At 56.6% G+C, this 42,707-nt stretch carries 35 protein-coding genes and 1 tRNA gene; 23 read left to right on the forward strand and 13 right to left on the reverse strand.

The window, feature by feature from the left end; all coding sequences use genetic code 11:
- The 3 genes from BCS36_RS06790 to BCS36_RS06800 all read left to right on the forward strand — a co-directional run.
- Window positions 1-259 (forward strand): hypothetical protein (locus BCS36_RS06790; RefSeq protein WP_291302149.1); only part of this gene is annotated, 259 nt, incomplete at its 5' end.
- Between the two features lie 375 nt (window positions 260-634).
- Complete coding sequence (locus BCS36_RS06795; protein WP_291302150.1) at window positions 635-1,078, forward strand: metalloregulator ArsR/SmtB family transcription factor; 444 nt, start codon at window positions 635-637, stop codon at window positions 1,076-1,078.
- Window positions 1,079-1,108: 30 nt separating this feature from the next.
- Window positions 1,109-3,187, forward strand: a complete 2,079-nt coding sequence (locus BCS36_RS06800; protein WP_291302151.1) for a heavy metal translocating P-type ATPase — start codon at window positions 1,109-1,111, stop codon at window positions 3,185-3,187.
- A gap of 321 nt (window positions 3,188-3,508) precedes the next feature.
- On the opposite strand, the gene BCS36_RS06805 is transcribed toward BCS36_RS06800, so the two are convergent.
- The 4 genes from BCS36_RS06805 to moaA all read right to left on the reverse strand — a co-directional run bounded on the left by BCS36_RS06805 (window position 3,509) and on the right by moaA (window position 7,125).
- On the reverse strand, window positions 3,509-3,883 hold the full coding sequence (locus tag BCS36_RS06805; RefSeq protein ID WP_291302152.1) for an ACT domain-containing protein: 375 nt from the start codon (window positions 3,881-3,883) through the stop codon (window positions 3,509-3,511).
- A gap of 116 nt (window positions 3,884-3,999) precedes the next feature.
- A complete protein-coding gene (ruvB, locus tag BCS36_RS06810) occupies window positions 4,000-4,983 on the reverse strand; it encodes a Holliday junction branch migration DNA helicase RuvB (protein WP_291302153.1) in 984 nt (327 codons plus the stop codon).
- Window positions 4,983-5,597: a Holliday junction branch migration protein RuvA gene (ruvA, locus tag BCS36_RS06815; protein WP_291302154.1), complete on the reverse strand. Its 615-nt coding sequence runs from the start codon at window positions 5,595-5,597 to the stop codon at window positions 4,983-4,985. Before ruvA ends, ruvB begins: the two co-directional genes overlap by 1 nt.
- 424 nt (window positions 5,598-6,021) lie before the next feature.
- The gene (moaA, locus tag BCS36_RS06820; protein ID WP_291302155.1) at window positions 6,022-7,125 is read right to left on the reverse strand and encodes a GTP 3',8-cyclase MoaA; all 1,104 of its coding nucleotides are present in this window, start codon (window positions 7,123-7,125) and stop codon (window positions 6,022-6,024) included.
- Between moaA and BCS36_RS06825 the strand changes: the two genes are divergently transcribed.
- Complete coding sequence (locus tag BCS36_RS06825) at window positions 7,124-7,414, forward strand: DUF5334 domain-containing protein (protein WP_291302156.1); 291 nt, start codon at window positions 7,124-7,126, stop codon at window positions 7,412-7,414. The two genes, moaA and BCS36_RS06825, sit on opposite strands and share 2 nt — an antisense overlap.
- A 48-nt stretch (window positions 7,415-7,462) precedes the next feature.
- On the opposite strand, the gene BCS36_RS06830 is transcribed toward BCS36_RS06825, so the two are convergent.
- Window positions 7,463-8,047, reverse strand: a complete 585-nt coding sequence (locus tag BCS36_RS06830) for a hypothetical protein (RefSeq protein WP_291302157.1) — start codon at window positions 8,045-8,047, stop codon at window positions 7,463-7,465.
- A 475-nt stretch (window positions 8,048-8,522) separates the two neighbouring features.
- Here BCS36_RS06830 and BCS36_RS06835 point away from each other — a divergent pair, with 475 nt between their 5' ends.
- The 5 genes from BCS36_RS06835 (at window position 8,523) to BCS36_RS06855 (ending at window position 13,036) form a co-directional block, all read left to right on the forward strand.
- Complete coding sequence (locus BCS36_RS06835; RefSeq protein WP_291302158.1) at window positions 8,523-8,897, forward strand: hypothetical protein; 375 nt, start codon at window positions 8,523-8,525, stop codon at window positions 8,895-8,897.
- A gap of 5 nt (window positions 8,898-8,902) precedes the next feature.
- Window positions 8,903-10,267, forward strand: coding sequence for a tRNA (N6-isopentenyl adenosine(37)-C2)-methylthiotransferase MiaB (gene miaB, locus BCS36_RS06840; protein WP_291302159.1), 1,365 nt, complete (start codon window positions 8,903-8,905; stop codon window positions 10,265-10,267).
- Window positions 10,261-10,875, forward strand: a complete 615-nt coding sequence (locus BCS36_RS06845) for a bifunctional nuclease family protein (protein ID WP_291302160.1) — start codon at window positions 10,261-10,263, stop codon at window positions 10,873-10,875. The genes miaB and BCS36_RS06845 overlap by 7 nt, the downstream gene beginning before the upstream one ends.
- Window positions 10,876-11,030: 155 nt before the next feature.
- A complete protein-coding gene (locus BCS36_RS06850) occupies window positions 11,031-11,435 on the forward strand; it encodes a hypothetical protein (RefSeq protein ID WP_291302161.1) in 405 nt (134 codons plus the stop codon).
- A gap of 113 nt (window positions 11,436-11,548) precedes the next feature.
- Window positions 11,549-13,036 carry a histidine kinase gene (locus tag BCS36_RS06855; protein ID WP_291302162.1) on the forward strand — a complete coding sequence of 496 codons (1,488 nt, stop codon included), beginning with the start codon at window positions 11,549-11,551 and terminating at the stop codon, window positions 13,034-13,036.
- A 9-nt stretch (window positions 13,037-13,045) separates the two neighbouring features.
- On the opposite strand, the gene BCS36_RS06860 is transcribed toward BCS36_RS06855, so the two are convergent.
- Window positions 13,046-14,479: an MATE family efflux transporter gene (locus tag BCS36_RS06860; protein ID WP_291302163.1), complete on the reverse strand. Its 1,434-nt coding sequence runs from the start codon at window positions 14,477-14,479 to the stop codon at window positions 13,046-13,048.
- 161 nt (window positions 14,480-14,640) lie between these two features.
- The gene (locus BCS36_RS06865) at window positions 14,641-15,498 is read right to left on the reverse strand and encodes a 1,4-dihydroxy-6-naphthoate synthase (RefSeq protein ID WP_291302164.1); all 858 of its coding nucleotides are present in this window, start codon (window positions 15,496-15,498) and stop codon (window positions 14,641-14,643) included.
- An 83-nt stretch (window positions 15,499-15,581) separates the two neighbouring features.
- Here BCS36_RS06865 and mqnE point away from each other — a divergent pair, with 83 nt between their 5' ends.
- The 3 genes from mqnE to BCS36_RS06880 all read left to right on the forward strand — a co-directional run bounded on the left by mqnE (window position 15,582) and on the right by BCS36_RS06880 (window position 18,853).
- On the forward strand, window positions 15,582-16,724 hold the full coding sequence (gene mqnE, locus BCS36_RS06870; protein ID WP_291302165.1) for an aminofutalosine synthase MqnE: 1,143 nt from the start codon (window positions 15,582-15,584) through the stop codon (window positions 16,722-16,724).
- Window positions 16,721-17,851 carry a cyclic dehypoxanthinyl futalosine synthase gene (gene mqnC / locus BCS36_RS06875; protein ID WP_291302166.1) on the forward strand — a complete coding sequence of 377 codons (1,131 nt, stop codon included), beginning with the start codon at window positions 16,721-16,723 and terminating at the stop codon, window positions 17,849-17,851. The genes mqnE and mqnC overlap by 4 nt, the downstream gene beginning before the upstream one ends.
- Before the next feature lie 141 nt (window positions 17,852-17,992).
- Complete coding sequence (locus tag BCS36_RS06880) at window positions 17,993-18,853, forward strand: menaquinone biosynthetic enzyme MqnA/MqnD family protein (protein ID WP_291302167.1); 861 nt, start codon at window positions 17,993-17,995, stop codon at window positions 18,851-18,853.
- Window positions 18,854-19,085: 232 nt separating this feature from the next.
- On the opposite strand, the gene BCS36_RS06885 is transcribed toward BCS36_RS06880, so the two are convergent.
- Window positions 19,086-19,925 carry a hypothetical protein gene (locus BCS36_RS06885; protein ID WP_291302168.1) on the reverse strand — a complete coding sequence of 280 codons (840 nt, stop codon included), beginning with the start codon at window positions 19,923-19,925 and terminating at the stop codon, window positions 19,086-19,088.
- A 10-nt stretch (window positions 19,926-19,935) separates the two neighbouring features.
- Window positions 19,936-20,718 carry a sirohydrochlorin cobaltochelatase gene (locus tag BCS36_RS06890; protein WP_291302169.1) on the reverse strand — a complete coding sequence of 261 codons (783 nt, stop codon included), beginning with the start codon at window positions 20,716-20,718 and terminating at the stop codon, window positions 19,936-19,938.
- Between the two features lie 166 nt (window positions 20,719-20,884).
- On the opposite strand from BCS36_RS06890, the gene rfbD reads away from it, so the two are divergent.
- A complete protein-coding gene (gene rfbD / locus BCS36_RS06895; protein ID WP_291302170.1) occupies window positions 20,885-21,772 on the forward strand; it encodes a dTDP-4-dehydrorhamnose reductase in 888 nt (295 codons plus the stop codon).
- 107 nt (window positions 21,773-21,879) lie between these two features.
- Window positions 21,880-23,088 (forward strand): DUF3179 domain-containing protein, encoded by a 1,209-nt coding sequence (locus BCS36_RS06900; protein ID WP_291302171.1) that lies wholly within the window; start codon window positions 21,880-21,882, stop codon window positions 23,086-23,088.
- 181 nt (window positions 23,089-23,269) lie between these two features.
- Here the strand turns inward: BCS36_RS06900 and BCS36_RS06905 are convergent, their stop codons facing one another.
- A complete protein-coding gene (locus BCS36_RS06905; protein ID WP_291302172.1) occupies window positions 23,270-23,755 on the reverse strand; it encodes a hypothetical protein in 486 nt (161 codons plus the stop codon).
- 96 nt (window positions 23,756-23,851) lie between these two features.
- Window positions 23,852-24,532: an HD domain-containing protein gene (locus BCS36_RS06910; RefSeq protein ID WP_291302173.1), complete on the reverse strand. Its 681-nt coding sequence runs from the start codon at window positions 24,530-24,532 to the stop codon at window positions 23,852-23,854.
- 316 nt (window positions 24,533-24,848) lie between these two features.
- On the opposite strand from BCS36_RS06910, the gene dnaE reads away from it, so the two are divergent.
- Both dnaE and BCS36_RS06920 read left to right on the forward strand, forming a co-directional pair.
- Window positions 24,849-28,331: a DNA polymerase III subunit alpha gene (gene dnaE / locus BCS36_RS06915; RefSeq protein WP_291302174.1), complete on the forward strand. Its 3,483-nt coding sequence runs from the start codon at window positions 24,849-24,851 to the stop codon at window positions 28,329-28,331.
- 13 nt (window positions 28,332-28,344) lie between these two features.
- Window positions 28,345-29,496, forward strand: coding sequence for a metallophosphoesterase (locus BCS36_RS06920; RefSeq protein ID WP_291302175.1), 1,152 nt, complete (start codon window positions 28,345-28,347; stop codon window positions 29,494-29,496).
- 282 nt (window positions 29,497-29,778) lie between these two features.
- Here the strand turns inward: BCS36_RS06920 and BCS36_RS06925 are convergent, their stop codons facing one another.
- Window positions 29,779-30,861 carry a glycosyltransferase family protein gene (locus BCS36_RS06925; RefSeq protein WP_291302176.1) on the reverse strand — a complete coding sequence of 361 codons (1,083 nt, stop codon included), beginning with the start codon at window positions 30,859-30,861 and terminating at the stop codon, window positions 29,779-29,781.
- 612 nt (window positions 30,862-31,473) lie between these two features.
- On the opposite strand from BCS36_RS06925, the gene BCS36_RS06930 reads away from it, so the two are divergent.
- The 4 genes from BCS36_RS06930 to BCS36_RS06945 all read left to right on the forward strand — a co-directional run bounded on the left by BCS36_RS06930 (window position 31,474) and on the right by BCS36_RS06945 (window position 38,205).
- Window positions 31,474-32,064 carry a hypothetical protein gene (locus BCS36_RS06930; RefSeq protein ID WP_291302177.1) on the forward strand — a complete coding sequence of 197 codons (591 nt, stop codon included), beginning with the start codon at window positions 31,474-31,476 and terminating at the stop codon, window positions 32,062-32,064.
- 163 nt (window positions 32,065-32,227) lie between these two features.
- Window positions 32,228-33,535: a DNA repair exonuclease gene (locus tag BCS36_RS06935; RefSeq protein WP_291302178.1), complete on the forward strand. Its 1,308-nt coding sequence runs from the start codon at window positions 32,228-32,230 to the stop codon at window positions 33,533-33,535.
- Entirely contained in the window at window positions 33,535-37,548 is a 4,014-nt protein-coding gene (locus BCS36_RS06940) for an AAA family ATPase (protein ID WP_291302179.1), read from the forward strand. The genes BCS36_RS06935 and BCS36_RS06940 overlap by 1 nt, the downstream gene beginning before the upstream one ends.
- A gap of 357 nt (window positions 37,549-37,905) precedes the next feature.
- Complete coding sequence (locus BCS36_RS06945; RefSeq protein WP_291302180.1) at window positions 37,906-38,205, forward strand: hypothetical protein; 300 nt, start codon at window positions 37,906-37,908, stop codon at window positions 38,203-38,205.
- Window positions 38,206-38,506: 301 nt separating this feature from the next.
- On the opposite strand, the gene BCS36_RS06950 is transcribed toward BCS36_RS06945, so the two are convergent.
- Entirely contained in the window at window positions 38,507-38,905 is a 399-nt protein-coding gene (locus BCS36_RS06950; RefSeq protein WP_291302181.1) for a hypothetical protein, read from the reverse strand.
- Window positions 38,906-39,077: 172 nt separating this feature from the next.
- Here BCS36_RS06950 and BCS36_RS06955 point away from each other — a divergent pair, with 172 nt between their 5' ends.
- The 3 genes from BCS36_RS06955 to BCS36_RS06965 all read left to right on the forward strand — a co-directional run bounded on the left by BCS36_RS06955 (window position 39,078) and on the right by BCS36_RS06965 (window position 42,092).
- Window positions 39,078-40,703: an outer membrane homotrimeric porin gene (locus BCS36_RS06955; RefSeq protein WP_291302182.1), complete on the forward strand. Its 1,626-nt coding sequence runs from the start codon at window positions 39,078-39,080 to the stop codon at window positions 40,701-40,703.
- Between the two features lie 278 nt (window positions 40,704-40,981).
- Window positions 40,982-41,058 (forward strand) — tRNA-Arg (locus BCS36_RS06960).
- 218 nt (window positions 41,059-41,276) lie between these two features.
- Window positions 41,277-42,092, forward strand: a complete 816-nt coding sequence (locus BCS36_RS06965; RefSeq protein ID WP_291302183.1) for a DUF169 domain-containing protein — start codon at window positions 41,277-41,279, stop codon at window positions 42,090-42,092.
- Window positions 42,093-42,707: the final 615 nt, after the last annotated feature.

Consider the following 42,707-nt stretch of genomic DNA (forward strand, 5'->3'; position numbering starts at 1 on the left):
AATCTTTCCGGGCCAGCGAACTAAAGTCATTATGCAGTTTTGTATGAGCGAGGGAGACTTATGCTCCCCTTTGCCCAGACTGTCAATCACTTATTTTCGCTTTGCTGAAATGATTTCGGCATCGCAAGTAAAAGTCATTATTCAGTTTTGTATGAGCGGGAGGAGACTTATGCACCTCTTTTCGCACCCCGTCAATCACTTTATTTCGGCCCGGCGAAATTTCTTTCGCCTGCGTGCCGTTTCAAAGTCAGTAGCGTGACAGGAATTGCACAATAGGCAGATCATCGTTTTTTGTCAACATCCAATCCCTTTCACAAAGGGATAACGCCTCGTCTTTTTAACGGTTATTAAATAACTATGGCTAGTTATAGGCTAAAATTAGCAAGAGTCTCCCTGATTCACGCTCGATTTGGTTGCATTGGTCTTTCCATACACAGCTTATTTCGTCTTTTAACGAAATATCTTGACATCATTCCCGGTCATTTTTATATTTCGCCAGAAGACGAAATGTTGCAGCGTCATCCATGCTCTTCTTTCTTTTATAGATGTGAAGTCAGGCAAGCTTGCTGTTCACCACTGGCAATGCCAGCATTAACGTAGCAGCAAGCACTGCCGCAGTGAGACAGGAGAAATTATGTTCAACTTTATCACTACCGTACGAGCCCTTGGTGATGAAAATCGTGTCCGCATTCTCATGGCATTGCGCCTGCGGACCCTGTGCGTGTGTGAAATAACCACCCTGCTTGGGCTGGCGGCATCCACCACTTCAAAACACCTCTTCTTGCTTCGTCAGGCGCGGCTTATCGAAGGTATCAAAAAAGGCCGATGGGTGTACTACCGGCTGCCGCAAAATCCTTCACCTAGCATTCGTGCGGCCCTCGACTGGACCACAAGCGAACTCGCGGGCTCTCCCCAGGTTGCCCAGGATGAGGCGGCCCTGCTGGGAATTACCCACAACACGAATATCCACGATTTTCTCAAGCGCAAGCATATACGAATCCCTGATGATGAGGCTGACGACAGCGATGACGCCTGTACCAGCGATGAAACTGCCGCCGCAGACCATATATCCAACTGATTCACAATGAGATCCTCAGGAGACCCGACCATGAGCAACTGCTCTACCGATAAACATGAAAGCTGCGGCCAGGATTGCGGGTGCAACCCCGCTGGAGGCCTTGCACCACTGCATGCGCATGACCACACATGCGCATGCAACGGAAGTGTTCCCGCAACCGAAGTTCCTGCTGACGGCGAAGAATCCGGCTGCGGATGCAGCTCTTGCGGTTGTCACAGTCATGAGCATGATCACGGATCAGGCAGCGACAAGCGCGAACTTTTGCTTATGGGCTTTTCTGCCGTGCTTTTCGCCACTGGCATGCTTGCTGATGACAGCATGGCCCAGCATGTCCCCAACTGGTTGGTATTAACTGTCTTTTATGCCCTGCCTTACATTCTTTGTGGATATGATGTTCTTCGACTGGGCCTTAAAAGCATCCTCAAAAAAGACTTCTTTAATGAATTCACTTTAATGAGTGGCGCGACCATAGCAGCCATCGCCTTGGGCGAGCTGCCTGAGGCCGTGGGGGTCATGCTGTTTTACCGCATCGGCGAGTTTGTTCAGGAGCGGGCTGCCGGTCATTCCCGCCGATCCGTCAAGGCGCTCCTGGCTGCGCGTCCGAGTATTGCGCACCAAATTGTTGATGACGGCAGCGTCCGTGACGTCAAGCCTGAAGACTTGGGCCCCGGCAGCCACATTCTTGTGCGGCCCGGTGAAAAAATCCCCCTGGACGGTACTGTGCTCGAAGGCGACTCCCAGGTTGACACCTCACCCCTCACGGGCGAATCGATTCCCTTAAGGCTCTTGCCTGGCGGTCGCGTGCATGCGGGAACCATCAATCTGAACGGCTCGCTGCGGATAGAGGTCACATCCGCCTTTGCTGAATCGTCCATTGCGCGCATTCTGGAAATGGTGGAAAACGCCGTGGCCCGCAAAGCCCCCACTGAACGCTTCATAACCCGCGTGGCGCGCTGGTACACGCCTGCCGTCACGGGACTCGCCCTGCTGGTCGCCGTGATTCCGCCAGCGCTGGGCTTTGGCCCCTTTTCTGAATGGCTCTACCGGGCACTGGTTCTTCTGGTAATATCCTGCCCGTGCGCCCTGCTCATTTCCATTCCTCTCGGCTATTTTGGCGGCATAGGCGCTGCCTCGCGCAGGGGCATTCTTATCAAGGGCGGCGCGGTGCTGGACAGCCTGCGCGACATTCGCGTGGCCGCCCTGGACAAGACAGGCACCCTTACCGAGGGCGTTTTTGAGGTCAATGCTGTCTTGCCCGCGCAGGACGTGGAGCCAGATGAACTGCTGACAACGGCCGCCCTGGCTGAAAGCCGTTCCAACCACCCTATTGCGCGCTCCGTGATGCGGGCCGCGATCGAGGCCAACATTATTACCGATGACACGGCCATAAGCAGCATGCGGGAAATCCCCGGCAAGGGGGTCGAAGTGCATACTGCCGACGCCACCCTGCTTGCGGGCAATGCTGCGCTTATGGAGGCCTACGACATAGCGCCGCAGACCGTAACAGTGCCCGGAAGCGTTGTTCAGGTTGCCCGCAATGGCCGTCTGCTTGGAGCCCTTGTGGTTGCGGACCGACTCAAGCCGCAATCGCCGGAAGCCATTGAAGGCCTGCGCCGTATGGGCATAGGCACCATAGCCATGCTTACCGGAGACCGCACGGAACAGGCCCGTCCTGTGGCTGAACGCCTGAAGCTGGACATTCTCAAGGCAGACCTTCTGCCAGAAGACAAGGCAGATGCCCTTGAGGCCATTGGGCCCGTCAAGAACACGCTGTTTGTGGGGGACGGCATCAACGATGCGCCGGTGCTGGCCACGGCAGGCGTAGGGGTGGCCATGGGCGGTCTGGGCGCTGAAGCCGCCATTGAAACCGCCGACGTTGTCATTTTGGACGACAACCCGGCAAGGTTGCCGGAATTGCTCCGCATAGCCCGTCGCACCAGAACCATTGTGTGGCAAAACATTACTATGGCTCTTGGCATCAAAAGCGTTTTTATGGGGCTTGGCATCTTTGGGCTTTCGGGCCTGTGGGAGGCTGTGTTCGCTGACGTGGGCGTAGCGCTCATGGCGGTGCTGAACGCCGCCCGCGCCGGAAAAATCGATACCAAATAGAGCATGCAAGCTTTGAAAAAGTTACATGCGCTAATGCTGCACGGGAGTGCAGCGCGCCACAATGTGGCGTGAACTCTGCCGAGCTTTTGGCGTTGCGACGAAGGAAGCTACGGATAAAGCTCGGCAGAATGACAAAATAAAAGGTGGAACATTTCAAGGTTAATCTGATCGAGAAATATCAAACGCGCGAAGGGCGCTGCTTGTAAGGCAGTGCCCTTCTTTATTAATACAGATCAGCGTGGAGAATACACATTCCCGAAGCTTACAACACCCCGTTACTGGGCATTACGACGCGGATCAACAGGGCAGCCAAGCTCCCACTCAGCCCAACCATTCCACCTCGTGCCCGGCCAATCCAAGGGCCTCAAGGGCTTTTGACAGCGCGTCTTTTTTGACCAGTATATAATCGGTGTCATACGTGGAAAGCGCGAAAATACTGACTGACGCCTGAGCCAGCACCGTGGCCAGTCCCGCCAGCACGCCAGTCAGGCCGAAGTCCATTTGCCCCGCCACCCTAAAAGCGCGCCAGCCGTCTTCGCGTGCAAGACAGTGCAACGGGGCATGTGCAGACAGACAAACCAAAGAAATTTCGGCATCCGTTCTGCCTATAAAAAGCCAGGGGGCCGCAAGGTTCACCTCATGCATGCCAGACACCTTGCAGACAGCAAACTCCCCTTCAAGCACCTCAAGACGCATAATTTTTCACCCCACCTAGAGCAGGCTGGCCGCCAGATTTTTTTTGCCCACAAAAGCTCTGCCAACAAGTATGAGCTTGGCAAGAAGCCGCACCAAAACCGCCGTGACGGCGTGCCTCAGGAAAGCAGGAGCTTCAGGTGCGTGTAGGCGCGCGAAGTGGCCATACGGCCACGCGGCGTACGCTTAAGAAACCCGCATTGGATAAGATATGGCTCATAGATATCTTCAATTGTCCGCACTTCTTCCGAGCACGCCACTGCCAGGGTTTTTATGCCCACAGGGCCGCCGTCATAGTGCTTGATAAGCACTTCAAGAAGTTTACGGTCCATCTGGTCCAGGCCATGTTCGTCCACATCCATACGCTTAAGCGCCGCCGATGCCTCATGGCCCGTAACCTGCCCGTTGCCGTGCACCAGCGCAAAATCTCGCACCCGGCGTAGCAACCGGTTGGCGATGCGTGGCGTGCCGCGAGAGCGGCGGCCAATTTCCTCCGCTCCTTCCGGCGTAATGGACACGCCAAGAATACGGGCAGTGCGCTGCACGACACGGGCCAGATCTGTGGGGCTGTAGTATTCAAGCCGGGCCACAATGCCAAAACGGTCACGCAGCGGAGAAGATATCAGCCCCATACGGGTGGTGGCCCCGGCCAGTGTGAAAGGCTCAAGATCAATTTTAACCGTTCGGGCTGCCGGGCCCTGCCCAATGACAAGGTCGAGCTTGAAGTCTTCCATCGCAGGATAAAGAACTTCTTCCACCGCAATGGGCATGCGGTGGATTTCGTCCACAAAAAGTATGTCGTGTCGACTCAGATTGGTAAGAATGGCGGCCAGATCCCCGCTGCGTTCCAGCACTGGACCAGATGTGCATACCAGATTGACGCCAAGCTCTGCGGCCATGATCTGGGCCAGAGTTGTCTTGCCAAGGCCGGGGTTGCCATAAAAAAGCGTATGGTCAAGAGCCTTGCCCCGTTCGCGGGCGGCATCAAGAAACACGCGCAGATTGGCCCGCAGGTCGTCCTGACCGATGAAGTCATCCAGACTGTGCGGACGCACGCTTTCGTCAATATTGACAACGTCCTCGGACTGACAAAAATCCGCCATCAGGATCTCCCTCTGGCCAGCGTCTTCAGCGCGGCTCTGAGCGCGCCGGTCACATCCAGATCAGGTTCTTCAAGCAAGAGTTTTTTGACCATGGGGGCGCATTCGTCCTCGGCGTAGCCCAGATTGGCCAGGCCATCAAGCACATCCCTAAAAACTGACCCGGGCCGTTGGCCGGTCGCGGCCAGCACCGCAGCCTGCGGCGCCTCATCGACCTTGAGCTTATACTTGAGTTCCAGAAAAACATGTTGCGCGGTTTTTTTGCCGATCCCCGACACGCGGGTGAGCGCCATTACATCCTCTTCAAACACAATACGGCGCAGGTCATCGGGCCTGTAAATGGAAAGAATGGACAAGGCCGTGCGGGCGCCCACTTTTGAAATGGAAACCAAGACTTCAAATGTCTGGCGTTCTTCAAAGGTGGCAAAGCCAAAGAGTTCCAGCGCGTCTTCACGTACGGCAAGGCTTGTATACAGGGCAAGATGCTCTCCCCTGCCCGGCAGGGCCGACAAGGTGTGGGCGGGCAAAGCCACTTCGTAGCCCACGCCGCTTTCAGTGACGAGCAGGCAGGCATTGCCCCATATTTCGGCCAGGCGGCCTTCAAGGTAGGCGATCATGAATTCCCTTGCATCTCAGAAAGTGCTGTTGGCGGCGCGAAGTGCGAACTGCCGCCAGCATTAGCGCAGATTTACGAAAAAATATACTTTTTTGGCGTTTTCGGCACGCTTGTTTCGATGCGCAACAGCCGGGCAAACCGCGCCTACGCCTTTATGGCGAGGCCAGCCGACCTAACCATCAGAGCACTTTCAAAGTAAAAGCTCTCTGCCACTGACCTGACGCATACGCCATGTAAAGCCAGGCAGCCTGCCGCATCCGGCCTGGCTTCATGTATTTGAGCCGGGCAAAACCTCACGCACGCAACCACGCAACAGTCCATAGACAAAAAACAACCAGTATTGAAAAAAGGACGGCCCGTGATCTTTTCTAGACTAAGTGTATACGGAACAGCCCGAGTTTTCAAATACGACGGCAGCGTTTTTTTTAGCCGCCTATGCCCACCATCTGCTTGTTGGCCACGGCCCCCTTGGTTCTGCTGGCCAGCAAGTCCGCGCCTATGGGTTTTTCCGCACATGCCTCACGCACAAATTGCCCGATCTGCGCGTCGCTTACGTTTGTATCGCGCAACATATCGCGCAATCCGTATTCTCTGTCATCAAAAAGGCATGTGCGCAGGTTGCCGTCGCTGGTAATCCGCAGGCGGTTACACGAGCCACAGAAATGACAGCTCACAGCAGTGATAAAGCCCAGTCGCCCCAGGCCTCCCTCAATGGCAAACATGCGGGCTGGCCCGGCCTCGCCCAGATCGTCACGCGAGGGCATGAGCCGGGCGCGGGTTTCAGCTTCTGCACGAATCTGCGCAGCAGGCCAGAAGGTGTCTTCATTCCACAAGGTTCCATTACCCATAGGCATGAATTCGATAAAACGCAGATCAATGGGCATAGTCCGGGCTGCATGAATAAAATCGTCCATTTGGCGGTCATTAATGCCGCGCATGGCTACCGCGTTGATTTTAACCTTGATTCCCGCCTCCAGCAATTTATCCAGAGAGGCCAGCACCGCAGGCAACATGTCGCGCCCTGTGACGTGAGCAAACGTCTGCCTGTCAAAACTGTCCAGCGACATGTTGACGGCCTTTACGCCAATCTGCCGCAGCAGGGGGATATGGGGTTCCAGCAAGGTCCCGTTGGTTGTAATCCGCAGATCCATGGCGGGAAAACGCTTGTGCAGCATATGTAAAAATTCATCACTGCCTTTACGCGCAAAAGGTTCGCCTCCTGTCAGGCGTACCTTGACCACGCCCATGGCGGCCATGATGGACACCATGCGGGCCATTTCTTCATAGCGCAGCACCTGCGGGTGCGGAATATGGGTCTGGCGGGCATTGCTGCAGCAGTAAATACAGCGCAGATTGCACCGGTCTGTAATGGAAAGCCGCAGATAGCGCACCGTGCGTCCGTGGCTGTCCACGAGAGGCGAAAGACTGCACCTGTCGTGGCAAAGGTTGGCGCTTTTCTGGCCGCCATCCGTCACCGAAGCGTCATCCCTGTTGCCAAGAAGCGAAAATGGATTTACATCTGCCTGCATGAAACACCTGCTTATGGGAGCGGCCCTCGTGGGCATCCTGAGTTTAGCCTTGTGTGTCCCCCCGGTTGCCCGGGCTTGGGACGGATTTGATGCGGACTCAGCTGACCTTGTGGAAATAACCCCCGACCGCGTGCCTTTTCAAGGCGATGCGGTGGATGTTCGTAACTACGATTCCGATTCCGTTGAAACGTGTCTCGTTGAAAGCGTAACGCGCAATGCGCGCACTGTGGAACTGGTGGTGCGCACCCCTTCCGGCGCCAAGCGCACTCTCGTTATGGAAGGACGCTGAAAAAACATTGGGCGCGGCCCGTTCAAGGCAGCGCCCAATGAAAGCCCCCTACTGGGGCGTTTCTTCATCCGCACCGCGCTCATGGCCTGGCAGAAGGATGCTGGCGCTCTCGGCCTGACCCTGACCTTTGGGGCATTGATCCTGAAGATGACAGATTTCACATCCCCCACGAAACGGAAAGTGCGTCACAACCGCATAGCGGCGGGACAGGACAGATGCGCCGGGCTTGTATTCAAGACCCAATTCGCTTAACACGGCACGCAAGGCCTCAGTTGGCCTGGGCGAGGGCGCACAGCCTGCATCCTCCACTTGCGGAAGCATCATCTGTACTGCGCTCATGCACATGAACTGGGCAAGATTATTGATCATAAAGCCGTCTGAGGCGGATTTTCCCCAGGCCTCATCCACTTCAAGCTCCACTTCTTCCGGCAGCCATACCGCCAGATATGAAATTTTGCCCGTGGTTATTTCGCGCACTTTGAGTTGCGACAACCACTTTCCCCACAATTCAACCAGACGCTCAAGAACAGCCCCACCAAGGCGGGTTTCCTGGCTCATGACCAAAAAACCTTCCATGTCAAAATAGGGCCGGATGTCATGTTCCTTTACGCCAGCACTGCTTGCCTCGCTCACATACGCTCCTTCAATGAATAAAAACACGACCACGTGCCGTCGCTTAAACGGGTTTCAGCCCTGCGGCCGGACGCTTGTACTTGCCAGGATAGTTTAACCAAGGGGCGGGCATCGTCAAGGGCCAGCCGCACAAATAGAGCAGATTACCTTTGAAAACATGCATCCGCAAAGGCAGCAACTCGCCGCCGCCAGTATGCAAGAGCCCAGATACACCGCGTTTGCGCGCCATGGCAAGCGCCCCCCGCTGCCGACTGGGCATTTCAACATCAAAAACGCTTTGCAGCTGAATCAGCTCTACGCCTGCTGGCAGTAAGTGCTGATCAGTTTTTAAAGAAGGCCGGCATGACTGCTGCCCTCGCATATGAGGCGCGCCGCAGCCTGCCACCCCATTGGCCGTGAAGCGGCTTTACTTGGCAGAGCCGCTTTTTTATCATATGCCATTGCACCATACGTACACGAAATTAAAGGAAGGCGCATGAACAAACCGAACGCACATCCGGCTAAAATCCGCTATAGATATAATATGGACAAAGAGGCCCGTCTTCAGACGGCCCATGGAGTATGGGGAGGAATCAACCCTCAGGGCGAGATAGAAATGAATTTCTATCATGAGAGTGATTCACTGCCCGTGTTTTCCGAGCAGCTTGTGGCCCCTGACGGCTCCATCGGGCATGAAATGATTCCCGGCGAAGACGATCTGCGCGAAGTCACCCGTTGCATACACAGCCGAGTCCTGCTCAACTACCATACCGCCCGCGCCGTGCTTGACTGGCTTGAAGACCGCGTGGCCGCCCTTGAAGAAGAAGGCACTACCGGCATGTACGAGGCTGATCTGGACATCGAACAATAGCCGCTATGACTGAAAAAACCTATCATATCATGACATTCGGTTGTCAGATGAACGTGCACGACTCTCAATGGCTGGGCCGTGCCCTTACCGCTCGCGGCTTTGCAGAAGCCCCGCTGGAAGAAGCTCAGGTGGTCGTGGTCAACACGTGTTCCGTGCGGGAAAAGCCGGAACAAAAAGTCATGAGCGCTCTTGGGCGCATCCGCCAGGTCACGGGCGGCAACCCGGGGGTTCTGGTCGGCGTTGCGGGTTGCGTGGCGCAGCAACTGGGCGAAGCTTTTTTCACTAAAGAAAGCCAGGTGCGCCTCGTGGCTGGCAGCGATGGCATCAGCGTCGCTCCTGCGGCCATTGAACGCCTGCTCGAAGAGCCTGGGCTGAAGCTTTCACTGCTGGACTTCACAAGCCATTATGCAGAACGCGAAGCCGGGCCGGAAACCGCCGAGGGCCCGTCCGACCCTGTGGCCTATATAAATATCATGCAGGGCTGCGACAACTTCTGCGCTTACTGCATTGTGCCCTTTACGCGAGGGCGGCAAAAATCGCGCTCTTCAAAGGCCATTCTTGAAGAATGCCGTGCTGTTCTTGACAAGGGGGCACGAGAAATCAGCCTGCTTGGCCAGAACGTCAACGCCTTCGGCCAGGACAAAAGCGGCGACGGCACAAGCTTTGCGCAACTGCTACGACAAATCGCGGCTCTTCCTGGTCTTGAGCGCCTGCGCTATGTGACCCCGCATCCGAAAGACATGGGCCCCGAAGACATCGCAGCCTTTGCCGAACTGCCGCAACTGTGCCCGCGCCTGCACCTTCCGCTTCAGGCTGGTTCCGATGCGGTGCTCAAGAGCATGCGCCGCCGCTATGACAGCAAAACCTTTTTGCAACTGGTAGAAGATTTGCGCACCGCAAGACCGGATATCGCGCTGTCCACAGACCTTATTGTGGGTTTTCCCGGTGAAACTGAAGAAGATTTCCAGGCAACGCTCGACATGATGCGCGCCTGTGATTTCATGTCCAGCTTCTCGTTCATTTACTCGGACAGGCCCGGCGCAAGAGCCGCGCTTTTTCCTGACAAAATACCGGCGGAAGTGGCTCAGGACCGGTTGATGCGCCTTCAGGCGCTTCAGGACGAACTGGGGGCCCGGTGGCTCGCCAGCCGTCTGGACGGACAGGCTCAATGCACACTGCTGCTCGAAGGGCCAAGCCCCAAGACCGGTGAAGGGCAAGAGCCCAGCTGGCAGGGGCGCGACCCCTACGGCGTGCCTGTTCATGTGCCGCTGCCCGCCGGAATCGACCATACTGGCCGCCTTGTACAGGTAACCGTTACCGAAGCGAAAAAGCACAGCCTGATGGCCGTGCGCTCGGGGGAGCCATGGTAGAGATGAACGTCTTCGGCCTGACCATTGATCCGCAGACCAAAACCCCCATAGTAATGCTGCGAGAAGTGGACGGAGAAACAATCCTGCCTGTCTGGGTTGGCGCCATGGAGGCTATGGCCGTTTCTCTTGTGCTCAACAAGGAAAATCTGCCCCGGCCTCTGACGCATGATCTTTTGCTCATGACGCTCAGGGCGCTCAAAACCTCTTTGGCCCGTGTGGAAATCACCGATCTCAAAGACGGCGTTTTTTTTGCCCTGCTGGTGCTCCAGGGACCGGACGGGCGCGTGCGCGTTGACTGCCGCCCTTCTGACGCCATTGCCCTGGCCATGCGGGCCGAAGCCCCGATCATGGTTAATGAGGATGTGTTGCGCCGGGCTGCCGAAGCTCAGGAAAAAGCGGAACAGCGCCTCAACGAAGAAGTGCTGTCTCCGGTACCGGACGCGGCTACCGACATGGTGCGCAAAGCTGGCGCCCGCAAGGAGGCAGACATGCTGCACAGCCAGCTGCTGCGCGGCACGGCGCTGCCGGATGGCATTGATCCGGAAGAAGATCGCAGGTTTCGCGAAATGCTGCGTTCGCTTGAACCTATATCGCGGCGCAAGATGTGACGGCCCGCGCCCGCAAACGCAAAGAATTTTCCAGATACCTTGAAATTGTGTTAAACCGCACCCGATTACTCACATAACCGGCGAAAATTCCACCCGAACCCGGCCTAAAGCTTTTTTCTCCTGTTCCGAATAGACTCGCATAACAGGAAAAAAACATGCTGGATTATCGCCTTTTCAAAAAAATCAATGACCTTTTTGCTTCAGGTCAGCACGACAAGGCCCGTCACCTGCTCATGGAGGTGCAATCCCGCAGCATAGCCCTTCGTGATGAATTGAGCATGCTTAAAATTCGGCTGAAAACTCTGGAAGATATAACGTATTTGGCTGAAAATCTGCACGTCAAGGACGGATTCTACTGGCTGACTGCCAATGATGTGCGTCAGGGCCCCTTTTGCCCGCGCTGCTATGAAAGCGAGGGGGGCCTCATCCGGCTTGAACGCTCGCAACAGGGCCTGCACTGCCCGTACTGCCATGCCGCCTATCCCGGCATCAGACAAGAGGCTGAATACCAGGATGGCACAACCGTGCGCCACGCCCGGATCATTCCCTTTGCCCGCTGATTCGCTTGCCTACGGAGCCGCGCCACTATAGAATCACATCAGACGGCAGCAATGCCCCTCGCAGATTTCCCCGCCCGTGGACAGTTCCCGCCCCTTGCCCCTTGAGGACGTACATGACCTGGCCAGCCTCCCTGAACATTCTTCTTCTGAGCGAAAGCGATTCGCTGGCCAGTCTTGACCGGCGCGCCCTGCGTGAAGCAGGGGCCAGCCGGGTGGAAAGCATGACGTCAGGCATAGATGCGGCCCGCATGCTGGCTGCTCTTGACCCGGTTCAGGCCATCTTTATGCCCGACGTGGTCGTCTGTTCGCAAAAACTGGCTGATATGGACGGCGAGCAGTTCTGCGCCATACTGCGCCTGCATCCCCTGCTTCTCGATTTGCCGGTTCTGCTCATTTTGCCCAACGACAGTGAAGTCGAGCAACTCAAAACCCTGGGCTGCGGCGCCAGCGCCTTGCTGGCGCGCCCCTACTCCATCAACGTTCTCAAGGCCCACCTGGATTCCCTCACGGCCTCGCGACCAAGCTTGCAGCAGCTCCAGGATGCCCAGCGCTATACCGACACCAGTTCCTTTGATCAGGCGCTTGCCACCTACGGCATCCTGCTCAAACCCGTGCGCCAGCCCGAGGACTATTTTCGCGTAGGCATGCAATGCCTGCAGCAACGCCAGTGGAATAATGCCATAAACGCTTTTCAGCGCGCCCTGCGGGGGGCGCTCATTCAGGGGCATGCGGAGCTTGGAATGGCTGTCGCCTGGAAAGGCAAGGGCGACATGGCGCAGTATCGCCACTATCTTGGGCTGGCGGCTACAACCTTTGTGCGAGCCCGTCACTGGCACCAGGCGCGCACCGTATATGTGGGGCTGCTTCGGGAAGACCCGGACGCCAAAAGTCCTTTTTTGTCTGAAGCATTTCAGATGATGCGCCAGGGGCAGTACGACGAGGCCGCCGAGGTTCTGTCACAAGGGCATGATGTGACCCCTCGGCGTCAATTGACCGAGCGCATAGCCCAGACCTGCCTCAGCACTGATGAGCCGCAGCGTATGCTGGCCGAACTCGAAGCCAGTCTTGGCCGCGCCATAGGCATGGCGGCCGGGCCGTTGACCGAGGCCATCCGTTCAACGCTGGCCAATCTCGCACGGCAGCAGGAAGAAAAAAAGCGCCAGGAAGCGGCTGAAACGCAATGGCTGGCGGCCCGTCAGGCAGCCCGCCAACGCGAAAATGCGGAACAGGCCGAAGATTCGCCCAATGTCGCCGCCTCACGCCAATCATCTGCAGCAAGTCTCAGCGCCAGCCAGACAGACGCCAGGTCCCCCCGGAACGCAAGCGGCAATCAGGGGGCCACCGCGCCCCAAAAGCACTCCAGCGAAAAAGATGCGGAGATCCTGCCTGTCCTCTTATGGGGGCAGGACACTGCAGACTTTCCGGAAACCGCATCCGGCCTTGAGGATGCCAATCCGGAATATCTCTCCAGTACCCCGCAAACAGGCGGCGATACGCCGCTTCTTGAGCCCCTGGTTGCAACTGACGGCGCAAACAGGCTTACCGACCTGCTGTCCGTGGTGAAGTATACCTGGAAAATGGCACGCCGCCGCAAAAAATAGCCGCCTGCGCTACCTGCGCACCCGCATGAGCGCGGCTTCGGGCGCAAGACCGTGCAGAAACCGCACTCGCAAAAGATAGCACAGCGCTCCAAAGCCAAGGGCTGCAATATAGGCTATCCAGAAGCCCTGTGCGCCCATAAGCGGCACCAGCAGATTGGTGCGGGCCAGCACGAATCCCAACGGCAGCCCAATGACCCAGTACGCTATAAAGCAGATGGCGGAAATGATCCGCGTGTCATTGTAGCCGCGCAAAATACCAATCCCCGTGACCTGAAGCCCGTCCACCACCTGATACGCCGCCTGAAAAAGCAGCAGATGCGCGGCAAGCAGCGTAACTTCCGGGTTGTCCGTGTATATCCGCACGATCCCATGGCGGAACAGGATGGTGAAGGTGGAAAGCACAAGGGCAAAAAACACACTGAGAATAAGGCCGGTCCGCGCCACCAGTCTGGCCCGCTCTACCTGCTGCGCTCCCAGGCAGCGTCCTACGCGAATGGTGACGGTCATGCAAAGTGACAGTGGCACCATAAAAGACAGAGAACCAAAATTGAGCGCGATCTGATGCCCGGCCACCATGACTGTGCCCAGCGGAGCCAGCAGTATGGCGCTGAGCGCGAAAAGCGAAACCTCAAAAAACAGAGCCAACGCGCCAGGCGTGCCGATGCGCAGAATCCTCCAGATCAGCGCGCCGTCAAAACGCGGCGTGCCGCCCGCGCCATCACTCGAACCCCCGACCGAAACGCTTTTACGCCAGAGAGGGGCGAAAAGTGGCCGCAGATGGGCATTGCGCGAATCCCGCCATACATAATAAAGCATACTCAACGCCATAACCCAGAAACTGATGGCCGTCGCCACGCCACAGCCAACGCCACCCAGTTCCGGCATGCCGAATTTGCCGTAAACAAAAATGACATTGCAGGGCACGTTGATGGCCAACCCCACGAGTCCAATGATCATGGCGGGACGGGTACGCGCAAATCCCTCAAGGAAGCTGCGCAAATTTACAAAAAGCATGAAACCGGGCAGTCCCCACATGATGGCGCGCAAAAAACCGCCTGAAATTCGCGCCATTTCCGGGTTCAGTCCAAAAGATTCCATCCTCCACGAAGCCACATAAAAAAAGCTCATGAGCACAAAGCTCAGGCCCAGGGTCAGCCATAAGCCCTGACGCAGAAGGTGCGCCGCTTTTTCCGGCCTGCCAGAACCCACCATTTGGGCGCTCAAAGGAGGAAGAGCCAGCAGGCAGCCAATACCGAGCAGCATGACGGGCACCCACACGCTGCTGCCAACGGCCACCGCCGCCATGTGTTCCGCGCTGTACTGGCCCGCAATGGCGGTATCGGCAAAGGTCATGCCCGTCTGTGAAAGCTGGGCGATAAAAATCGGCAGGCCAATGGAGTAAAACCGCCGGGCTTCTGACAAGGAAAAATATTTATGAAGCATAAGACTAAGGGGGGGTTGAAGGTGCTCCGTGGCGGCCCGCTGCAGAAGGGTCAGCTGCAATGCTGTTCAAACCAGAAGTCCGAAATGTCCGGCCATCCGGTTTATGCTGCGGTCGTCAGAATACTGTAAACATGTTGCGGCATCGTTGCGCATTAGCGCAATTATCGTAAAAACAATCCTTCGGCAGGGAGCTTTTTTCCCGCCATATCCGCAGCGCGACCCACAAGATGTTCAATGGCAGAACGGCCTGCAGCCCCAAGGTCCAGGCTGAAATCCGTCACAAATGTCTTGATGTGCGCGCGCGTGACGCTTTCGTCCATTTCCTGGGCATGGGCCCTGATGTAGTCATGCGACGTGTCAGGATGCGCGTTGGCATAGGCCAGACTGGCCGTAATGGCGCTCTGCACCCGACGGGCCAGGGCCAATGGCACGTCACGCCGCACGGCAATGGCTCCCAGGGGCAGAGGAAGATGAAACTCGCCCTCCCACCACTGGCCAAGGTCAAGCACCTTGATCAGGCCAAGCTTTTCATACGTGAACCGGCCCTCGTGGATGACAAGCCCCATATCGGCCTCGCCTCGGGCCACGGCGGGCATGACATCGCTGAACAGCATTTCCCGCCTGGGTCCCTGAAAACCACCGTGCAGGGTAAGCAGAAGATCGGCTGTGGTCAGCAGTCCGGGCACAGCCACCGTGGCATTTTTCCAGTCATTTGGCGTCAGGCCTTTGCGGGCAACAACAAGGGGGCCGCAGCCCCAGCCCAGAGCCGCTCCTGATGACAAAAGCGCGTACGTATCAATAATTTCCGTCACCGCGCCAAGAGAAAGCTTGGTGACCTCAAGCTGGCCTTTTTGGGCCAGCGTGTTCAGCTCTTCAACGTCCGCCATATGTGGGCGCAGAGCTGCGGGCGCGGGCACAATACCGTGCAGCAGGGCATGAAAAATATAGGTGTCATTGGGGCAGGGCGAAAGTCCGAACCTCAGACTCTGGAACGTGGTTTGCGACAAAACTGAAGACATTGTTTCCTCTGATTGACAGCGTGCTGCGGGCGGCCTACTCTGCTTGCGGCCATTTCGGCCCACTCCACCTACAGGATTTCATCATGTTAGACGCTGCATACTACGCCGCACTGGGCCTTTCGTCCATCCATGAAAAAGTGCTTGCCGGGCAACGCCTGAGCTTTGACGACGGCCTTGCCCTGTTCCGCTGCCCCGACATTACCGCCGTGGGAGCCCTTGCCCTGCACACGCGCTGCCGCCTGCACGGGCACAAGGCTTATTATGTGGTAAACAGGCAGATCAACTACACCAATGTTTGCGTCAACGGCTGTACATTCTGCGCTTTCCGGCGTGATGCCGAAAGCGACCCTGGCGCGTTCGCCCTGAGCCTCGACGATGTGATGGCCCGACTGCGTGCTGCCGACGCCACCCCCCTGCAACTGGATGAGCTCCATATTGTGGGTGGTTGTCATCCCACACGCCCTCTGTCCTGGTTTGAGGACATGATACGCGCCGTGCGGGCCTTTAATCCGAATCTGCCGGTAAAAGCTTTTACAGCTGTGGAAATCGAACATTTTTCCCGCCTTGAAGGCATCAGCTCCCTTGAAGTGCTCCGCAGGCTCCAGGCCGCCGGTCTGGTCATGATGCCCGGCGGCGGCGCGGAAATTTTTGATGAAGACCTGCGCCCAAAAATCTGCCCGCACAAGGCGGACGCCGCAGCGTGGCTGCGCATTTCGGGTGAAGCGCACAGCCTGGGCATCAAGACCAACTGCACCATGCTTTTCGGGCATCTTGAGACCTATGAGCACCGCGTCGACCATCTTTGCCGTCTGCGCGAACAGCAGGACAAAAGCGGCGGATTCACCTGCTTTATCCCCCTGCCCTTCCTGACGGATAACAGCCTCCTCAAGCTGCCAGAAGGCAAGGTCGGCCCACAGCGCGGTCTTGACCAGCTGCGCACCGTGGCTGTTTCGCGCCTTATGCTGGACAATATCCCCCACCTCAAGGCCTACTGGATAATGATGGGCCCCAAGCTGGCTCCTGTGGCTCTCTGGTACGGCGCGGACGATCTGGACGGCACAATCATTGAAGAGCGCATCGGGCATATGGCCGGGGCCCAGTCCGCCCAGGGCATGACGATTGCCGAACTGGAGCATCTTATACGCTCTTCCGGCTTTACCCCCGTGCGCCGCAACGCCACTTTCAACATCATGAATGATACAGACAGCCCGGAGGCGCGCCAGTGAGCACCTTTATCCCCGCACACAGCCCCTTTGAGGAAGAAAGCCCGTCCTTTGCCGATGTTCGCGAGGCGGCGGCGCTGGCTGCCAGCGGCCAAAGGCTTGACCGTTCCGCCGCTGAAGCCTTGTACTACAAGGCCAGCCTTCACACGCTGGCGCACTTGGCGCATGGCATGCGCATGCGCATGCATCACGAACCCATTGTCACCTACGTTGGCGACCGCAATATCAACTATTCCAACGTCTGCGTTTGCGCCTGCAGGTTCTGCGCCTTTTTCCGCGCGCCGGACCACGAAGACTGCTACGTCATCAGCCGGGAAGAAATGGCCCAAAAGGTGGAAGAAACCCTGGCTCTCGGCGGCACGCAGATTCTCCTTCAGGGAGGACACCACCCTGATCTGCCCCTTGAATGGTATGAAGATCTCCTGCGCTGGTTGCGGCAGACATGGCCGCAACTGCACATTCACGCTTTTTCGCCGCCGGAAATCTTCTTTTGGGCTGAAAAATTCAATCTTTCCGTGCCAGAAGTGCTGCGCCGCCTGAAAGATGCCGGGCTGCACTCTCTGCCGGGCGGCGGTGCAGAAATCCTGCATACCGGCATCCGGGCCCAGGTTTCACCCAACAAGTGTACTGCCGAGCAGTGGCTTGACGTTATGGAAGAAGCCCACAAGCTGGGCCTGCGCACTACGGCTACAATGATGTTCGGGCACGAAGAATCCCCGGCCCACCGGCTTGACCACCTTTTTGCAGTGCGTGAAGTGCAGGACAGGACGCAGGGATTCACGGCCTTCATTCCCTGGACTTTCCAGCCCGCGCATACGCGCATTCAGGTTGACCCGCTGCCCGCGCCCGCCTATTTGCGCCTGCTGGCCGTCTCGCGCCTGGTGCTTGATAATATTGTCAACATACAGGCATCGTGGGTGACCATGGGCCCCCACGTTGCCCAACTGGCCCTTTTCTACGGCGCCAACGACTTTGGTTCGCTGATGATTGAAGAAAACGTCGTGGCTGCGGCCGGAGTGTCTTTTCAGATGAGCCGGGCCGATATTCACAAGGTCATCCGTGCCGCCGGGTTCACGCCGGTACAGCGCACCATGGACTACAGGCCCGTGGAGCCCCAGCCTTCGGCATAAAGGATTCATAAAAGCGCGCCCGGACGAAATGCCCAGATTACGGCGTTTCATACGGGTGCGCTCCTTACGGTACATTTTGGCAAACTGGCCTTGCCTTTTTTGCCAGACAAACAACGCCCACCCTGCAACAAGGTTGTCGTCATGACCAGTCCCAAACAGCGGCCTACGCTGCGCATGGGCCGTATCGGCTATCTGAACGTTCTTCCTGTCTATCACCCGCTTGAAGCGGGCATTTTGCCCCACGACTTTGAGCTTGTATCCGGCCCTCCCGCCCTGCTCAACAACATGATGGCCCGTGGCGAACTGCACGTGTCATCCACATCCTGCTTCGAATATGCCTGCCGACCGGAACGCTATTATTTGGTAGAGGACCTTTCCATAGGTTCGCGAGGCCCGGTCATGAGCGTTCTTCTGCTTTCGCGCGTCCCCCTGGACCAGCTGGACGGGCAGGAAATTCTGATCAGCGGCGAAACGCACACTTCTGTGGCCCTGTTGCGCCTGCTGATGCAAGACCGCTATAAACTCAACGTCACGTACAGCACAGGGCAGGTCACGCCCGCTTTGCGCGGCGACAATCCGCCAACTGCCTTTTTGGCCATCGGTGATGAGGCGTTGCGCTTACGCAATCATGCCGACTACCCCTACCGCCTTGATATGGCTGAAGCGTGGCGCGACTGGACGGGCCTGCCCTTTATCTTCGGCCTCTGGGTGGTGAGCAGGGCTGCCGCCGACGCTGGCATTTTTGCCACTGATCCCGGGGAGCTCCTGCGCCAGGGGCGGGACTGGGGACTGGCCCATATGGACGTGATTCTTGATCTTACAGGGCACGGCTGCCCGCTGAGCAGGGACGAACTGGCCGGCTATTACAGCAATGGGCTTGTCTACAGCCTCGGCGAGGAAGAGCAGCGCGGCCTAAAACTTTTTTACGACAAGCTTGCAGCCGCCCGCATGGTTCCCGCAGCGCCCCCATTGGAATTTTTCAGGCTGCGAACAGGCCGTTAGAGCAGTTTATGAATGAAACTAGGTAACTGCACTGCAAGGATTTTGGGGAAATCCTTGCCACAAAATGCAAGCAGGCAGGCTTTTGCCCGCCATATGCGGGCACTTCAGGTGTTAAATGCTCTAGTCCCTAAAAAAGCCCGCTCGTAAGAGCGGGCTTTTTGTACATGAGGTTTTGCCGTAATGACCTGTCGTAAAACCGGTGCGAAGCGCACCGGCGATATTTTTTGCCGTCCTACTGCAACGCTTTCAGAATGCTGCCCGCAGAGACGGATGAAAGGTGCTGCCCGTCCACAACAACGGCAGGCAGGGTTTTAATCCCGTAGTACTTGCTGATCTGCTCGGCCTGATACAGGTTTACGTTGCCGGCGTCATAACAGTACTTAGCCACGCTCAGCTCCTGGCTGGCAGGCACTGGCGGTTGCAGGCGCGAAAAATAGGCATAATGGATGGGGTAGTCCGTATTTTTGACCGTGGCGTCATATTCGTTCTGGAAAGGCACAGCCTTGCCACGGGTACTTTTCTGATCGGCCTTGACCTTGTTCCACTGGCCAAGCGCATAGGTCAGATATGGCATTGCCTGACCGGGGCGGGAATGGCTGATCCAGATGGCAAGCCCCATAAGGTCCGTGCCATAGTATTCCTTGCTGTTGGCGAAAACGACAATCTTACACTGCTGGGGTGGGAGCGAACGGCTGGCCTCCACCACGGCCTGCCAGACCTTTTCGCTCTGGGGCGCGGCAAAATCGAGCAGCACAAGAATTTCATGCGGCGCAGTGGCAGTGCCAAAAACCACAGGATATATTTCGCTCTTCCATTGGGGACGATGGCGCGCCTCACCCTCAATGGTCGGCACACCCCCGCCCAGTTTTTTGAGCATATCCGTACTGTCAGACGTAGCCTCGCGAAGATTGGGCGTACTCTGGTGCATATAGGGATTATACTGGTTGGCATTGCCGTTCTGCACCGAGGACGACAGGTTCACAGCGTCCCTGGAGCCGCCGTTGCTGCTGGCAGCCCCGCAACCGGAAAGCATAAGGGCAAAAAGCAACACAGTCATCAAAATTCCACGCATATACATCACCTCATGCAGATTCGAAACAGGTTTGGGCGGCATGATCCAGATGCCGCAACCATATTTCAGCAAAACCGGCGTATTCCGCCGTACCTTTCAACACGGGAACGCACTGGTGCCCCAATGCCTCAACCCTGCTGCGCCAGGACGTATCGCCCTGGCCTGCCATATCCTTGAGAGCATGATTGCCCACAACGGAAAGCAAAGGCATGAGCCACACGCGCTCAGACGTCAGACGGGGTAAAATATCCTCAAGCAGCACAGCTCCGTTCATGGCCCCCACGTGCACCTGCGGGTCAAGCGCATACACGGCCTGCGCCAAATCGGCATACCGGGCCACAGCCTGATGTTCGGCTCCGTGGCCCATAAAGATTACGTCTTCACTGGCCGTCCGTTCAGAGGGCAAATGGCGCAAAATAGCCTGTGTCGTCGCATGCAGGTCGTCTTTCGTGGCCAGCAGGGGCACCCCTACGCGGCAGCACAGGCTGTCCCTAGACATGGCCTCATCCACTGCCGCGCACACCTCGCCATGCTCACGCCCTGGGATGGTCTGCAAGGGCTGCACCGCCACATGTGTAAAGCGCTCAAAAGAAAGACGCTGTAAAGCTTTACGGACAGAATCGCTCTTCTGCCGGGCCTGGGCCAGGCGTTCGCGCAACAAAAGAGAAGTATAGGCCCAACGCACGGGAACTCCAGGGTAATGCTGGCGTACCAGGGCGTCAAATCCTTTGAGGGCATTCTGCCCCTGAGCGCTGCTCGCGCCAAAAGCTACCAATAAAATCGCACGTCTCATGGGACACATTTGTACGTTACTTGCAGCATGGTGGCAAGAAGGCGCGGCGCTGGGTCATCTCATATGCGATCCATATTGACCCATACGGCCCACAAAGATACAGTGGCCGCAACATGAGATCGCATATCCACGCAATGAGCGGGGCATGTCGCATGGGGGGGTCAGAATGGCAAAGGCGCTGATTTTAGGTGGCGCAACCGGTCTGCTGGGGCAGGCTCTTGTGCATGTACTCTCGGCACGGGGCTGGCAGGTTGAGACCTTGGGACGGCAGGACGGCGACTTGCTGAATTTTGATTTTCTACAATCCCGCCTGAATGAGGTTCACGCCGACGTGGTTTTTAATGCCGTAGGTTATACGGCTGTGGACGCCGCTGAAGATAATACTGAAGCCGCCTGCGAGCTTAATCGGGCCCTGCCGGATGCCTTGGCGCACATTCTCCACACGCAGGCCCATGGGCGTCTGATCCATTACAGTACAGATTTTGTCTTTTCCGGTCAGGGCGAAACGCCCTTGACTGAAGATGATGAAGCGCAACCACAGTCCGTGTATGGCCGCACCAAGCTCGAAGGCGAACAGGCCGTGCTGCGCGGCCTGCCTGGGCGCTCCTGCGTACTGCGTACGGCCTGGCTTTTCGGCCCGGGCCGAAAAAATTTTGTGGATACCATTGTGGCTGCCTGTGAGAAGCGTGACACCATCAATGTTGTGTATGATCAGGTAGGCTCGCCAACCTACAGCGTGGATCTGGCTCAATGGAGCGCCGCGCTGGCTGAAAATCAGGCTACAGGCCTTTGGCACGCCGTCAATAGCGGCCAGGCCAGCTGGTGTGAGCTTGCGTGTGAATCCATTGCGCTGGCGGCGGCTTCCTGCCGGGTTGTGCCCATTGATTCAGGCCAGTGGCCGCAAAAGGCGCGACGCCCGGCATTTTCCGTACTGGATAACAGCAAACTAAGTGCATTTCTTGGCAAAAAACCCCGCCCCTGGCCTCAGGCCTTGCGCGACTACATCTACAGCGATTACCTGCCCACGCACCGCAAGGAAAAGGATCTGCATTGACTGCAGACAGGAGCATACGCCCCCTGGCCTTGCGCCAAACCCTTACATACCCCGTCGTACAGGCCAGCCGGGCGGCAATGCGCGCGGCGTCAGGAACACGTATGGTTATGTCAAAAAAATCCCCTGCCCGCTTGAAGCGCCCCGCGCTTTCCCATAGTCTCTTCCGGCTCTTTCTGCCGCTGCTGCTGATGCTCATCTACCTGCCCGAAGCGCAGGCTCGGCCCAAAAGCATGCAAGAACTGGCGGCTATTACGGGCAAACTGGTGGAAACCGGCGTTAAGTACGGGGCCATCCCCTCGCTGTACAGACCCCGCTATGACCGCGTTATGGATGCCGACCTCAATACCAGCGCGGAAGAAGTCGTTTTTGTGGTCATGCTGCCCAATGGGCCGCACATCTACCCGCAAAGGTTCATGGTCTGGCATCAGGTGGTCAATGAGATAGTTGATGATGTGGCCTATGCCATTACCTACTGCCCCACCACCGGCACGCTGATGGCCTACAATGCCTCCATGGGCGGCCTTAATCTTATTTTTGACGTTGAAGGCCGCCTTTATGACGGCAACAGCGTGCTTATTGACCGAAATTCGGGCAGCCTGTGGCTGCAGGAAACAGGCATGGCCTTTGACGGCCCCCTTATGGGCAGAGGCATGCCTACCCTTCCCGTATTCTGGACCAACTGGGGCGCGGCCCGCAGCGTGTACCCCAATGCGCCGGTTATGAGCAAGCCCGCCGGAACCCGTCCTTATGGCCGCGACCCTTATGGCAATTACCTTCGCAAAGGAAACTATTACGACAACGACAGGCTCATTTACCCCGTTCAGCGAATGGACAAACGCTTTCCACGCAAGGCCCGCATGCTTTGTCTTGAGTATGAAGGCTACCTGCTGTCCATTGATGTGGCCTATGTAAAGAAAAAGGGCGCGGTGAATTTTTTTGCAGGGCCGCACGCCCTGCTGGCCACGCACGATCCCAAGCTGAACGTGGTGCGCGTGTTCAACCGCCAGATATGGGCCGAACCGTTCCTGTTCATCAGCCGTTACGGCAAACTTATGGATCTGAAGACACGCAGCATATGGGACCCCGCAACAGGCGCGGCCATTGAAGGCAACATGAAGGGCGCGTCAATGCCGGAATACTTCGGGGGCTATTCCATGTGGTTTGCATGGTACAGCATCAACCCCGAAACGCTTACTGTGCCGGGGCCCGGCGTTGTGCCGGAAAGCCTGCTTTCTCCCGATGCACCGGGGAGCGACTCGCATGCCGCGCCTGCTCCTGGGGCTTCGCCCATTTCCCCGACGCCTGCGGGGCAGTGAGCCGTGCGGCAGGCTCCCAACCCGGCGCCAACCAACCCCCGAGGGCATCGCACGCTGACACTGCTCCTCCACGTCAGCAAGTCAGTGACGCGCGCGGCCTGACGCAGCAGCCCCAGGGTGACCCACAGCCTTCTGTAACAGAGCGCTTCGGGCGCGTTATTCGGGTGCAATTGCAGTCAGATCAGCGTGCTGCGTGCAGCCGCAGCAAAACCGCCGCCCCCCCCCAAAGGGTATGGCGCTCTGAAACAGTCAACTCCAGACGGTGAACCATGCCCTCAAGCCCGCCAGCGCGCATAAATAGCGTGCCCCGAACCCCGCACATTCCCCGCAGACACGCCGCAACGCCAGCACAGGGCAGCTCAAGATTACGCTCGGCACATTTGAAATCCGCCACCAGCACCTCGCGTGCGGCAGTCAGGGCAAGGCTCAGGAGAGCCTCGCCTTGCGGCAGTGAAAGATAAAAAAGCCTGTACGCCATGCGCAAAAGCGGCTGGGGAGCGTCAAGCATGCTGCACAAGGATTCAGGAGCAGGATTGAACGGTGCGGAAAGGGCTTCAGCAGGCCAGGGAATTCTGGCCGCAAGCGCGGCTGCCGGAAAAAGGCGCGGGGGTTCGGGAATATTCGCCAAGGACTCCCAGGCTGGCTGGTCACGGTACAGGGCGTTCATTTCTTTATCAGCCTCGTGCAGGGCCCGGTCATTAGGCCGGTCTTCAGGCTGGGATTCTGGCCGGGTTTTGGGCCGGAGTTCGTCACGTGCACAGCTTCAGAACGAGGACGCGTCACGCAGCGCTCCAAGTTTTTCAAGCATCACCTGTCTGATCTGCCCATAGGGAGCCAGGGCGGGCAGACCACGCAGAAGGCGCAATGCATGGCCGTCCTCCACAAACTGACGGCGGCTTGAGGCAAAATGCATGTCGAAAAACCAGGTTCCCAGCAGCAGGCGAAAATCATTAACACTGCGCAGATCCGCATAGGCCGCCACACGACCCTCACGTGCCGCCCGCAGCACGGCCTCGCTGTAAACGCCGGGCGTGTCGGGCAGGCTCAGCACAACTGTGGGATTGTACGGGCCTGGGCCGCTCAAATGTTCGTCCATGACGCGCAGAATATCCAGTTTGTCGGCATCACGCACAACATGGGCGGCGATTGCCGTTAGTTCCGGCAGCCATCTGGGCAATGCGAAGCGGTTGTGCAGCGCCACTGCGGCCAGCACAGCTTTGCGCACAAGAGGGGCTTCATCAGTGAGGCGCTTTTCCTGCTTGAGGATGCGCACTCCCATCTGCCCGTGATCGCACGATTCCCTGTCTTTGAAGGTATGAAACCGCAAATACTGCTCAAACCGCCCGACATCATGATACAGCGCCGCAAGCAGGCAGACGCGCCGCTGAACGGGAGAAAAATTCTCGCAGGCAGCCATGCCCTTGGCATTTTCCAATACAGCCATGCTATGTCGTATTTTCAAGTGCATGGGCCCCACATCGCCATGGGGATTGGCTGACTCCACCGTACACTTGCTGGCAGCATATGCCGAAAACCATTTTTCGTGCGCGCAGATATCGCACACGTTTACCGTATTCGTTTCCATAACTTTTTTATACGCCCTGCCTGAACGCAAGGCAATGCACGGACCCCGCACGCCTATCAACCGCTTGAGGCATGGTGACTCATTTGCTATAAAGACCGTTCACACTCGCTGCGCGCTTGCGGCTCCCCGCACCACACGCTTCAATCCACTCTTTTATAGCATTTCCGGAGCTTTCATGGCCGATTTCGTTCATTTGCATTGCCATACCGAGTACAGCCTTCTGGACGGCGCCATACGCATCAAGGATCTTTGCGCCCGCGCCAAGGATTTCGGCATGCCCGCCTGCGCCATTACAGACCATGGCAATCTTTTTGGAGCAGCCTACTTTTATCAGGGCTGCAAAGACTTCGGCATCAAGCCCATATTCGGCTGCGAAGTTTACGTCTGCCATGACCATACGGACAAAAAAACGGAATCTCCGCTGGCGCGCAAGCGTAACCATCTAATTTTGCTGGCGCAAAATAAAACGGGCTACCACAACCTCGTCAAACTGGTGAGCCACGGTTTTCTTGAGGGTTTTTACTACAAACCCCGCGTGGACAAGGCCCTGCTGCGTAAATATTCCGAAGGGCTTACCTGCCTTTCAGCCTGCATAGCTGGCGAAATTCCCCGTGCCATTTTGGCCGACAATATGGATCTCGCCAAAAAACTCACTCTTGAGTACGCCAGCATCTACCCAGGCCGGTTTTACCTTGAGCTGCAATCCAACGGACTGAAAGAACAGGAAAAAGCCAATATTGCCCTTATGGATCTGGCCGAAACCTGCAAGCTGCCCCTGGTGGCCACCAACGATTGCCATTACCTTGGCGCGGACGACGCCGAAGCCCATGAAGTTTTGCTCTGCATACAGACGCAGACCACCATGGATGACCCCAAACGCATGAAGTTCGGCACCCATGAGCTGTACTACAAGTCCATTGAAGAAATGGAAAAATCATTCAGCCATGTGCCCGAAGCGCTGTCCAACACCATGCGCATCGCCGAGGAATGCAACGTGGCTCTGGACTTCGGCAACCATTATTTCCCGGTGTATCAGTTGCCCGAAGGGGCCAGCATGGAATCGGAGTTCCGCCGTCTGGCTGAAGAGGGTCTTGAAAAAAGACTGGAAAAACATCCAGATCAGGCTTCCATCAACGCCGACCTGTACCGTGAGCGCCTGCAGTATGAACTGCGCGTCATTCTGGAAATGGGCTTTCCAAGTTACTTTCTCATCGTACAGGAATTCATCAACTGGGCAAAAAATAACAGCATTCCTGTAGGGCCGGGGCGCGGATCAGCCGCCGGATCACTGGTGGCATGGGCCTTGCGCATCACCAACCTTGACCCCATCCCCTACAACCTGCTGTTTGAACGCTTTTTGAACAGCGAGCGCGTATCCTTGCCCGATATCGACGTTGACTTCTGCGAACGACGCCGGGGCGACGTCATCAGGCATATGGTTGAAACCTATGGTGAAGGATCGGTGGCCCAAATCACCACCTTCGGCACCATGAAGGCCAAGGGCGTGGTGCGTGACGTGGGCCGCGCGCTGGGCATGAGCTTTGCCGAAACTGACCGCATTGCCAAACTGGTGCCTGCCGACCTCAAGATGACCATCAAAAAGGCGCTTGAAGCTGAACCGGAACTTGAAAAGCTGTACCTTGAAGACCCGCAGGTCAAGCATCTGCTGGATACGGCCCGTCGGCTTGAAGGCCTCGCGCGCCATGCGTCCACCCATGCTGCAGGGCTTGTGGTGTCCGACAGGCCTATGGAGGAATACCTGCCCCTCTATCTTGGCAAACGTGGCGAACTTGTGACCCAGTTCGACGGCCCTATGACCGAAAAAGCCGGGCTGGTGAAGTTCGACTTTCTGGGCCTCAAGACCATGACCCTGATTCAGGATACCCTGGACAACATCAGCCTTCAGGGGCAATCCCCGCCGGATCTGGACAATCTGCCGCTCACCGATACCGAAACCTACGACCTGTACGCCAGGGGCGAGACTGATGGCGTCTTTCAGGTGGAAAGCTCGGGCATGCGCCAGTATCTGCGCATGCTGCGGCCTACGTGCTTTGAAGACATCATCGCCATGCTGGCGCTTTACCGCCCCGGCCCTCTCGGCTCCGGCATGGTCGACGAATTCATCAAGCGAAAACATGGCCAGGTGCCCGTCATTTACCCCCATGACTCGCTTACCGACTGCCTGCGCGACACCTACGGCGTTATTGTGTACCAGGAACAGGTCATGCAGATCGCCCAGATTATCGCGAGCTACACGCTGGGCGGCGCCGACCTGCTGCGCCGCGCCATGGGCAAGAAAAAGGCCGAAGCCATGGCCAAGGAGCGCGTCACCTTTGTGGCCGGCGCCACAAAAAACGGCATCAGCGAAGAAAAGGCTAACGAAATATTCGACTTGATGGAAAAATTTGCTGAATATGGCTTCAACAAGTCGCACTCTGCCGCCTATGCACTTATTTCCTACTACACCGCATACCTCAAGGTTCACTTTAAAGTCGAATTTATGGCTGCCCTGCTTACCTCGGAAATGGGCAATCAGGACAAGCTGCTCAAATACGTCTCATGCTGCAAAGACATGGGCATTGATGTTGTGCAGCCCTCAGTGAATCGCAGCCAGCGTGAGTTTACGGCCTATGAAGGCAAGGTCGTTTTCGGGCTTGGCGGCATCAAGAATGTGGGCGATGAAGCCATCCGCGAACTGGTGGAATCCCGCAGTGCGGAGGGAGAATTCGCCTCGCTCTTTGACCTGTGCTGCCGCGTGAATTTACGCAAGGTCACCAAGCGCGTTCTGGAATCTCTTATCAAAGGGGGCGCTTGCGACTGCTTTGGCGTGCCCCGCGCCGCCATGCTGGCTTCACTTGAAGCGGTGGTCACCCGCGCGCAGAAAAAGGCCAAGGACAAAAACTCCAACCAGGTCTCCTTGCTGGCCATGGCCCCGGCGGTGGAAAGCGCGCCTCAACCCGGCATCGGGCTCGACTGCCCTGAGGCCGACCTGCCCGAAATGCCTGACGAAGACAAGCTGCGAGCCGAAAAAGAGGCTCTGGGCTTTTTTCTTACAAGCCACCCGCTGCAACCCTATTTGCGTGAAATCCGCCGCCTTGGTCTTACAACCCTCGAAGATGCCCGCGACATGTTTCCCGGCGCCGAAGTGCGCTGCGCAGTGCTTGTCACCAGCGTTCGCGAGGTTATAACCAAGAGCAAGGGTGAACGCATGGCTTTTGCGGCCATTGAAGACCTCACAGGCCATGGCGAGGTGACCTTTTTCCCCCGCAGCTATGCTGAAGTTCGCCAGTTGCTGCATTCGGAGCAGCCGCTGTGCCTTACCGCACGGCTGGACAAGGAGCCGGAAGACAACCGCGACCTGGACGAAGACAATGAGGACGCCCCCCGCGAACTCAAACTTCTGGGTCAAAGTCTGCTGCTGATGGCCGAATGCTGCGGGCTTAACGATACCCCGGTATGCGTGCAGATTCCCTCGCATCGCATGGGCAGGGAGGACTTGCTGGCATTGCGCAACATCCTTGAAAGCCATCCTGGCACCGTGGAAACCCACGCCCAGGTCTGCCTTGAAGGGCACGTCTGTCACCTGCACCTGGACAACAATCTCAAGGTCAGCCCTGGCCCTGAACTGGACAAAGCTTTGGCCGCATGGGCTTCATAAGGCGCATCCATTTATGGTAAAATTTTTTGTTGTGACAGGGCTTGGCCTTGTCCTCGCCAATGGATGGATCGCCTGGTGGCTATGGCGCGCCCTTGACCACACGGGCTGGCTGCGACCAGCGCTCTGCCTCACGGTAGCTGTGCTTGGCGCGTCGTTTCCCCTGCTGTACAAGCTTGGCGGCGATTCTGCCATTGAGGTCTGGCTGCTGCGGGCTGGCGCGTTCTGGCTGAGCATGCTCTTCTATGTTTTTTGCCTGGTGCTGCTTATGGACATCTGGGGGCTGACAAGCCGCCTGTGGGCGGATCCCCCCACTGCTCCCCGGTGGGGAGCCACCCTGATGGTTATCGGCCTGCCTCTCGTCATCGGCTGCGCCAGCTGGTTCAATGCTGCCTACCCTATAGTGCGGCAGTATGATCTGACTATACGTACCAGCAACACCGTATCCCGGCAGTACACGCATTCGCCCCTTGTTCTCGGCGTGCTCGCAGACTTGCATCTCGGGCGGATCATCACGGCTCCGCGCCTTGTGCGCGCCATGGACCTGCTGGCCCCTTACAAGCCTGACGCCATCCTTTACGTTGGCGATATCCTTGATGACCACGTTCTGGTTGATGTGGAAGCTATGGCTGCGGCTCTGGCCCGCATACAGCCCAGGCTGGGCCATTGGGCCGTGCCGGGCAACCATGAGTACATCGCTGGCCCCATTGACGACAGCCTTGATATGCTGCGCCGCAGCGGCATGCGGGTGTTGCGCGACCAGTGGCATGTTCTGGACAATGCCTTGATACTGGCGGGCAGAGATGATTTGAGCGGTCGCATGTTTTCCGGGAGATCCCGCAAAAGCCTCAACGAAATCCTTGCGGATCTGCCGCCGGAGCATCACGATCTGCCGCTCGTTGTTATGGACCACCAGCCGTCTGTGCTGGACGAAGCGCGCACAGCCGGTGCGGTGCTGGAACTTTCCGGGCACACGCACTATGGGCAGCTATGGCCCTTTCACTGGGTGGTGGAGAACATGTATGAAAATCCGCTGGGCCTGCTGATCAAAAATGGTCTGTCTTCTGTGGTGTCAGCAGGAACCGGCACATGGGGGCCGCCCATGCGCAACACATCGCGCGCCGAAGTTCTTGTTGTCAAAGTGCATTTTACGCAAACGGACAACTAGTGCAGATTAGCTTTGAGAGTATATATTCTCAAAGCTTAAGGCACGCTCACTACGGCGTTTAACCGCGCGGATAAACTGCGCTTACGCCTCCGTAGCTAACGTCTGCTCCCGCTACCGTCAGAGTAGTTAACGCTTGAGATGCTCGCTTACGACAGGCAAAAACCTGTCTACTCGCATTTCGAGCAGTTGACTCATTTCATTCATAAGCTGCTCCAGCAAAAAGGCGGCCCACAGGGCCGCCTTAACGTTTTACTTTACTCTGCTGCACTCTGTTTCTTCAACTTATTCTTCAACTTTTGGAGTGCCGGTTGTAGGCAAGGAACCATGCCGGATAAAATAATCTATCAGGCCGAACACGGTTTCGTTGCCGCAAAAGCTGCCTTTGGCGATGGCCGCCTTGTAGTCGGGAAGTTTAGCCTCAAAGCGGCGCAGCAGCTCCGGCTCCAGCGTGAGCATGTCGGCCTGCATGCCATAGCCAAGCCGCTCAATATACAATGCGTTGAAGCGCTGCTCCACCATGGCTTTAAGGGGCAGGGTGAGGATTGGTTTTCCAAGATACAGGGCCTCGCCCATAAGGGTATGGCCGCCCCCCTGGATGACGTATGAACACCCCTCCAGCAGACGCAAAAAGCCCTCTTCGCTCTTGCGCATGAAGATGACATTATCCTCCTGCCCTTCTTCACGGTCATACCCGAAAACATAGCAGGTTTTGCGGGTGGCCGAGCGCAGAAAATCCACCAGCTTGCGGTGCGTGGAGTTGCTCTGGTACACCAGCACGTGCCCGTCATCACGCGGGTTCAGCGCCAAAACGCTGTCCCGCAGAATGGGCGGCGCTATTCTGGCTTTGTACTGCGGCAATACCGGCGGGGCATAGAAAGAAATAATAAGGTTTTCTGCCGTGGGACGAAAAAGATACCGTGGCGTCAGCCCTTGCACAAAGCTGTCCCACCACATATCCGGTGGAAGGTCGTGACGGCAGCACGTGATGACGTGTTGGTGATCCAGGGTCAGGCACGGCAGGCCCGCCTTTTCAGCGGCGCGAGGCACAAAGTACTCAAGATCGGTCATGCAGACATCAGGCTTGAACTCGTCAATCAGGCGCAAGACCTGATCAATGTACCGCTGCCGATGCCACAATATGGGCAGGGCATTTTTGATGGTGGCCGCAATGTCCACCTTGTAATTTTTGAACACAGTGCCCAGATTGGGCAGGCGGCGTACAGGAAACTCCGGCTCAAGGATTTTTGGCGCATCGTCATTGGCGATAAAAAGGAATTCGTGGCGGGACAAACGGCGGGCGATGGTCAGCCCACGCATGGCATGCCCATGCCCGGTGCCGTGTATGCCATAAAGAATGCGCGCCATAATTTTCCTTTTTCTGTTAGTGGTCTGCGCCTGTTCCAAAGTACGCCTGCATGGCTGCCGTGGCATGGAAGCCGGATGCCCCAAAGCTCAGGAAGCCGTAACATTGCGTAAAAGCGGTATTCATTTGCCGTGCAATGGCGCAGGATAACAAGCAGCCAGCTCAGCCGTCAATGCCACAGTTATGACGCTTACCTGCAACATCTTGACGGTACAGGCTTTTATTATCTAGCATTCAGAAGCAACTTTACTTTTGAAGCAGATCGGATTGCCGGGTGAGCAGGCGCTTGATGCAAAGGCGTAAGCGCAGCGTCTGCTGGCGGCCACGCGCCGTAGCCGGGCATTATGAACTTTGAAAAAGTATGCTCTCAAAGATTCGCTGCTCTGGGACATGCGCAAAGGATATACTGAAATTTTATCTGGCACGCCGTTGTGTGTTTCTTGACTGCTTCATGCGGCTGTGCCCGACAGTTCCACGCTTAAAGCCCGTTTGCTACCGCGCCAGCGCCGGGCGCTGGCGAATCCGGCTGTGTTCGCACGCGCTGCTCAAGTAGCACAACATGTTGAGATATACATCCTCAATGCATAAACGCTTCAAGACTTGATGAGGTATCAATGAACGTTCGCAAAATCCGTGAAGACCTTGGCCGCGCTAAAGCCAGTTGCGCTCGCCGCGACCCTATGCGTGCCCTCTACCTGACCATAACAGCCCTCAAGGATTTGGGCGGCCAGCCTGCCCCCACGGATCTGCGCGGCGACATTCGCACGACTGTCAGCGAACTGGCCGCAGACCCAGTGCTGAAAGATATCCTGCCTGCAACACTTGCCTATCAGCCTGGCAGCGAAAAAGAACTTCTACAATTGTTTTCTGATAGTTATAAAAACATGCAAAGCAGTGCTGAAGAAGAAGATTACGAAACCACACTGCAACGCAAGCTCAACATTGACCGCAACCTCAGGGAAGGCAAAAAACTTCTATCAGAGGGGCGAGCCTCTGAAGCTGACGCCTGTTTCGCTGAGGTTATGAAATATTACAAAGACGAGCAGGCTGTCTTTGCTATGATGGCCACTGCCATGCTCACCGCTGGAGAATATGTGCGCGCTCTTGGGCATGTGCGCAACGGTCTCAAAGAAACTCCCGACAATCCGGAGTTGCTGCGATTGGCCAATGAGTGCATACGGCTGCGCACACTGAACGGAACCTAGATCATTCCTTTTTACTTTTGCTCTTTTCAAAAAATATTTGCTGAAAGGAAATTACAACGTTAGCAGAACTACGCTCTGCATAACTTGCTGTGCGCTTGTCTTGCATCCAGAAAAAGTCTAAAGTTTGGCGCCTGTTCATTACCAATTCTACGTGAGGCCACGCATGGACGTTGTACGTTATATCCACGCAGCCGATCTGCATCTGGATACCCCTTTTCGCGGGCTTTCGCGCGAAACCGCTCAGGGTGGCCATTTGGCCAGACTGCTGCACGAAGCCACCTTCAAAGCGCTGGATCGGCTTTTTCGCCTGTGCGAAACAGAAAAACCCGATTTTCTCGTGCTGGCTGGCGATGTGTATAATGAAGAAGATCGCAGCGTCAAAGCCCAGCTGCGCCTACGTGATGGCTGTTTGCGCCTGCGAGATGCTGGGGTGCGCGTTTTTATCGCCCACGGCAATCATGACCCGCTCAATTCTCTGCTCTCTTCCATCCGCTGGCCTGACAATGTGACTATCTTCGGCCCTGATGTTGAACGCCATATCATTGAAAAAGATGGAAAACACCTGGCCGTGATACATGGCATCAGCCATGCCAAAGTACGTGAAGGGCGCAACCTGGCCCGCTTGTTCCGTCGTGATGCCGAGCAAAACTGTTTTCAGCTCGGCGTGCTGCATTGCACTGTTGAGGGTGAAAGCAAGGCTGACCGTTATGCCCCCTGCTCCCTGGACGACCTCAAAAGCGCGGAACTGGACGCATGGGCGCTTGGGCACGTGCACGAACGCCGTATCCTGTGCGATGAGCCCTTTATTGCCTACAGCGGCAACAGTCAGGGATTGCACATCAATGAGACCGGCCCCCGTGGCTGCCTCCTGGTCACGGCCCGTGCTGAAAACTTCGACGCGGAGCAGTCCACCGCCCCTTGCGCATGGCGCTGCAGCGCGGAATTCATGCGCCTTGGGCCAGTGCAGTGGACCACCCTGGATCTGGACCTGAACGGCATTGACCAGATTGATCAGGTGGAAAACCACCTGGCGCAATGCCTTGATCAGGCCGCCAGCGATACCGATCCCGGGTGCGAGGCCCTGCTTGCGCGCGTAAGTCTGCATGGCCGCACTGCCCTCGACGCCGTCCTGCGCGACGCCAGCAATCAGGAAGACCTGCTGGAACGCCTTGGGCACCTTGCCACAGGCACGCCAGGAGTATGGGTCAAGGATTTGCGCATGGACACAAGCCCTGCCACAGATCCCGCCCAGTACCTGCAACGCGAGGATCTACTTGGCGAAACGCTCCGCATGGCCCAGCGCATGGGTGAAAGTCATGAAATTTTTCAAGAGGTGGCGGGCCCGGCTCTGGCTCCTCTGTTCACCCATGGGCAGCTGCGTAAGATTCTGGCCCAGCCTGACGATGCCCAGATGCAGGCGCTCCTTGAGGAGGCCCAACGCCTTTGCACTGACCTTCTGGAGGTTCGCTGATGTATATCCAGTCCTTCCATATGGACGGATTCGGCATTTTTTCCGATGTAACGGTTGAGGGGCTTGGCCCCGGCCTCACCATTTTTCTGGGTGAAAACGAAGCAGGCAAATCCACCTGCCTGGAATTTTTGCGCTCCACTCTGGCGGGCTATCCGGCCCCGAACAGCAAGGAAGGCAAGCTTATTCCCGGCGCGCTGCGCGGCGGCACGGCAGGCGGGAGCCTGACCCTGCGCGCGGATGATGCGCAGCTTCTACGCCTGACGCGCCGTCCGGGCAGCGCAAACGGGCAGGTCTCCCTTACGGACGGTCAGGGCAAACCTCTGGATGAAGACGTCTTACGTCGCCTGCTTTCAGGCGTCAGCCGGGACGTATACCGTAATGTGTTCGGCTTCAGCCTTACCGAACTGGAACATATGGGCAATCTCACCGGCGAAAGCGTACGCCATGCCCTTTATGGCGCCAGCTTTGGCCCCGGCTTGCGCGCCCCCGGCGAAGTTCTCAATATCCTTAAAAAACAGAACGACGAGATTTTCAAATCCGGCGGCAGCAAGCCGCCACTCAATCAGGCCCTCAAGCAGCTCAACGAACTGCGCCAGCGCATTGTCGAACTGCGCCAGCAACAGGCTGGTTTTGACGACCTTGCCCGTGAACTGGATCAAAAACGCGACGAACTGTCCGCAGTACGCGGCTACAAGACGCAGCTTGAAGAGGAACGGCGATTGCTGGAACGTCGGCTGGGCGTCTGGCTGCAATGGAACGAATGGCGCATGGTCTGCGCCGCCCTGGAGCGGCTCGGCCCTGTCAACGAGTCTTTTCCAGAAGACGCCCAGGCCCGTCTGGCCCGCGCTCAGGAAGCCCGGGAAAGCTGCGAACGACATCTCGCCGCCCGCAAGGAAAAACTTGATCTTTTGCTTGAGCGTCGTGACGCAGTTCAGCTGGATATGCCCTTGCTGGAGGCATTGCCAGCTTTGCGCCGACAGGCAGAGCGCAAAAGCGGCTACCGGCAGGCGTTGACTGCCCTTCCCGCGCAAAAAGACCGCTGCCGCCGTGCCGAGGAGGATCTCGCCCGCGAACTGGCGCGCCTTGGGCCGGACTGGAGCTGTGATCGCATCCGTCAGACTGACCGCTCACTTTTCGCTCGCGAAGACCTTGAAAAGCAGGCACGCGAAATGACGGCTTCTGTGTCCGCGCACCAGGCCGCAGTGGACACTCTGAACCAGTGCAACCGCGAGGTTGAGGCCGCCGAGCGCGAAGTGGTCGCGCATCAAAAAAATCTGGCGCTGCTCCCGATCCCGGTGGCCGCACTGGATGACGACCAGCGCGACACGCTGCGCCAGGCCCTGGCTCGCCAGGAAGAGGCCCGACGCCAGATACCTTTGCGCCAGCGTGCCGTGCAGGAAGCGCGTACCACTTTTGCCCGTGCGCTCACTCCATTGAAGCTTTCCGGCGGAACAGCTCTGGAAGCCAGCAACGGGGCCGTGGCGACATTGGACGCGCTGCTCGCCCGTCAGGACGAAGCGCTTGAACTGGCGGCCAGCGTACAGGAGGGGTTGGAGCGTGCCAGTGAAGCGGCTCAGGCTGTGCAGCAAGCCGACGAACATCTGCTCTCCGTCAAGGCCCGCATGGATGCTCTGCGCGAGGAGCAGCGCGGTAAAAACGGCCCCACCCGCGAACACCTGGACGGGCGAACATCAGCTCTGCGCTCTTTGCGCGCGCTTTCTTCCACCCTTGAGACGGAAAGGCTGCGACTGAATGAACTGGACGCAAGGCTGGACAGTGAACCTCCCGTTAAGAGCGTCAAAAATCTTCCATTGCTGCTTTTGGGCCTGATTTTTTTTGTGTCTGGTGTGGGCATGCTGCTGGCGTACTGGCGCTTCGGCCTGGCTGTCATTTCACTGAGCGAAGGCTTGGATTTCCCCATAAACCTCTGGTCTGGCTATCTTATTCTGCTTTGCGGCGTGGGCTTTCTGGCTGGCGGGCTGCCGCACAATGGCCCTGAAGCCCAACGCCGCAAAAAGGAACTGGCCACCCTGCAGAACCGTCGTGAAACATGCGCCAACCATGTGGCTGAACTGGAAGAACAAGCCAGCCAGCTCTGTCGGACAGCGCAAGTGCAAAATATGGATATGATCACTCTGGAAGCAACGGAAGTGCTGCTTGAACGCGAGCGCGAGCAATGCTTTCATGAAGAGCGCGCCCGTAAAGATATGGAAGGCCTCAAGCACGCCACGGATCTTGCACGCACCGAGGTCAGCAGGCGGCAAGCCTTGTGCCAGGAGGTTGAAGGCGTCGTGCAGCAAACCCGACGCCGCTGGCATGAATTCATGCTTTCGCTCAAGGTGGGCAATGTGCCCGCTCCTGAAGGCGCTGCGGCCTTTTTTGCCAGAGCGGAAGCCGCCAGACTGGCCTACAGCGGCGTAGCCGCCGCCCAAGCCGAACTCGACGCGCTTGAGGAAGACCTTACCCGCACTGAAGAGCGCATGCGCAAGATGGCAGCGGTGGCGGAACGCCTCCCGGTCGTGCCCAATGGCGCACAGCCCTCGCAGTCCGACGAAAATCTTTCTGATGCCCTTGCTGACATTGCTCACCAGATACTGGAATCCTGCCGGGAGGCTGACGCCGTGCGTGAACAGCGCATCAAGGCCGAAGCCGCTTTGCAAAATGCCGAAAGCGACAGGCAACGCTGCAAAGCACGCCAGAATGAAGCCACCGTCGAGCTGCGCGCTGCTGAGGAACGCCTGAATGCTGCACGCGCGCAATGGGCTCACTGCCTTGAAGGACTTGGGCTGGGTACGGATCTTGATCCTGAAACTGTACGTGAAGCTTTCAAGTATATGGAAAACTGCCTGTCGGCCGAATCCGCGCTGGAACGGGCACGTATTGAATTGGCGCAGAGCTTGGCGGAGCTGGGTGCCCTGCGTGATCCCCTGGCGCAACATCTCGCCAACCTGAATCGCAGCCCCCTGGTCAGCACTGACGATGAGCCGGACTGGCTGGCCAGCCTGGACGCTGCGCTGGAAGCGGCAGAAGCCATGGCTGTGGCCCAAACCCGTCGTCTTGGGCTGGATCAGGAACTGATGGAACTTGAAAGCGAGGCGCGCGCTGCTCAGGCAGCACTGGATTCAGCCATGCATACAGAACGCAGCCTGCTTGCTCTGGCAGGCGCAACTGATGCCGAAGACTTTTTGCGGCAGGCCGCGCGCCATGAAGAACAGCGCAGCCTCGCCCAACGCCGTCTTGACCTTGAAGATGCCCTGCGCCTTGCTGCCGACAAATGCCCCCTGGAAGAATTCCTGCCCCAGTTCGAAACTGAAAGCCAGGAAGCCCAGGAAAAACGCTGCGCAAACATCAACGAAGAACTGCTTCAGCTTCAGGGCAAGGAGCAGGAATTGAGCGACAGGGTGAGCACCCTGCGCTCCGGTGTTGCAGCGCTGTCGCACAATGAGGAATTGGCACAGCTGCAGCAGGAAGCTGCCGCCCTTGAAGAGGGCATGCAGCGTATGGCCTTTGACTGGAGCCGTCGGGCGCTGGCACGCGCCATTCTTGAAGCTGCCAAACGTAACTTTGAACGCGAAAGACAACCCGAAGTCATCCGGCTTGCTTCAGAAATCTTTGCCCGCATTACTGGTCGCCGCTGGCTCGGCATCAGCGCTTCTCTTGAAGACAAGACGCTGAATATCCTGCCCGCACAAGGCGAACCCCTCGCCCCTGAAAATCTCAGCAGAGGCGCGCGTGAGCAGGCATATCTGGCGCTGCGGCTGGCCTATATCAAGAACCATGCGGCGCACGCCATCCCTCTTCCCATTATTATGGATGAAGTTCTGGTCAACTTTGACCCGCAAAGGGCCGAGCGCACGGCCAGGGCTTTTGTAGACCTGACCGACGCTGGCAGCAGCAATGGGCATCAGCTCCTGTACTTTACTTGCCAGCCTCATATGGTGGATCTGCTGCGTAAGGCAGAACCAGCAGCAGCGCTCTTTTGCGTTGAGCAGGGACAGATCCGCGCCGCCTGACAACCATTAGCGCAACCCGCAACGCATTCTTCTATAGTCTTGTCAGCCGTTGTCCTTCATCAGGACAACGGCTGATTGTATTTAGCGCAGGTTACCTTTGAAATGCTTTGTGGGGGAGGGACCCTTTTGCAAAAGGGTCCCTCCCCCACGTCCCACCCTCTAAAACTCTTATTGCAATTTAGTATATTACAAAATGTTTTTTGATCAGAAGTCTGACTCCAGAGACAACGTTCTCCATACACCGCACCATCGCCAAATTTATCTGCTTTAGCAGCAAAATAAAGCCCGGCATTCAGGCCATGGCCGCCGAACACCTGCGCCCCCCTGCGCGACATCACGCCGGAGAGCTATCAGGCCATGCTTGATAAAGCCCTGCGTGATCGCAGCAAGGCTCTAGTTGACGGTGATATCATGGGCACAATCCGCGCGGTTGAAAACGCCCGCCTTGCCAATGAACTTATGTGGGGCAGCCGGGCGCAACTGGCCAGGCGTGACGCCCTGCTCAAACTCGCTGCGGAACCGCCACCGCCAAGCCCGGCGTATACCCCACCGTACACCGTGAGGCCATGCGCAAACTGCTCGACCAGTACGGCCTTGACCAAACAACTGCACAGCGCACACGCCTTCGCTGCAGCGGCTGCTCTCACAATTGCCTGAGCCACTTCACGGTAAATTGCTCTATGGCCCTCCTGCTGATCCTCTAAAAGGCGTGTTTCGATCTATGTGCTCCGTAGCAAAGTGGCGGCATTTTTAGACCATATGTAAACTTTTTCAATTGGACATTGAAGTGACCTAATATTTTATTTGCATATTAGGCATGTTATGAACGCAAAATTTATATATTTTGAAAAAGAATTTCATTTTTATTGACATCGGTTTTCAAAAATGCCAAGGTGCGCCAAGCCAATAACGCAATCTGGAGGAAAGCATGGCGCACAATGGCAGTTCCACTCTGAACTCAAACGTTACACACCGCTTCAGTCACGAAAACCTCCACATTTGCCTCAATGATCAGTTTGATCCTCCACAGGCCAATGCAGTAATTGATCTTCTTCAGCACAACCACGCCGCATGCAAGCGTATTTTCATTGATGTACGCCAGATCCGACACCCCAACCCCTCGGTTGTGGACACCTTTAAAACGTCCATGATCATGAATGGCTTTAATAAAGAGCAGGTCATTTTTAAGGGCAAAAGCGGCTTTGATATGGCCGTTGCCGGGAACAGGGTCATCATCCAGCAAGAGAAAAAGCATGTTTGCAAGGGCAACTGCGCCAATTGCAAGTGCGGTCACAATAAAGATGGGCAACACAAGCATGACCATCCACATGACGGCCACCATGCCCACCATGGGCATGAAACCCATAACTGACCTGTCAGCAAGGTATGGTCATTCAGCGAGCGTTGCGAGAGTTCCTTGCCATCGTCTTGGGCAACCGCTGACATGACAATCACGCAGTTCAAAATGCGGCGCAACGTTGGCCTGACCGCGTTTTCGCCGCAAAAACTATAAAACTGGAGGAAATGGTATGAACGTCAAGCAAAGGAAAGGGTTGCAGCGCTTTAAAAAGAGCTGCATGGTGGCGCTGCTTGCCGCCGGACTGCTGGTGGGCGCGGCCGGGGGGGCCAAGGCCATCGAATTCAAGGCTCAGGGCGAATGGCTTGTGGGCTTCGGCCTGGCTGACGCCACGCTGACCGAGCACACCAGAGCTCCCAACCATGGCGAGAAGGAAAAAGCCAACGACAACGACACCTTCGGCGCTGCCCAGCGCCTGCGTTTGCAGTTGGATGCCGTGGCTTCTGAAGCTCTGTCCGGTACTGTCTACTTTGAAATCGGCACGCAGAACTGGGGCAAGTCTGACGAAGGCGGCGCTCTCGGCGCCGATGGCAACAATGTCATCAAACTCAAGAATGCGTATATCGACTGGGTAATTCCCCAGACTGACGCCCGTATGCGTATGGGCATACAGGCTCTTGCCCTGCCCAACATGGCTGGCGGATCTTCCATTCTTGACGCCGACGTTGCCGCAGTTGTGGGCAACTACAAGTTCAACGAAAATGTCAGCCTCACCACCTTCTGGGCGCGCCCGGTCAATGACAACTTCAATGCAAATAAATACGGCGCCAATGACAGCAAAGCCAAGGACAACTACCTTGACAATATGGATCTTTTTGCCGTCACCCTGCCTATGACTTTTGACGGCATTGAAGTGACGCCCTGGGCCATGTACGGCATGCTTGGCCGTAATGCCCTGCGCGGTCTTGCGTCTCCCAACAATAATGAACCATGGGAAACCAGTGATGGTTCGCTTGGCTTGACCATTCCTGGCCTGACCCCTGGCTTCAACTACGTTAACGGCACTCCCCTTGATTCCCGCACAACCAGCAAACAGTACGGCAATATGTTCTGGGCCGGTCTGCCGGTTGGCATCACCATGTTTGACCCCCTGAACATTGAGTTCGACATCAACTACGGCTATGTAGAAAGCATGGGGCGCTTTGATGTAATGAAGCGCGGCGACGCGAATGATGTCGTGCGCGGCAGCACCGAGCGGCAGGGTTTTGTCGTCAAGGCACTGGTCGAGTACAAGATGGATTGGGCTACCCCCGGTATCTTTGGCTGGTACGGCTCTGGCGATGACGGGAATATAAAGAACGGATCCGAGCGCATGCCGTCAATCGCGGGAGCTGGTAATTTCACCTCCTTCATTGGCGACGGCAATCTTGCCTGGGGTGCAGGCCCTGGCGACATTGCTGACTGGAACATGTCCTACGCCGGCACCTGGGGTATCGGCGGCCAGTTGAAAGACATAAGCTTCCACGAAGACCTCAAGCATACCCTGCGCGTGGCCTACTGGGGCGGCACCAACGCTCCTTCCATGGTCAAGTATATGGAAAGCGCCTCTTCGTGGAGAGAGGGCTACGGCGGCGATGGTCCTTACCTGACGACCAACGATGGCCTGCTTGAATTCAACCTGATCAACCAATGGCAGATCTACGAAAATCTTGAAGCCAATCTTGAACTGGGTTACGTTGTGAACCTGATGGATCAGGACACCTGGAAGAAAGACGGCTACTACAGCGGCGGCGGCAACGGCAGCTTTGACAAAAAAGACGCCTGGAAAGCCCAGCTTGTTTTTGCTTACAGCTTCTAAGGCCTGAGTGCCACTCCGGGGCTCGCCTGTCCCCGGCAATCCAATCCACAACTGCGCGCGCCTCCTTCCCGTGCGCATTTTGACCGCCGCCTTCTTCATTGAAGGCGGCGGATTTTACGTTTGGCCCTCCAACGATCGAGACGCGCAGAAAAAACATCAGCTTCTGTGCTTGCTTCCAGGACGATTTCAGCTATGCGAAATATTATCGGACCATATAATCCTTAAGAAAAAGTAAAAAACTTGACACTGTGCACTCCGACAAATATAAATATGCGGTTGCGCTCGTAGCTCAGTTGGATAGAGCGACAGCCTCCTAAGCTGTAGGCCACAAGTTCGATTCTTGTCGGGCGCACCATTATATTTCTAGGGATACGCAGTTCGCTTGCGCGTCCCTTTTGTTGTTTTTACGGAGTGTTGGACTTAATGGTCCACGTTGTCACCCGTCTGTCACCCGCCCCGCTGCTGAGTAAAAGTCAAAAAAAGGGGCTTGGGGGTATAGCCATATCGAACAATATCTTTTAATATCTCCACCCATACTGGCAACGATTACTAACTATAAAAAAGGAGATCGCAATGCCCCTGAGCTATAAAGAAATGCAGGACTTGTTGATGCGGGAGCTGCGACTGTACCATTTTCCCATCGCCGTGAATTTTCATAAAACTCAGGCAGATGTGGAAGAGTTCAAAAAGAAGGCCCGCTATGTTGAGCCCGTTAAGCCAATTACTTATTGCCAGTGGGAAATAACCGCACGTATGCAGGGGCAGACCGTGCTGGCGACCAAGGAAAAACTTGGTTGTTCCAACTCCCAGGTTTCCTTCGGCTGGAAAGATATCGACGAAGCAGAAATTAAATCACAGTCCAAATACTGCAAAGACTTGGCGCAGGCCGAGCGCTTTCTGCGCTCCAAGCCCCGCCTGCCTCTGAACTCCATTGTGGCAGTGTCTGTGGGCCCGCTGGCTGACGCCGTCATGCAGCCCGACGTGGTGCATTTTTACTGCGACAACCTGCAATCCTACCATCTGGCGGTAGATTACATGGCAGGAACAGATACCCATCCCCTGCGCCCCATGGTGACTATGAGCTCCTCCGCTTGCGGCGGATCTGTGTTCACCCACCTTGAACAGAGCATGAACATGTGCCCGGCCTGCTCTGGCAGCTACAACGCAGGCAAAACCGAGCGCGGCGAACTGAACGTGTTCATTCCCGGCGCGCACATCGGGGCTACCGTTGATCGTCTGATGGAACGCATAGCCAAGGCAGGGTCCGCATCCATTACACGTCCCGGCGATCCTTTCCCTGGCGCGGATATCTGTAAAAACTGCCCCTTGATCATCTTTAAGAAAAGCGGCAATGAACCGGAAGCCTGCGCCAGCTGCTCCAAGGCATAAAGAATTTCTTTTTTGGCAGAACGGTAACGAAACAACTTTTTCTTGAGCACACACTTGCCAACGCCCTTACGATAACTTCGTGAGGGCGTTTAATTTTCTAATGGCAATTAGGTTGCCCTAAAATTACCTTCAAATGTAAACATCGCCCACGTGTTGCAACGCTGAGCTGGAATTTTTGCATGGCAAGGCAAAACCCTCAGGGATCAGTGTTGCAAAACCCAACGCAATCCTGGTCAATTCACAACACCGCTCAAATGAGACATGCAATTCTGCCAGAAAAATTCACAGATGTGATTGCGTGCAGACGTAGCTGTGGGACCACAGGAGATGCAAAAAAGCCTGAGAGGCACTCACGGTAAGCATTTTTGCTGGAACAATCAAAAAATTGCTTGAAGCCCAAGATGTGAGCTAGTTTCGACTTGATCTGACAGGTACCCCTTGAAGGAAAGGGGAATCTCCGTTTTGATGGAAGTGTAAACGCACCATCAAACAGGGCACAATGCCCACGGAGAATCCCCATGGAAAGTTTCAATCAAAACGTCATCAAGCACAAGACCGGGCTTCTCAATCTCGCTGCGGAACTCGGCAACATTTCGAAAGCCTGCAAGATCATGG

This window comes from Desulfovibrio sp. MES5, from assembly GCF_002237645.1.
Taxonomy (GTDB): domain Bacteria; phylum Desulfobacterota; class Desulfovibrionia; order Desulfovibrionales; family Desulfovibrionaceae; genus Desulfovibrio.

What these genes read in the sequence shown, in the direction of transcription:
- BCS36_RS06795 (WP_291302150.1), top strand. Translation starts at nt 635, where the DNA reads ATGTTCAACTTTATCACTACCGTACGAGCCCTTGGTGATGAAAATCGT.
- BCS36_RS06800 (WP_291302151.1), top strand. Translation starts at nt 1,109, where the DNA reads ATGAGCAACTGCTCTACCGATAAACATGAAAGCTGCGGCCAGGATTGC.
- BCS36_RS06805 (WP_291302152.1), bottom strand. Translation starts at nt 3,883, where the DNA reads ATGCGTCTTGAGGTGCTTGAAGGGGAGTTTGCTGTCTGCAAGGTGTCT.
- ruvB (WP_291302153.1), bottom strand. Translation starts at nt 4,983, where the DNA reads ATGGCGGATTTTTGTCAGTCCGAGGACGTTGTCAATATTGACGAAAGC.
- ruvA (WP_291302154.1), bottom strand. Translation starts at nt 5,597, where the DNA reads ATGATCGCCTACCTTGAAGGCCGCCTGGCCGAAATATGGGGCAATGCC.
- BCS36_RS06825 (WP_291302156.1), top strand. Translation starts at nt 7,124, where the DNA reads ATGAAACACCTGCTTATGGGAGCGGCCCTCGTGGGCATCCTGAGTTTA.
- moaA (WP_291302155.1), bottom strand. Translation starts at nt 7,125, where the DNA reads ATGCAGGCAGATGTAAATCCATTTTCGCTTCTTGGCAACAGGGATGAC.
- BCS36_RS06835 (WP_291302158.1), top strand. Translation starts at nt 8,523, where the DNA reads ATGAACAAACCGAACGCACATCCGGCTAAAATCCGCTATAGATATAAT.
- miaB (WP_291302159.1), top strand. Translation starts at nt 8,903, where the DNA reads ATGACTGAAAAAACCTATCATATCATGACATTCGGTTGTCAGATGAAC.
- BCS36_RS06845 (WP_291302160.1), top strand. Translation starts at nt 10,261, where the DNA reads ATGGTAGAGATGAACGTCTTCGGCCTGACCATTGATCCGCAGACCAAA.
- BCS36_RS06850 (WP_291302161.1), top strand. Translation starts at nt 11,031, where the DNA reads ATGCTGGATTATCGCCTTTTCAAAAAAATCAATGACCTTTTTGCTTCA.
- BCS36_RS06855 (WP_291302162.1), top strand. Translation starts at nt 11,549, where the DNA reads ATGACCTGGCCAGCCTCCCTGAACATTCTTCTTCTGAGCGAAAGCGAT.
- BCS36_RS06860 (WP_291302163.1), bottom strand. Translation starts at nt 14,479, where the DNA reads ATGCTTCATAAATATTTTTCCTTGTCAGAAGCCCGGCGGTTTTACTCC.
- BCS36_RS06865 (WP_291302164.1), bottom strand. Translation starts at nt 15,498, where the DNA reads ATGTCTTCAGTTTTGTCGCAAACCACGTTCCAGAGTCTGAGGTTCGGA.
- mqnE (WP_291302165.1), top strand. Translation starts at nt 15,582, where the DNA reads ATGTTAGACGCTGCATACTACGCCGCACTGGGCCTTTCGTCCATCCAT.
- BCS36_RS06880 (WP_291302167.1), top strand. Translation starts at nt 17,993, where the DNA reads ATGACCAGTCCCAAACAGCGGCCTACGCTGCGCATGGGCCGTATCGGC.
- BCS36_RS06885 (WP_291302168.1), bottom strand. Translation starts at nt 19,925, where the DNA reads ATGCGTGGAATTTTGATGACTGTGTTGCTTTTTGCCCTTATGCTTTCC.
- BCS36_RS06890 (WP_291302169.1), bottom strand. Translation starts at nt 20,718, where the DNA reads ATGAGACGTGCGATTTTATTGGTAGCTTTTGGCGCGAGCAGCGCTCAG.
- rfbD (WP_291302170.1), top strand. Translation starts at nt 20,885, where the DNA reads ATGGCAAAGGCGCTGATTTTAGGTGGCGCAACCGGTCTGCTGGGGCAG.
- BCS36_RS06900 (WP_291302171.1), top strand. Translation starts at nt 21,880, where the DNA reads ATGTCAAAAAAATCCCCTGCCCGCTTGAAGCGCCCCGCGCTTTCCCAT.
- BCS36_RS06905 (WP_291302172.1), bottom strand. Translation starts at nt 23,755, where the DNA reads ATGAACGCCCTGTACCGTGACCAGCCAGCCTGGGAGTCCTTGGCGAAT.
- BCS36_RS06910 (WP_291302173.1), bottom strand. Translation starts at nt 24,532, where the DNA reads ATGGCTGTATTGGAAAATGCCAAGGGCATGGCTGCCTGCGAGAATTTT.
- dnaE (WP_291302174.1), top strand. Translation starts at nt 24,849, where the DNA reads ATGGCCGATTTCGTTCATTTGCATTGCCATACCGAGTACAGCCTTCTG.
- BCS36_RS06920 (WP_291302175.1), top strand. Translation starts at nt 28,345, where the DNA reads ATGGTAAAATTTTTTGTTGTGACAGGGCTTGGCCTTGTCCTCGCCAAT.
- BCS36_RS06925 (WP_291302176.1), bottom strand. Translation starts at nt 30,861, where the DNA reads ATGGCGCGCATTCTTTATGGCATACACGGCACCGGGCATGGGCATGCC.
- BCS36_RS06930 (WP_291302177.1), top strand. Translation starts at nt 31,474, where the DNA reads ATGAACGTTCGCAAAATCCGTGAAGACCTTGGCCGCGCTAAAGCCAGT.
- BCS36_RS06935 (WP_291302178.1), top strand. Translation starts at nt 32,228, where the DNA reads ATGGACGTTGTACGTTATATCCACGCAGCCGATCTGCATCTGGATACC.
- BCS36_RS06940 (WP_291302179.1), top strand. Translation starts at nt 33,535, where the DNA reads ATGTATATCCAGTCCTTCCATATGGACGGATTCGGCATTTTTTCCGAT.
- BCS36_RS06945 (WP_291302180.1), top strand. Translation starts at nt 37,906, where the DNA reads ATGCTTGATAAAGCCCTGCGTGATCGCAGCAAGGCTCTAGTTGACGGT.
- BCS36_RS06950 (WP_291302181.1), bottom strand. Translation starts at nt 38,905, where the DNA reads ATGCCCATGGTGGGCATGGTGGCCGTCATGTGGATGGTCATGCTTGTG.
- BCS36_RS06955 (WP_291302182.1), top strand. Translation starts at nt 39,078, where the DNA reads ATGAACGTCAAGCAAAGGAAAGGGTTGCAGCGCTTTAAAAAGAGCTGC.
- BCS36_RS06965 (WP_291302183.1), top strand. Translation starts at nt 41,277, where the DNA reads ATGCCCCTGAGCTATAAAGAAATGCAGGACTTGTTGATGCGGGAGCTG.